At 71.6% G+C, this 57,671-nt stretch carries 26 protein-coding genes, 1 pseudogene and 1 riboswitch (1 of these 28 running past the window's edge); of the genes and pseudogenes, 15 read left to right on the top strand and 12 right to left on the bottom strand.

Annotation, left to right across the window (positions count from 1 at the left end; translation table 11 throughout):
- A protein-coding gene (locus IG99_RS49660; RefSeq protein WP_051865923.1) for a non-ribosomal peptide synthetase crosses the window boundary here: on the bottom strand, window positions 1-21,277 show its 5' portion. The gene continues 1,346 nt to the left of window position 1, outside the view; only the first 21,277 of its 22,623 coding nucleotides appear in the window; it begins with the start codon at window positions 21,275-21,277; the stop codon falls past the left edge of the window.
- 1,012 nt (window positions 21,278-22,289) lie between these two features.
- Here IG99_RS49660 and IG99_RS27235 point away from each other — a divergent pair.
- The 4 genes from IG99_RS27235 (at window position 22,290) to IG99_RS27225 (ending at window position 30,740) form a co-directional block, all read left to right on the top strand.
- Window positions 22,290-24,710 (top strand): helix-turn-helix transcriptional regulator, encoded by a 2,421-nt coding sequence (locus tag IG99_RS27235; protein ID WP_267882563.1) that lies wholly within the window; start codon window positions 22,290-22,292, stop codon window positions 24,708-24,710.
- 117 nt (window positions 24,711-24,827) lie between these two features.
- Entirely contained in the window at window positions 24,828-28,370 is a 3,543-nt protein-coding gene (gene car / locus IG99_RS27230; RefSeq protein ID WP_078947927.1) for a carboxylic acid reductase, read from the top strand.
- A gap of 831 nt (window positions 28,371-29,201) precedes the next feature.
- Window positions 29,202-29,354, top strand: a complete 153-nt coding sequence (locus tag IG99_RS48900; protein ID WP_158973245.1) for a hypothetical protein — start codon at window positions 29,202-29,204, stop codon at window positions 29,352-29,354.
- A 360-nt stretch (window positions 29,355-29,714) separates the two neighbouring features.
- On the top strand, window positions 29,715-30,740 hold the full coding sequence (locus tag IG99_RS27225) for a 6-phosphofructokinase (RefSeq protein ID WP_037678072.1): 1,026 nt from the start codon (window positions 29,715-29,717) through the stop codon (window positions 30,738-30,740).
- A 75-nt stretch (window positions 30,741-30,815) separates the two neighbouring features.
- Here the strand turns inward: IG99_RS27225 and IG99_RS27220 are convergent, their stop codons facing one another.
- Together IG99_RS27220 and IG99_RS48895 are read right to left on the bottom strand one after the other, a co-directional pair.
- A complete protein-coding gene (locus IG99_RS27220) occupies window positions 30,816-31,703 on the bottom strand; it encodes a universal stress protein (RefSeq protein WP_037678121.1) in 888 nt (295 codons plus the stop codon).
- 56 nt (window positions 31,704-31,759) lie between these two features.
- Window positions 31,760-32,191 (bottom strand): hypothetical protein, encoded by a 432-nt coding sequence (locus IG99_RS48895; RefSeq protein WP_158973244.1) that lies wholly within the window; start codon window positions 32,189-32,191, stop codon window positions 31,760-31,762.
- A gap of 307 nt (window positions 32,192-32,498) precedes the next feature.
- On the opposite strand from IG99_RS48895, the gene IG99_RS27215 reads away from it, so the two are divergent.
- Both IG99_RS27215 and IG99_RS27210 read left to right on the top strand, forming a co-directional pair.
- Complete coding sequence (locus IG99_RS27215) at window positions 32,499-33,365, top strand: universal stress protein (protein ID WP_037678071.1); 867 nt, start codon at window positions 32,499-32,501, stop codon at window positions 33,363-33,365.
- Entirely contained in the window at window positions 33,358-34,878 is a 1,521-nt protein-coding gene (locus IG99_RS27210; RefSeq protein ID WP_234311966.1) for a bifunctional aminoglycoside phosphotransferase/ATP-binding protein, read from the top strand. The genes IG99_RS27215 and IG99_RS27210 overlap by 8 nt, the downstream gene beginning before the upstream one ends.
- A gap of 323 nt (window positions 34,879-35,201) precedes the next feature.
- Here IG99_RS27210 and IG99_RS27205 read toward each other — a convergent pair whose 3' ends face one another.
- A complete protein-coding gene (locus IG99_RS27205) occupies window positions 35,202-35,714 on the bottom strand; it encodes a DUF2231 domain-containing protein (RefSeq protein ID WP_037678069.1) in 513 nt (170 codons plus the stop codon).
- 391 nt (window positions 35,715-36,105) lie between these two features.
- Between IG99_RS27205 and IG99_RS27200 the strand changes: the two are divergent.
- A pseudogene (locus IG99_RS27200) lies at window positions 36,106-36,408 on the top strand (CBS domain-containing protein); the annotation flags it as partial.
- Window positions 36,409-36,524: 116 nt separating this feature from the next.
- Here the strand turns inward: IG99_RS27200 and IG99_RS27195 are convergent.
- A complete protein-coding gene (locus IG99_RS27195) occupies window positions 36,525-39,251 on the bottom strand; it encodes a LuxR C-terminal-related transcriptional regulator (RefSeq protein ID WP_394298051.1) in 2,727 nt (908 codons plus the stop codon).
- Window positions 39,252-39,443: 192 nt separating this feature from the next.
- Here IG99_RS27195 and IG99_RS27190 point away from each other — a divergent pair, with 192 nt between their 5' ends.
- On the top strand, window positions 39,444-40,253 hold the full coding sequence (locus IG99_RS27190; protein WP_037678062.1) for a PhzF family phenazine biosynthesis protein: 810 nt from the start codon (window positions 39,444-39,446) through the stop codon (window positions 40,251-40,253).
- An 11-nt stretch (window positions 40,254-40,264) separates the two neighbouring features.
- Here the strand turns inward: IG99_RS27190 and IG99_RS27185 are convergent, their stop codons facing one another.
- Together IG99_RS27185 and IG99_RS27180 are read right to left on the bottom strand one after the other, a co-directional pair.
- The gene (locus IG99_RS27185) at window positions 40,265-41,062 is read right to left on the bottom strand and encodes a CPBP family intramembrane glutamic endopeptidase (protein WP_037678060.1); all 798 of its coding nucleotides are present in this window, start codon (window positions 41,060-41,062) and stop codon (window positions 40,265-40,267) included.
- Between the two features lie 157 nt (window positions 41,063-41,219).
- Complete coding sequence (locus IG99_RS27180) at window positions 41,220-42,737, bottom strand: glutamate--cysteine ligase (protein WP_037678058.1); 1,518 nt, start codon at window positions 42,735-42,737, stop codon at window positions 41,220-41,222.
- A 574-nt stretch (window positions 42,738-43,311) separates the two neighbouring features.
- Between IG99_RS27180 and IG99_RS27175 the strand changes: the two genes are divergently transcribed.
- The 3 genes from IG99_RS27175 (at window position 43,312) to IG99_RS27165 (ending at window position 45,693) form a co-directional block, all read left to right on the top strand.
- A complete protein-coding gene (locus IG99_RS27175) occupies window positions 43,312-43,899 on the top strand; it encodes a hypothetical protein (protein ID WP_037678056.1) in 588 nt (195 codons plus the stop codon).
- 326 nt (window positions 43,900-44,225) lie between these two features.
- Window positions 44,226-44,432: a DUF5999 family protein gene (locus IG99_RS27170; RefSeq protein WP_037678054.1), complete on the top strand. Its 207-nt coding sequence runs from the start codon at window positions 44,226-44,228 to the stop codon at window positions 44,430-44,432.
- Window positions 44,433-44,640: 208 nt separating this feature from the next.
- Window positions 44,641-45,693 (top strand): LacI family DNA-binding transcriptional regulator, encoded by a 1,053-nt coding sequence (locus IG99_RS27165; RefSeq protein WP_037678052.1) that lies wholly within the window; start codon window positions 44,641-44,643, stop codon window positions 45,691-45,693.
- Window positions 45,694-45,854: 161 nt separating this feature from the next.
- Here IG99_RS27165 and IG99_RS27160 read toward each other — a convergent pair whose 3' ends face one another.
- The 4 genes from IG99_RS27160 to IG99_RS27145 all read right to left on the bottom strand — a co-directional run bounded on the left by IG99_RS27160 (window position 45,855) and on the right by IG99_RS27145 (window position 50,108).
- A complete protein-coding gene (locus tag IG99_RS27160) occupies window positions 45,855-46,922 on the bottom strand; it encodes an endo-1,4-beta-xylanase (RefSeq protein WP_037678050.1) in 1,068 nt (355 codons plus the stop codon).
- A 55-nt stretch (window positions 46,923-46,977) separates the two neighbouring features.
- Window positions 46,978-47,742, bottom strand: coding sequence for a carbohydrate ABC transporter permease (locus IG99_RS27155; RefSeq protein WP_078947932.1), 765 nt, complete (start codon window positions 47,740-47,742; stop codon window positions 46,978-46,980).
- Between the two features lie 68 nt (window positions 47,743-47,810).
- Window positions 47,811-48,809, bottom strand: coding sequence for a carbohydrate ABC transporter permease (locus IG99_RS27150; protein WP_037678047.1), 999 nt, complete (start codon window positions 48,807-48,809; stop codon window positions 47,811-47,813).
- 6 nt (window positions 48,810-48,815) lie between these two features.
- A complete protein-coding gene (locus IG99_RS27145; protein WP_037678118.1) occupies window positions 48,816-50,108 on the bottom strand; it encodes an extracellular solute-binding protein in 1,293 nt (430 codons plus the stop codon).
- A gap of 663 nt (window positions 50,109-50,771) precedes the next feature.
- On the opposite strand from IG99_RS27145, the gene IG99_RS27140 reads away from it, so the two are divergent.
- From IG99_RS27140 to IG99_RS27130, 3 genes are all read left to right on the top strand, one after another.
- Entirely contained in the window at window positions 50,772-52,727 is a 1,956-nt protein-coding gene (locus tag IG99_RS27140; protein WP_037678045.1) for an APC family permease, read from the top strand.
- Window positions 52,728-52,985: 258 nt separating this feature from the next.
- On the top strand, window positions 52,986-53,381 hold the full coding sequence (locus IG99_RS27135) for a TOBE domain-containing protein (RefSeq protein WP_037678044.1): 396 nt from the start codon (window positions 52,986-52,988) through the stop codon (window positions 53,379-53,381).
- Between the two features lie 55 nt (window positions 53,382-53,436).
- Window positions 53,437-53,856: a TOBE domain-containing protein gene (locus tag IG99_RS27130; RefSeq protein ID WP_037678116.1), complete on the top strand. Its 420-nt coding sequence runs from the start codon at window positions 53,437-53,439 to the stop codon at window positions 53,854-53,856.
- A gap of 67 nt (window positions 53,857-53,923) precedes the next feature.
- Here IG99_RS27130 and gcvP read toward each other — a convergent pair whose 3' ends face one another.
- On the bottom strand, window positions 53,924-56,809 hold the full coding sequence (gene gcvP / locus IG99_RS27125; protein ID WP_037678043.1) for an aminomethyl-transferring glycine dehydrogenase: 2,886 nt from the start codon (window positions 56,807-56,809) through the stop codon (window positions 53,924-53,926).
- Between the two features lie 176 nt (window positions 56,810-56,985).
- A riboswitch (glycine riboswitch) is annotated at window positions 56,986-57,081 on the bottom strand.
- Between the two features lie 113 nt (window positions 57,082-57,194).
- On the opposite strand from gcvP, the gene IG99_RS27120 reads away from it, so the two are divergent.
- Window positions 57,195-57,566 carry a PRC-barrel domain-containing protein gene (locus IG99_RS27120; protein WP_037678042.1) on the top strand — a complete coding sequence of 124 codons (372 nt, stop codon included), beginning with the start codon at window positions 57,195-57,197 and terminating at the stop codon, window positions 57,564-57,566.
- The last annotated feature ends 105 nt before the right edge of the window (window positions 57,567-57,671 follow it).

Genomic DNA, 57,671 nt, shown 5'->3' with positions numbered 1-57,671 from the left:
GGCTGGGGACGGTGACGCCACTGCCGGTACCGACGTGGTTGACGGCCGTGGACCGGATGACGGCGTAGATGTGGTCGCCGTCCTGTTCGGCACGGTGCAGCGGCTTGAGCACCACGGCGCCGACCCCTTCCGCCGACACCCATCCGTCGCCGCCGGCGCCGAACGACCGGCTGAGCCCGGTGGCGGAGTGCATGTCGACGGCGCCGTAGGTCCGGTACTTCGCGGGGTGCAGCGACAGGTTCACACCGCCGGCGAGGGCCACCTCGCTCTCCCCCCGTGCCAGGCTCTCCACCGCGAGGTGCACCGTGGTCAGCGACGAGGAGCAGAGCGTGTCCACCGCCATGCTCGGGCCGTGGAAGTCGCAGAAGAACGAGACCCGGTTGGCGATCATTCCCTGGTTGAGGCTCACCGGCAGCACTCGGCCGTCCACCGGCTCCGCCTGCGCGCCGATCAGGGAGTAGTCCTTGTGCATGACCCCGGCGAAGACACCGACCGGGCGGCGCCGTTCGGGCCCTCGGGGCGTGACCAGCGTGGCCGGCGTGTAGCCGGCGTCCTCGATCGCCTCCCAGCAGGTTTCCAGGAAGAGCCTTTCCTGCGGGTCGGTGATCTCCGCTTCGGGCCGGGAGACGCGGAAGAACTCCGAGTCGAAGCGGTCGGCGTCGGCGACGAAACCGCCCCACCGGGACAGCGGCCGGTCGGTCCCACTGGACACGTTCTGCCACTGCCAGCGGTCGGCGGGGACCTCGGTGACCGCGTCACGGCCGTGGAGGAGGTTCCGCCAGTACGCGGCGAGGTCGTCGGCTCCCGGGTACCGGCCGGCCATGCCGATCACGGCGACCGGGACGGGCTCCGGGACGGTCGGCGCGGGTGCGGTCGGCACGGCGTCGCGGACGGTCGCCCTGGCCGCCGCCGGGGCCGGGGCTGCAGACAGCGTGCGGCGGGCCAGGACGGGGCGTTGAAGCGCCGGGCGTCCGGTGACGGGGCCGGGCCGGCCTTCCAGTACGGCATGGGCGTTGGTGCCTCCGTCCGCGAAGCAGCTCACCGCCGCGACGAGCGGCGCGTCGGGCCAGGGGGACAGGTCGCGGACGAAGGTGAAGGGGGTGGCCGACAGGTCGAAGTGATCCGGCGGCTCCTGCCCGGACAGGAAGGGCACCAGCTGCCGTTCGCGCAGCATCAGGACGACCTTGATGAATCCTGCGATGCCTTCCGCGCACTGCGGGTGGCCGATGTTCGGCTTCACGGACCCGAGGCTGCACGGCGCCTCGGATGCGGCCCGGTAGACGGTCTTGATCGCCTTGAGTTCGGTGAGGTCGTGCACCGCCGAGCCGGCCGCGTTGGCCTCGATGTGGGTCACCTCGTCGGCGCGTTTGCCGCTGCGCGCGAGGGCCTTGGCCATCACCGCCTGCTGCGCGGCCGGGTTGGGCGAGGCGGGACCGGCGGTGCGGCCGTCGTTGTTGACCGCGATGCCTTTGAGTACTGCCTGGACCCGGTCACCGTCGGCGAGGGCGCGGGCCAACGGTTTGAGTACGACCACCCCGGCGCCCTCGGCCAGCACGATGCCCCGGGCCCGCCGGTCGAAGACGTGGAACGCGGGCTCCGAGCTGAGCAGGCCGCGCCGGTCGAACAGCCGGTGGCCCGCGTCGTCGGCGAGCAGGGTCACTCCGCCGACCACGGCGGCCTCGGCGTCACCGTCGCGCAGCGCCTGGGCGGCGGCGTGCAGGGCGACCAGGGCCGAGGAGCACGCGGTGTCCACCACCACGCTGGCACCGCGCAGGTCGAAGAAGCGGGAGACATTGGCCGCGAGGTAGTTCTGCCCGACGGCCACGATCGGGTTCCGGGTCCGGCTCAGCGTCGCGTCGTCGGGGAGATGACGGCTGCGTGCGCCGATGTAGACGCCGACGTCGCGGCCCTTGAGGTCGGTCGGCCCGTAGCCGGCGTCGGCGAGGGCGAACAGTGTCTCCTCCAGCAGCACCAGCGCCTGCGGGTCCATGGCCGCGGCGTCCTCGTCGGACACCAGGAAGAAGCCCGGGTCGAAGCCGTCCCGATCGACCAGCCCGGCGACCAGACCGTCTCCGCCTCCGCCTCCGCCCCAACGGTGCGCGGGGACGGGGGCGATGGCGGAGCGCCCCTCACCGAGCAGCCGCCAGTACGCGGCCAGGTCGGGCGCGCCGGGGAAGCGGCCGGACATCCCGATCACAGCGATGTCGTCCGGTCCGGCGGCGACACGAGGGGCGGCGTGCGTCGGAACGTCGGCCGGCTGCGCTGCGTCGGTGGGCTCCGCGCCGGACGCGGACCCCCGGGCGGACACGGACTCCGCCCCGGGCGCGAATTGTGACGCGGGCACGGGGTCCGGCGCGGGCACGCGGTTCGACGCGGGCACGCGGTTCGACGCGGGCACGGATCCCGACCCGTTCACCGACCCGGACGGGGACACCGCCTCCGGCGCGGGCACGGGGTCCGGCGCGGGCACCGGGTTCGACGCGGGCACGGGGTTCGACCCGTTCACCGACCCGGACGGGGACACCGCCTCCGACGGGGACACCGGCTCCGACGCGGACACCGGCTCCGGTGCGGCCGTGGGCTCATCGGCGGAACCGGGCCCGAATGCCGCGGCGAACTCCGTCGGATGCGTGTCCGCCAACCAGCCCACGAAGGACTCCACCGTGGGGTGCTCGATGAACGCTGAGGGGTCCGGTTCGATCCCCAGCCGCGTTCCGACCTCGCGCAGCAGCTGGACCATCATGATCGAGTCGGCTCCGAAGTCGTCGATCGGCGCGTCGACGGCGAGCCTGGCCGGGTCGAAGTGCAGGTGCTCTGCGACCAGGCCGAGCAGCCACGAGGCGGCGGCCCCGGCGGGCTCCTCCACGGGCCGTTGCCCGGTCGGCTCGGACCGCTGGGCCGGCCCCGCTGCCGGAGTGGGGGCGGCGGCCCGTGCCGGGGCAGCGGCCGGCGCCGACGCGGCGTCCGGGGAGTCGAGACGAATACGCCGCCGCGTCAGCAGCTCGGGACGCCAGGCGGTGGCGTCGCGGATCACCGCGGGCAGGACCGCGGGCCCCGCACCGTGCGTCAGCAGGTGGTCGAGCAGGGCAAGCCCCTCGGACTCGGACAGGCTGCCCAGGCCGGTGCGCACATAGCCCGGGCCGGGTTCGGCGTCGCCCATGCCGACACCGCTCCAGGACGGCCACTGAACGCTCAACAGAGGCAGGCCGTGCGGTCGAGCCGCGGCGAGGTAGTCCGCGTAGGCGTTCGCCATGGCGTAGTCGCTCTGCCCCACGGCCGCGCTCGGCACCGCGGCGGCGACCGAGGAACAGAGCACGAAGAACCTCAGCGAGTGGCCCGCGAAGCAGTTCACCAGCGCATCGAGACCGCCGACCTTGGGGTCCACCACGGCCCGGACGGCGGCGGCCGGCTTGCCCACGAAGGCGAGGTTGTCGCGGTCGGCGAACCCGGCGCAGTGGATGACGCCGCGGACCGGCCCCAGGTCCCGCTCGGCTTCGCTCACCTCGCGGGCCAGGTCCTCGGAGGCCGAGCCGTCCAGCGGGAGCGACAGCACCCGCACCCGCGCGCCTGCCTGCTCCAGGCCGATCAGGGCGTTCAGGCGCCGGCCGAGCGGATCGTCGCCGCGGCGAGCCTCCCAGTCCGCCCGGTCGGGCAGCCGCGTCCGGCCGGTGAGCACGAGGCGGCGCACCCCCCACTGCCGCACCGCGTGCCGGGCGAACGCGAGCCCCAGGCCGCCCGTGCCACCGGTGATCCACAGTGTCCCGTCCTCGGGGAAGGGCAGCACACCGTCACGGCCGGTTCCCGCCGGGGTCTCCCGCAGCACCGCCCGATAGCGCTGTCCGGCGCGACGGCAGACCTCGGGATCCTCGCCGGTGTCCGCGAGTTCGGAGGTTATCTGCCGTACCACCGTCAGGTCGTCGTCCAGCGGGTCCAGGTCCACATGCCGCGAGCGCACCTTGGCGTACTCGCTCTGCAGCATCCGGTACAGACCCGCCCGGGCCGCCCCGGTGAGGTTGACCGAGTGGCCGTCGAGGTGCGGGGTTTCCAGTCCCCGGGTGACGCCGAGCAGCACCACCGGCTCGGCCGGCGAGGCCTGGGCCACGAACTGCTGCACCCAGGGCAGCCAGTCCGCGGGGTCGTCGTACATGGAGGGGGAGTCGGGGGCGGCGGGCGCGCACCCCGTCAGGTCGACGCACGCCCGGAATCGTCCGGGCGCCGGGCCGCCCGACAGGTCGGCGGGTTCCAGGACTTCCGCCGCCGGCAGCTCATGGGCGAGCCGGTCGGCCAGCGCCCGGGAATCCGCGGTGGCGAGGACGGCGACCGGGCGCGGCAGCGGGCCGCCGGTGCCCGGATCGGCCGGCTCCCAGACCTTGGTGAGCAGCCGGGTTCCGTGCGGAGGGGCGGCGAGCGCACCCGGTACCGGTTCGGGCAGGCCTCCTCCTGCGAGCGGCGCGCTGTCGGCATCGGGGGCCGTCGGGCCCTGTGCGGCGCGGCCGGCCCCTTCACCGGCGCGGGCCGACGGCACCGGATCGCCGGCCTCGGCTACGACCGTCCGGCTGAACGCGTCAGGTTCACGCGGCGCAGCCGGGGCGGCACCGGTGTCGTCGAGGGCGTGGAGGGCGCCGGGGTGGTGCTCGTCCAGGTACGCGGCCAGGTCACGGATGGTCGTGTACTCGAAGAGCAGCGTGGGTGACAGGCTCCGGCCGAGAACCCGCTCCAGCCTGGAGGCCAGTTCCAGGACACTGACCGAGTCGATGCCCAGCTCGTAGTAACCGATGTCGGGGTCCAGCTCCTGAGGGGTGCGGCCGAGCCCGTCCGACATCAGGTGCCGCAGCCGCTCCTGGGTGGGGGTCAGCGGCCCGCCGTTCGGCCCCGCAGCGGGCACGGCCGGGGCGGCTGTCCGTGCCGCCCGGCGGGACCGGCCGGTCAGGGGGCCGGAGCGGATCAGTTTGCTCGACAGGCCGCGCACCTCGGCCAGAACGCGCCCGTCGCCGTCCAGGAACTCGACCGTCAGCCTGGCCAGTTCGTCCCGCACGCCGAGCGACGACCGGCGGACGCGGGCCGTGCACGGGCCGGTCAGCGGCGCCGCCGCCCGGAAGGACTCCACGTACATCGGCAGGTAGAACGCCCCGTCGTCCCCATCGTCCCCGTCGTCGTCTCCGCCCGCCTGCTCTCCGCCCCCGTGGCTCCGTCCGCCGCCGGGCAGCAGCGCACCGGCCGCCACCGCGCCGCCGAGCAGCAGCCCCGGATGGAAAAGATGGCCGCTGCTCCCGGCGCCGGGCGGCGGGGTGAGTTCGGCGATCAGTTCCTCGGTGTCCTGCCATACCCGGCCGGTGGCCCGGGCCGCTCCGGTGTAGACCTGCCCCAGGCGGCCGTCCCGGTCGTACACCGCGTCCAGGTTTTCGGGTACGGCGGACGACGTGGGGGCGGCGGGACGCTGCGGGCCCGCGAACCGGGCCGGCCCGGCCAACGCCATCTCGGCCGTCGCGTAGGGCGACCCGTCCGGCTCGGCTCGGTCCACGATCCGCACCGTCCAACGGTCCCGGCCGACGGGCCGGCCGTCCAGCGCGATCCGGACGGGCGCCTCGGGCGTGACCGCCAGCGGGCGCAACACCGTCAGATCCCGCAGCTCCAGTTCGTCGTACGGCATCCCCCGCCTGCGGAACGCCTGGTGGACGAGGTCGATGTAGGCCACGGCGGGCAGCAGCGACCGACCCGCGACCTGATGACCGGCGATGACCGGGGTGTCGGCGAAGAGGGTGATCTCCTCGTACACGGGCGTTCCCCGGGTCACGTCGGTCTTCCCGGCCGGCGCGGGGCCCTCGGGTGCGGTGAGGGGGTCCGGGGCGCGTTCCTCGGACGCCTGGAACCAGCACCTGTCGCGCGCGAACGGGTAGCCCGGCAGCTCGATGCGCGTCGGCGGCGGCCCGTCGTACAGCCTCCGCCAGTCCACAGCCGCCCCGCTGACCCATGCGGCCGCCAGCGACTCCGGGGTGACCGCCCGGTCCGCCGCGGGGTCCGCCGTCCCGTCCGCCGCGGGCCGCGCACCGCGCCGTACGGTCCCGGTGCACACGCCGGGCGTGCCGTCGCGGCCGGCCAGGTATGCGTCGAGCCGGGCGAGCAGCTCGGCGAGGTCGTGGAAGACCAGGGCCAGCCGGTGGGCCATCGGCTCCCGCCCGGTTTGCAGGGTGTGGGCCAGCGCCGCCGGATCCGTGTCCGCGCCGTCGGTCCGCAGGAAGTCCGCCATGCGTTCGGCGTAGGCGTCGAGCTGTGAGCGGTCCCTGGCCGAGAGTGCGCACACGAACGGCGCGCGGGACTCGGGCGTCGGGTGGGATCGGGGTGGCACGTATTCCTCCAGCAGGACATGGGCGTTGGAGCCGCCCGCACCGAACGCGCTGACCGCGGCGGTGCGCGGCAGCGGCCGACCCGCCTCGTCGGTGCGCGGGGACCAGTCGGCGAGCTCGCGCTGTACGCGCAGGGGCGCCGCGTCGAAGTCGATGTCCGGGTTGAGCTGCTCCGCGTGCAGCGACGGGACCAGCTGTCCGTGCCGGAACTGCAGCAGCACCTTGGTGACGGCCGCCATGCCGGCCGCCGACTCGGCGTGCCCGATGTTCGACTTCACCGACCCGATCGGGATCTTCCGGCCGCCCAGGTCGTGACCGCGGAAGGCCCGCAGCAGGCCGGTGACCTCCACCGGGTCGCCGAGGGCGGTGCCGGTGCCGTGCGCCTCGACGTAGTCCAGGTCGCCCGGTGTCCAGCCCGCACGGGCCAGCGCGTCGGCGACCAGGGTGCCCTGGGCCCTGGCGTTCGGCACGCTGAAGCCCTTGCCGGCGCCGCCGTGGTTGACCGCGGATCCCTTGATGACGGCGAGAATGCGGTCGCCGTCCGCCTCCGCGGCCGTACGGCGCTTCAGCAGCACCGCGCCGGAGCCCTCGGCGGGCACATAACCGTCCCCGCCCTCTCCGAAGCTGCGGCAGCGCCCGTCGGTGGACAGGAACCCGCCCCTGCTGAGCTGCAGGTACTTCAGCGGATGGCTGGAGATGTTCACCCCGCCGGCCACGGCCGTGTCGCAGTCGCCGCCCCGGATGGCCTGGCAGGCCAGGTGGATGGCGACCAGAGAGGACGAACACATGGTGTCCAGGCCCACGCTCGGCCCGTCGAAGTCGAAGAAGTACGACACCCGGTTGGCGACGGAGGCGTACGAGGAGGAGGTCGCGGCACGCTCACCGCGCAGCGTCTCCTCGACGCCGTAGAGCTGGTAGTGGCCGTACATCATGCCGACGAACACACCGGTACGGCTGCCGGCCATGCCCTCACGGGTGACACCGGCGTTCTCCATCAGGTGCCAGACCGTCTCCAGGAAGATCCGCTCCTGCGGGTCGATGTGCTCGGCCTCCAGCTGTGACATGCGGAAGAACATCGGGTCGAAGCGGTCCACGTCCCGCAGGAAGCCGCCCCACTTGGAGTACGACCTGCCGGGGACGTTCCGGTCCGGGTCGAAGTAGCGCGAGTGGTCCCAGCGGTCCTCGGGGACCTCCTCGACGCAGTCCCTGCCCTCGCGCAGATTGCGCCAGAACTCCCGCAGGTCGTCGGCCTGTGGGTAGCGACCGCTCACACCGATGATCACGATGTCGTCGTCCGGGCCGCTCTGTGCCGGGGCCGGGGCCGGGGCGTGGGGCACGGCTACGGTGACGGCGGAACGGGAGGCGACGGCGTTCTCGACGGACGACGGCCCGCTCACGGGGTCACCCGGCGCGTCATCGACCGACGGGGCCTGCTCCGTGCCGCCAAGCGCCTCCGGCAGCCGCGCGGCGTGTTCGTCCATGAAGTAGCCGGCGAGTTCGGACACCGTGAAGTACTCGAAGAACAGCGTCTTCGAGAGTGTGCCGAAGTGCCCCTCCAGCCTCCGGGTCACGCTCAGCACCAGCAACGAGTCCATGCCGTAACGGTCGAACTGCTCGGCCGGGTCGATGTCCTCGACCGGCATCTTCAGCTCCTCGGCGAGGACTTCGCGCAGGAAACGCTCCGTTCCCGCGCGCAGGCCGGGCCCAGCGATCGAAGGCCGGACGGGCTCTCCCGTGTCACCGCGCGGCGTGGTGGGTTCGGCTGCCAGGGCCCGCTCGATCACGGTGCCGTCGCCCGTGGCGAGCAGCAGCCGGGACGCCCGGCCGGCCAGCGCCCGCTCCAGCCCGTCCAGGGCGATGTCCGAGGGCAGCGGGGTGAACCCGAGCTCGCGCCGCATGGCCTGCTGGGCTGCGGCGTCCATGGTCATCCCGCCGTCCCGCCACAGCGGCCAGTTCACGGCGAGGCTGCGACCGGACCGGGTACCGGACCGGCGGCGCCGCTCGCGTCGCAGCGCGAAGTGGTCCAGGAAGGCGTTGGCGTAGGCGTAGTCGGACTGCCCGACGCTGCCGAGGGCCGCCGCCGTCGAGGAGAAGGCCGCGAAGTACTCCAGCGGCTCGTCGCGGGTCTCCTCGTCCAGCCACAGCGCGCCCAGCACCTTGGGAGCGAGCACGGCCTCGGCCTCCGCGCGGGTCTTCCGCAGGACGAAGCCGTCCCGCAGCGCCCCGGCGGCGTGTACCACGCCCGCGATGCGTCCGAACCGTTCACGCGCGGTGCGTACCAGTGCCGCCACGTCCTCCCGCCGGGTCACGTCCGCGCGTACGTGCATGATGCGGGTGCCGCCCTCGGTCAGCCGCGCGATCCGGTCGCGTGCCTCGGCCGACGGCTCCGACCGGGAGGCGAGCACGATGGCGGCCCCGGGACCGCGTGCCGCGAGCCGCTCGGCGAGGTGCAGTCCGATGCCGCCGGTGCCACCGGTCACCAGGTGCGCCCCGGACGCTGCGAACGGCGAGGGTGTCGCGGCTTCCGGCAGGGCGGTCGGCCGCCACGCGCGGACCAGCCGACGCCGCCCGTCCGTCCGGACCTCCGCGGGAGCCTCGGCGGTGCTCAGTTCGGCCGACACGAGCGCGGGCAGGTCGGCTCGGGGCGCGTGGGCGACGGCGGTCATCCGCAGGCTCGGGTACTCGGCGCGTACCGAGCGGGCCAGGCCGCTGATCGCCGCGTGTGCGGGCTCGGCGGTTTCTCCCTCACGATCCTCGGAGCTCTCCGGGTGGAGGTAGAGGTAGCGGGCCCGGCCGCCGCGTCGGCTTATCCAGGCGCGGCAGAAGGCGAGCGCGGTGTGGAACCCTCTGTCGAGTGTCTGCCGGATGTTCCCGCCCTCGGTGGACAGGTGGACGATGCCGATGGGGCCGTCACCATGTTCCACCAGGTCGGTCACGAGCCGTTCCGGGTGGAACTCGGCGGCCAGGTCCACGGGGACGATCCGGGCGCCGGTCCGTTCGGCCAGCCCGTCGCCGAGTGCCCGGCCGGTGTCGTCGCCCGTGGCGTCGAGCAGTACGAGGGTGGTGGGTGGCGGTGTACTGTCCGCCGTCCCGGCCGTGCTGTCCCGCCAGTACGGTTCGAAGGAGTGCAGCGACTCGGCGCCACCGCCGGAAGGGGCGGTCGGCCCGGGCTGCGCGCGGAGGGTGAACCGCTCGATGCGGGCCAGCACCGTGCCGTCCTCGTCCGCCAGCACGATGTCGAAGACCCGCAGCCCTGCCGAGGAGCCGTCGTCCGTCCGCCGGGCGTAGGCGTGGCAGGCGTCAGGAAGGCGGTCGGCGGTCAACTCCACCGCGCCCACGGAGTACGGCAGGTGAGCGGGCCGGTCCGAGTCGCCCCCGCCGGAGGGGATACCGCCGGCGGTTTGCAGCGCGGCGTCCATCAGCGCGGGATGGAAGCGGTAGGCGCCGGCCCCTTCGCGAAGGTGCGGCGGTACCACCAGCCGGGCAAGTGCCTCCCCGGTGGCCGTCGCCAGCCGCTGCACGGCCCGGAAGGACGGCCCGTAGAGAAACCCGGTCTCCTCGACGCGACGGTAGTAGTCCTCGCCCGTCATGTGCCGCGTGCACCGTTCCCGGATGGCGGTCAGGTCCAACGTCCCTGCCGACGCGGTCCGGTCTGCCGTACGGGCGACCAGTACGCCGCTCGCGTGCGGCCGTACGCCACCGTCGCTGAGGATCTCGAAACCGGTGTGTTCGGGCCGCTCCGGATCCCGGCTGAGGCGGATCCGCACGCTGACCGGGGACTCGGCGCCGACCTGGACCGGGGCCGTCCAGGACACCTGCTCGACCCGGTTCACCGGCATGCCGTCGCTCCGCGACAGCTCGTCCGCCGCCCGCGCCATCTCCAGCAGGACCACCCCGGGCAGGATCGGCGTCCCGGCGGCCACATGGTCGCGGAGGTAGAACTCCTCCCCGGTGAGCCGCTTGCTGAACTCTTCGGTCCCGGTGGCGGGTACGTCGACGTCCAGCAGCGGGTGCCGTCCGGTCCGGGCCACCGGCTCGGCCGGGGCACCGGCGGTGACCCAGTGCCGGGTGCGCTCGAACGGGTAGGTGGGCACCCGCACCCGACGGGGTGGCCGGGCAGCGTCCTGGTGCAGCGTCCGCCAGTCGATCTCCTCCCCCGCGACCCACAGGTCCGCCAGTGTGTCGAGGTCGTGCTCGGCCGACAGCGCGGCCACGTACCGCTGCCAGGCCGTGCCGCGGGTCCGTGCGCCGCGTCGGGCGGCGCCGACCCTGCCGTGGAAGACACCGGGCGTCTGGTCCGCACCACCGGCGATGAACGCGTCGAGCAGGTCGAGCGCCTGCCGACGGTCCTCGGCGACGACCGCCAGCCGTTCCGGCATCGGGTCGCGGGCCACCTGGAGGGTGTACGCGACGTCCGCCAGGCCGACGGGGTGGGCGATGTCCGCCGGGGCCGCCCGGTTCCCTGCCCCCGCCTCGCTTCCCTGCCGCCGCAGCAGGGCCGCCAGACGCTCCGCGTAGGCGGTCAGGGACGTCCGGCTGCGCGCCGACAGCACCAGCAACACCGACCGCTCAGGCCGCTGTTCGCCCTCGTCGGGCACGCGCACGGCATGCGTGGCGGGCGCCTCCTCCAGTACCAGGTGCGCTCCGGCGCCGCCGAACCCGAATGAGCTGAGGCCGGCCCGCCGGGGCCGGGGCAGGCCCCGGTCGTCACGGCTGGGCTCCCACGCGACCGGCTCGGTGACGATGTGGAAGGGACCGCCGTCAAGGTCGAGGTAGCGGTTCCGCTCGACGACGTGGAGGCTGGCCGGGATGGTGCCGTGCCGCAGGGCGAGCACCACCTTGAACAGGCCCGCCATGCCGGCCGCGGCCTCCAGGTGCCCCACGTTGCTCTTCACCGAGCCGAGACCGCAGGCCGGGTCGGACGGCAGCGGCCTGCCGGCCTCCTCGTACAGCCGGGTGAAGGCGGTCCGCAGTCCGGTGACCTCGATCGGGTCGCCCAGCGCCGTGCCGGTGCCGTGCGCTTCCACGTAGCCGACGGTGACCGGGTCGGTGCCCGCGAGCCGGTGCGCCCGGACAATGACGTCCGCCTGCGCTTCGGGGCTGGGGGCGGTGAGCGAGTTGGTACGGCCGCCGTGGTTCACCGCGGCGCCCCGGATCACCGCGTGCACCGGGTCGCCGTCGCGCTCGGCCGCCGCGAGGTCCTTCAGGACCACCGCACCGACGCCCTCGCCGCGGACGTATCCGTTGGCGCGGCTGTCGAACGCCTTGCACCGGCCGTCCTCGCTGAGCATCTCGCTCTTGCTGAGGGCGACGTACAGCGACGGGTCGAGGATGAGGCTCACCCCGCCCGCGATCGCGAGGTCGCACGAGCCGTCGCGGAGCGCCGACACCGCCTGGTGGATCGCGGTCAGGGAACTGGAGCAGGCGGTGTCCACGGCGACGCTGGGCCCGCGCAGATCGAGGAGGTACGACACCCGGTTGGGGATGATGGACAGTGCGGCGCCGGTGATGGTGTGGGCGTCGGTGCCGCGCCCCGCGGCGCGCTGCACCTCCAGGTAGTCGGAGTTGGTGACGCCGAGGAAGACCCCGACCCTGCGGCCGGCGAGTTCCGACGGCGGCAGACCGGCGTCCTCCAGCGCCGTCCACACCACTTCCAGCGCCAGGCGTTGCTGGGGGTCCATCAGCTGGGCCTCGCGCGGGGAGATCCCGAAGAACGCGGCGTCGAACCGGTCGACGTCGGGCACGAAACCGCCCCAGCGGGAACGGGAGTGCTCGCCCTCGCGCGGATCACCGGCCGCGTCCCGCCAGTCCCAGCGGTCGGCCGGGATCTCCTCGATGAGATCGTGCCCGTCGGCCAGGTGCCGCCAGAAGGTGTCCAGGTCCGGCGACTGCGGGAGCCGGCCGGCCATGCCGAGGACGGCCACACCGTTGTCGGGGGCCGGATGCTCGGCCTCGGCCCGCGGGCTGCCGGCCGAAGTGGACGCAACAGGGGTGGACATCGTCGCCGCGGGCGGAACGGGCGCGGTCCGGGCGGAGTCGGCAGCGTAGCGGCCCCGCAGCGCCGGATGGGCGTGCAGCAGGTGCTCGGCCATGGCGGCCACGGTGGGGTACTGGTAGAAGGCGGTCGGGAAGACCTCGATGCCGAAGCGGCTGCCGATGCGCGTGCTCAGGGTGGTGAAGCCGACCGAGTTCAGGCCCAGTTCGCCGAGCGGCCGGTGCCGGGGCACCCGGTCCGCCGCCACCTCGGCGACCTCGCCCACCAGCCGGGCCAGCTCGTCCGCGAGCCCGTCCGCGGTGTCCGCCCCGGCCGCGGTGTCCACGGCGTCCGGGCGTTCGGCGCCCGCGGCGGACTGCGGACGGGACCCTGCCCGGTCCGCCGGCGCGTAGCCGAACGCGTTCCTGAGCTCGTCCAGCGGCGCCGAACCCAGCCGCTTGCGGTCGGTCTTCCCGTTCAGCGTCTGCGGGAACTCCCGTACCGGCACCAGGACATCGGGAACCATGTACTCCGGCAACCAGTCCCGCAGCGGCGCTGGATCGACCGGCCCTCCGTACGACCCCTCCCGCACGGTGTAGAAGCCGCGCAGCATCACGCCGGTGCCCCCGGCGGAGGCAGCGGGCACCACCACGGCCTCGGCCACCCCGGCCAGCCTGCGCATCGCGGCCTCGATCTCACCGGGTTCGACGCGGTAGCCACGCACCTTCACCTGGGCGTCGGCGCGGCCCAGGTACTCCAACGTGCCGTCGGGCAGCGCCCGTACGAGGTCCCCCGTGCGATACAGACGCGGCGACAGGGAGGGGGCGATCGGGTTGGGCACGAACCGCTCGGCGGTCAGCTCAGGACGCCCCACGTAGCCGGTCGCCAGCCCGTCGCCTCCGATGTGCAGCTCTCCCGGCACGCCGGGCGGCACCAGCTGACCGTGCTCGTCGAGCACCAGCAGCTGGGTGTTGGCGACGGCCCGGCCGAGGTTCACCCGCTCACCGGCGCGCAGCCGGCCGACGGCGGACCAGATGGTGGTCTCCGTCGGCCCGTAGAGGTTCCACGCCGCACGGGTGCGGGCCGCCAGGACGTCCGCGGTGTCCTGGTCGAGTGCCTCTCCCCCGCACAACGCGGTCAGCGCCGGATCGCCCTGCCAGCCGGCGGCGAGCAGCATCTTCCATGTACTCGGCGTGGCCTGCATGACGGTGGCACCGCACTCCTGGAGGTGACGGCGCAGCTTCAGACCGTCCTTGGCGACCTCGGCGGGTGCGATCTCCACCCGGCCGCCCGCCACCAGCGGCAGATACAGCTCCAGGGCCGCGATGTCGAAGCAGACGGTGGTCAGGGCCAGCAGCGTGTCCTCGGGACCGAAGCCCGGTTCCTCCCGCATCGAGGACAGGAAGTTGACCAGCGCACGGTGGGGAACCGCGACGCCCTTCGGACGGCCGGTGGAACCGGAGGTGTAGATGATGTACGCGGTGTCCTCGGGACCCGGTCGGCGGTCGGTCCCGGCGTCATGGGCGTCGAACCCATCGGCCTCGATTTCCTCGGCGGGCCGGTCCATCCGTAGCCTCGGGACGGCGATGCCGCCGAGTGCGGTCTCGGCCGTGCCGGTGGTCAGGACGAGGTGCAGCCCCGCGTCCTCGGCCATGTAGGTGAGCCGGTCCACGGGGAAGGTCGGATCCAGCGGCACGTAGCAGCCGCCCGCCTTGAGCACCGCGAGCAGGGCGACGGGCAGGTGCGACCGCTCCACGAGGACACCGACGGCGCGGCCGGGCTCCACGCCGCGTGCCCGCAGGTGTCCGGCGAGCCGGTCCACGCGCTCGATCAGCTCGCGATAGCTCAGCGACTCGGCGCCGCTGCTGACGGCGACCGCCCCGGGACGGTGGGCGGCCTGCTCCTCCACCAGTTCGGTCAGGGTCGTCTCGTGCGGGTGGTCACGGCGGGCACGTCGCCACAGCCCCTCGAGCCGCTGCCGTTCCTCGCCGGTGACCAGGGACAGCAGACCGACGGGCCGGGCCGGTTCGGCCAGCGCGGACCGCAGCAGCTCGAGGAGGTGGTCGCCGAGCCGGCGCACGGTGTCCTCGTCGAAGAGGTCGGGGTCGTACTTCAGGGTGAACGAGCAGTCGGCCGGCCCTTCGACGACGTCCAGGGTCAGGTCGAACTCGCCCTCCTGGTGCACCCCGTCGAACACGGCCCGCACCGGGTCCCGGTCCCCCGACTCCACCCAGTTCTGGAAGTAGAAGGCCACCCGGAAGAGGTCCGAGGTGTCGGTGCGGCCCGCCTGGCGCATCGCCTCGGCGAGGGAGATCAGCGGGAAGTGCGCGTGCTCCAGCGCCTCCAGCACGGTGCGGTGCACCTGCCCGGCCAGCGCGCCGAAGTCCCGGTCCGGGTCGACGTCGGCCTGCAGGACCACCATGTTCATGAAGTAGCCGAGCGTGTCGTCGAACCGGGCGGCGGGGCGGCCGGCGGCCGGTGTCCCGATCCTGATGCCGCGCTGCTGGGTGTAGCGGTGCAGCAGGGTGAAGAACCCGGACAGCAGCACCGCGAACAGCGAGGTGCGCCGCTCGGCAGCGAACTCCCGTGCCGCGCGGACCAGTTCGGCGTCGATGCGACCTTCGACGGCGGCCCCGCGGTGGCCGGGCAGCGCCGGGCGCGGCCGGTCGTACGGCAGTGCCGGCGGTTCGACACCGCTCTCCAGGCGCCGCAGCCAGTAGTCACGCAGCCGCTCGCCCTCGGGCCCGGCGAGCATGTCCCGCTGCCAGGTGGTGAAGTCGGCGAAGGTGGCCGTGGCCGGCGCCGCGGCGGGCCGGCGTCCGGCCCTGGCGTCCTGGTAACCGGAGGTCAGCTCGCGCAGGAAGGCGGCGATGGACACCCCGTCGAAGACGATGTGGTGGAAGGCGAGAAGCAGCACCTGGCCGCCGTCGCCCAGTGTGAACAGCGTGACCCTCAGCAGCGGGCCGCGCTCCAGGTCGAAGGGGCGCCGTGCCTCCTCCCTGACCCGGTCCCGGACCGCGGCCTCGTCCGAGACGGCCAGGTAACGCTGCTGGAAGTGCAGCTCCTGCCAGGCCGCCACGGTGCGCACCGGGCCGTCGTCGGTGGTGCGGATCGTGGAACGCAGGCTGTCCTGCCGGTCGACGATGCTCTGCAGAGCCAGCCGAAGCGCGCCGACGTCCACTCCCGGGTCGAGGCGCAGGGCGAGCGGCAGGTTGTAGGCGTACGTGCCCGGGGTCATGCGTTCGATGACCCAGAGGGCGCGCTGGCCCTCCGACAGCGGGTGGTCGGTCGGCGGCTCGTGGGAGGCGGGCACCGGCGTGTGCACGACAGGCGCCGGGATGTGTGAGGGGGCGGCGGGCTCGCCGGCCTCCGGGGGCCGGGAGCCGGAGGTGCCGAACGTGCCGCTGTCCGCGTAGTGCCGGGCGAGCTCGCGCAGCGTCGGGTGGTCGTAGAAGTCGCCGAGGGACACCGTCACGCCGAGCTCGTCGGCGATCCCCGTCACGATCTTCATGCCGGTGAGCGAGTCGAATCCGTAGGTCGCGAGCGGCCGGTCCGGGTCCACGTCCTCGTCGAGCTTCAGGCACCGCACGATGATGGTCCCGAGCCGGTGCCGCAAATCCTCGGAGGGCGCCGGTCCCGCCGGAGGCGTCGAAACCGCCGGAGCCGCCTGCTCCGCCTCGGCGGGAGCGGCGTCCAGGACACCGGCCCGCGGTTCGGCGGGCCGCAGCCCGTCGCTCTCTGCGACGATCACGTGCTGGCCGCGCGGGCGGCCGTCCGGGCCACTTCCTCCGGTCACCACCACGTCACCGAAGCCCTGCTCGCGCAGCAGCCGCCGCCAGGTCGCCGGGGCGGCCAGCGGGGAGTCCGGCAGACGCAGTTCCTCGTCGTCGAAGAGCCACCAGCCGTCCAGCAGCCCGCCCACGACCGTGGTGGAGTCCAGTACCTCGGTGAGCTCGTTGAGCACCAGCCAGCCGTTCGGCCGCAGCAGGTCCTTGGCCTTGCCGAGGGTGGCGCGCAGGTCGCGGGTGGCGTGCACGACGTTGGTGGCGAGGACCATGTCGTACGTGCCCGGGGCGAAGCCCTGCTCCTGCAGTCCGCGTTCCAGGTCCAGGACGCGGAATTCGAGGAAGCCCGGGGTGCCGTAGTCGGAGCGGAAGCGGGCTTCGGCGTGCTCGAGGAAGAGTGGCGAGATGTCGGTGAACCAGTAGGAGACCCGGTCGGCGTAGCGGGCCAGTTCCGGCAGCACCGTCTCCGTGGTGGCCCCGGTGCCGGCCCCGAACTCGACGACGCGCAGCCGCTCCCCGGGGGCCAGTCGCCGGATCCGCTGCTCCAGGTAGGCGCCCGCCGCGTCGCGGACCAGCTGGTTGAAGGAGTCCGTGAGCGGGTTGGCCTTGTAGAAGTCCTCCACCAGCGCCATCGAGGAGCCGGGGAACATGATCTCGGTGGCCCGTACCTCCCCGCGCAGGATCTGCGGGTAGGACTGGAGGAAGAGCCGGGTCAGGGTCACCGTGGACGCCAGGTCGGGGTGGTCCGCGGCGATCCGGTCGAACTCCGGCTCCAGTGCGTCGGCGTCGTACGACCGCGCCGTGTCGCCGGCGGACAGCAGACGCACCCGTTCGCCGTCGAACTCCACGTACCCGGCGTCCCGCAGGATGTTCAGCAACGCCTCGTACAGCCGCCGGTACTTGGGCAGGATGCCAAGCCGCTCCGGCAGCTCCCGCCGGTCGTGGCTGTCGCCCGGATCCACCAGAACGCCCATCCGCTGGAACACCCCGAGCACCGCGGGGCGGCAGACCTCGGTGAGCAGCCGATACCCGGAGATCACGCTGCCGACGCCCGGGTCGTCCCCGGTACGCGGCCGCACCAGCCGGGAGGAGGCGGTGGGCAGGGTCGGCGCGCCGTCGGCGGGGGCCAGCTCGGCGGGCGGCACGGTAGCCGCGCCCAGGGCTGCGAGGGCGACGCCGCTCGCGCTGATCGGCAGCACCTGCGGCAGCCGGTTGCCGAGGACCCGGCTGACGGCGGACAGCCCGTCGGCGACGGAGAGTTCGCCGACGCCGAGGTCCCGGAAGATCTCCCGCAGCCCCGGTCGGGCACCGGAGCCGATCGGCCCCCAGTACCCCCAGTCGATGACCCGGACCGGGTAGGGGCGCCGGTGACCGAGGTGCAGTGCGTAGGCGTCCTGGAGGGCGCCCGCACAGCTGTACGTTCCGTTGCCCGCGGTCCCGGTGAGGGCGCCCACGGAGGAGAAGAACACCAGGAAGTCGAGCGGTTCGGCGCCGAAGACCTCGTCGATCGCCACGCTGCCGTCGGCCTTCACGGCGAGCTCGGCGCGAAATGCCCGCTCGTCGAGCGCGGCCAGCGGCCCCGGCTCGAAGGTCATGGCCGCGTGGACGACTCCGTGGATCGGGCCGAAGCGTGCTTTCACCTCCGCTGCCGCCTGCCGCAGGTCCGCGGCGTCGCGGCAGTCGGCGCGCAGGTGGAGCACCTCGCCGCCGAGGCCGCGGGCCCGGTCGGCGCAGGCACGCTGCTCGTCACCGAGGGGGCTCCGGCTGATCCACACCACCTTCGCCCGGTACCGCTCGGCGAGATGCAGGGTCAGCTCCCGGCCGATGCCCCCGGTGCCGCCGACGATCACGTACACGCCGTGTTCCCGGTACGGGGGCCGCTGCGGCTCCGGGAGAGCGACCGGCTGGAGCGCCGGCGTGTAGCGCACCCCGTGCCGCAACAGCACGGTGCGGCCGGTGGAGTCGCAGGGCTCGTCCAGCACGGCCTCCAGCAGGCCTTCCCGCGCGGTTTCTCCCCCGGCCGTCTCCCGCTGGGAGAAGTCGACGCATACCGCCTTGATCTCCGGGCGCTCCTTCGGCAGTACCCGAGCCAGGCCGTGCAGCCCGGCGGCGAAGGGGTTGGCGACGGGATCACCGAAGGCCGCCGCGGCGTCGCTCGTCACGATCTTCAGGTGGACCCGGCGCCCGTCACCGGCGTCGGCCAGGTGCCTGGCCACCCGGAACAGGGCCAGCACTCCGCGCCTGCCGCTGTCCTCCAGTTCGCCGGGGTCACCGGCCGCGCCCGGCCCGTACGGACGGATGCCGCCGAGGTGGTAGACGCGGTCCAAGGGACCGGCCTCGGCCAGCGCCCGGCTCAGGTCGTCACGGTCGAGGTCGATCAGACGCGTGTCGTCGTCGCGGTGGTGCCGGGCGATGTCCTCCGCCAGCGGGGCGGCGTCGCGCGAGCTCAGGATCAGCACCCGCTCGGTCCCGGCGCCGCCGGCGTCGGTATCGGCCCCGGGCCGCTGCTCGGGCACCCAGACCGGGCGGTAACAGACCATGGCGGACGGTTCCGCGGCCCCGGGCACGACAGGATTCGCCCGGGCATCCGACAGACCGGTGGCAGACGGAACGGGCCCTGCCTGCCGAGCGGGGCCGGTCACGGCCTGCTCCGGGCCTGCGGCGGACGGGGGCGGCGCCGACTGCACAGCGGGGAGCGGCGCGGACTGACCGCCGGGGAGCGGTGCCGACTGCACAGCGGGGAGCGCCGTCGACTGACCGCCGGGGAGCGGCGCGGACTGACCGCCGGGGAGCGGCGCCGACTGCACAGCGGGGAGCGCCGTCGACTGACCGCCGCCGGACTCGGCCGGCCCACCGCCGGGAAGCGGGGCCGACCGCCCGACGGGGGACGCGGCCGGCCGGGGCAGCGGCGGCAGCCAGTACGACTTGCGGGCGAAGGGATACGTGGGCAGACCAACACGGCGTACGGCGCCTGCGGGGCGCAGCCGGGCCCAGTCCACCTCGGCGCCCCGGGTCCAGCACTCGGCCACCGTGCGGAGGTCGGCCTCACGCAGGGCCTGTGCCAGTCGGTCCTTGTCCTGCTCGGAGCGCCGGTGAACCGGGGCTGCACCGGTCGCCACCGCTGCGGCCGGGGAGCCGGAGGCGAACGCGCGCAGCAGATCGCGGGCCTCGTCCAGATCGGCGGCGGGAAAAGCCAGCCTCGCCTCCATTTCCTCCCGCCCGATCTGCAGGGTGTGGGAGAGGTCGGCGAGAGAGATCCGTTCCGGCCCCTCCACTGTCCGTTCCCCCACCCGCGCCTCATCCGTCCCGGTGTCCGCCAGGAGCGGGGCGACCTCTCGAACGGTGGTACTTGCGGTGAGGGAGACCCCGCCCTGTCGCTCGCCGAACTCCACGCCGAGTTTCCTGGCCAGGAGGGCCAGTTCCGCCGCGCCGCACCCGTATTCGCCCAGCGGCGTGGCGGGGTCGAGGTCGTCGGGACGGGCCTCGAGCACCTCGGCGGCAAGCCGCAGGCACGCGGCCTCGACTCGCCCGATCTGCTCGGCGTCGTCTCGTGGGGAGTGCGTACCCGTGGCGGGACGCTCCAGGAAGGCGGCGAGCCGTCCGGCGGATTCACGCAGCCGTTCCTCGTCGCGCGCCGACAACACCACCAGCTGCGGACCAGCCGCCCTCGGGGCAATCGGCCTCCCCTCCTGGGCGTCCGCGCGGAACTCCTCCACGATCAGGTGGGCGTTGGCCCCACCACCCCCGAAGGAGCTGATCGCTCCCCGGCGCGGCACTTCCACGCGCTGCCCGTCGGCGCGGACCACAACCGGCCGCGGCCAGGACACCGGCTCCTGGGGGACGAAGAAGGGAGTGCCCGTCAGGTCGATGTCCGGGTTCGGCTCGGCGGAGTGCAGCGAGGGCGCGATGGTCCCGTGCCGGAGCTGCATCAGCATCTTCGTGAGGCCCGCCATACCGGCGGCGGACTCCAGGTGACCGATGTTGGACTTCACCGAACCGACCGCGCAGCGCTCCACTCCCTGGGCCAGCTCGTCGTCGATCCGCTCGCGGAACGCCTCGCTCAGGCCGGAGATCTCGATCGGGTCGCCCAGCGGTGTGCCGGTGCCGTGGGCCTCGACGCAACCAATGGTGCGCGGGTCGATGCCGGCTCGGCGCAGGCTCGTCCTGATCACCTCGGCCTGCGCCTGAGGACTGGGGACCGTGTAACCGCCGGTCTTGCCGCCGGAGTTCATGGCGGACGCCCGGATGACGCCGTATATCCGGTCGCCGTCGGCGACCGCCTGCCGCAGCGGCTTCAACAGCACCGCGCCGACGCCCTCACCGTCCACGAACCCGTCGGCGCCCTTGCCGAAGGCGCGGCAGCGGTCGCCGGGTGACGTCATCCCGTTCTCGGACAGGGTGCGCAGGTGCGACGCGTGGAGGATCAGGTTCACGCCCCCGGCGACCGCCACCGAGCATTCCCCCGCCCGCAGGCTCTCGCAGGCCAGGTGTACGGCGGTCAGGGAGGCCGAGCACGCGGTATTGACGGTGAGGCTGGGGCCGCGGAAGTCCAGCACGTAGGAGACACGGTTGGCGATGGACCAGGGGTTCGCGCGGGCCTCGTTGGCCACTCCGAGGGCCGCGGCGTGACCGCCCATCCATTCGTAGTCGCTGTTCATCACCCCGGCGAACACACCCACCGGGTTGTTCTCCCGAGCGAGGCGGCGCGGCGGGTAGCCGGCGTCCTCGAGGGTCGCCCAGACGGTCTCCAGGAAGATCCGCTCCTGCGGGTCCATGTTCTCGGCCTCGACGGGGGCGATACCGAAGAACAGCGGGTCGAAGGCGTCGGCATCGTCGATCAGTCCGGCCCACCAGCGGCGGCCGTCCGGCAGGCCGCCGCCGCCGGGATCCTGAGCTCGCGGTCCCCGCGCGGGCGGGAATTCCTGGATGCAGTTCTCGCCGCCGCGGATCCGCGCCCACAGCTCCTCCGGCGTCCCGGCCCGTGGGTACCGGCCGGCCAGACCGATGACGGCGATGCCCTCCGCGGTCTCCGGCTTCGCCTGGGCACCCCGCAGAAGCCGCAGCAGTGCTTTGCGCTTGTCGTCCATCTCCGAACCCCTGCCTGCCGCGTGCCGCGCCGCCGCATCCGCCGTGCCGGGCTGTTCCGCCGCGGCCGCGCCTGTCGTCATCGTCATTTCGTCACCGTCCGGCCGTCCGCCGCCCCGTCACCGACCGTGTACGGCGCCTGGGCAAGTCGTCTCCACCGCTGCGTCGGAGAGAGCGTCGGCGCTCGGGCCCGGCGCGGCGTCGTCCAGCGCGTTGTCGAGCCGGAACACCACCGGCGAGCCGGAGGAGTGGAGGAGGAGGTTCAGCGGCTCGTCCCGCGTCGCCCGGGCTTCCCGGACGTGTTGGTCTTCGCAGTGAGGACCCTGTTCAAGGTCGGCCGGGCCGACGGACGGGAATCGACGCGGGCGTGCGGCCACGGGGGCACGGCCGCCGTGTGAAACGGGCGTGGACATCATCCTCTTTCCTGACCACTGGTACCCAGCGGCGGATACCGGTTTTGGCGGCGTCAGGAGAAGCCCTGAAACGAAGAACCTGAAACGCGATGGGGGACGGCCGGCCCAGGACCTGTGTCACCGCTCGTGAACGTCAGGTGTGACGCAGGACACCGCATACACGATCCGCGACACCGCCAAGAGATATTCAGTTGTGATTCGCGACACTGCTATTGAAAGTTCAATCGTGACCCGCGACACCGACAGGAATGCTTAGCCCGGCACCTGAAACGCAACGCCACGCCTCCTTGAGCGAGATTCAACCCCCTACGACCATCCCCGCCAAAGCCGACGATTGTCACCACCTGAGCAGGTAGGTTTAAGGAGAGATGAGCAGGTACGGGCTACTCAATCAGGTAGCCCCACTCGACGGGTGCCGCTGCCGCGCCGCGAGTCCAGCCGGCGCCGCGCGTCGATAGGGGCATTTGCCGTCGTCACATTTACCCGCACGCCCATTGCGTTCCGCCAGCAAAGAACGCGTCATCCGGGCGTGTTAACGTACCGACGCCCCCACAGCCCACACTTACTGACGGATCGTCACCTTCTCTGCCCCCTCCAAGCGGAGCCCCCGATCCGTCAATTCCCAGGTGTGGATCCAGCTGTCGTTCATCTCTCCGAACAATGGAGAACGAGAACCACGTGAGGACACGTGTCAAACAGCACCCTGCGCGGCAGGTACACGGAAATGAACCTCATCCTTCAAACATTAAACGACGCGAAATCCGGGCGCGGCGGCGTGATATTGGTCTCGGGAGACGAAGGCATCGGAAAAACGCGCCTTGCGCACGAAGCCTGCCGCATCGCCGAGCAACACGAGTTCACCGCGGTGCGCGCCGAGACCGGGGTCTTCCCGCTACCGACCGCGGACGGCCCGACGCTGGCTGTCTTCGACGACCTGCACCTGTATGCCGACCAAGCCCTGCTCTCCAGGATGACGGCACGGCTGGCGTCGTTACGGCACCAGCAGCAGGTGTGGTTGTTCACCGTGCGTGACCATGCGTACGGTGCGGACGTGCACCGGTTCGTCAGGGCCCTTGAGGAATGGGGATGTGCCCGCCTCGCCCTCGGCCGACTCTCCCATGAAGCGGTACGGGAGGTCCTCACCGACATCATGGGGGCCGCTCCCGACCCCGCTCTGACGGAATGGGCCGACGAGGCGGCGGGACACCCGCTGTTGACGGTGGCCCTGGCCAGGGGCCTCGTCGAGGACGGCCGGGTGCGCGTAGGTGGGCAGACGGCTGCCGTCACCTCCGCCGCGGTCCCCGAGCGGTTGCGGTCCACGGTGAACTGCCTGCTGAACGACCACAGCCAGCAGATCCAGGACATGCTGAGGACAGCCGCCGTGCTGGGCCCGGAGTTCAGTGTCGGGGATCTGGCCGCGATCCTCGTCGACGTTGCTCCCGTCCAACTGGCCGCGTGCGTCCAACGGGCCGTCGACGCGGGGCTCCTTGCCTGCCGAAGCGACGACCGGCTCGCCTTCCGGTACGAATTGGTCCGCAGGACGATCGTGGAAACCACGGCACTGGGCGTACGTCAGGTGCTGTTGCGTGCCGCGTCCGTGCCCACGCCCACCGACCGGCTCCGGCAGCCGAGCACGCCCGGCGGTCCGGCCCATCGGCCGTCGGCGACTCCCCGGCCTCCGGTCGTGTCGCCCGTGGTCCAGGAGGACAGCATCGCGGTCCTGTCCGCCCGTGCCGTCTCCTTCCTGCACGAGGGCCGGATGGATCAGGCCAAGGAGTCCGCGAACGCCCTCCTTCGCGGCTGCGCGGCATCCGGGGAGATCTCGGGGCAGGCGTTGGCGAGGCTGGTTCACTCGGTGTGCGCCCGGACGGGCGGCCAGGCGGTCGAAGCCCTCCGCCTGAGCAGAACGGCCGCCGCGAGCATCCCGCCCGGGAAGTCGGACCTCATCTGCGAGGTCATCACGAACTGTGTGGCGCTCGAGCTTTCCTTGCTCGGCGAGACGACCGAGGCGGAGCAGCTGCTGAGGAAGGTCGCCTGCTGGGAAGAGCCGTCCGGCGCGCCCCCCGCCAACCTGATCCTGGGAACGGCGGTGGCAAGAATCACGAGCGCGAAGGGTGACCACCGCAAGGCCGGCCAATGGGCCGAAGCCGGCATGGGGGTCGCCAGCAGGTCGGACCGGTGGCTGATTCCACTGGCCGGTGCCATCCGGGCCCTTGCCGCCCTGCGCGGCGGCCACCTGCGGGCCGCGCAGGAGCTGGTGGCGCGCTACCAGGCCGAGTCGGAACCCGACCGCCCGCTGCTCTACGCCCAGCCCGAGTGGGTCGACCTCCAGGTCGTGACCGAGCGGCACGGCCCGGGACGGGGCGTCAGTCTGCTGACAGGGCAGTACGCGCATCTGATCGCCAGGCCGGTCCTGTTCGTGGAGGAACCAGGAGCGGCCCCCTGGATGGTCCGTACCGCTCTGGCCGCGAACGCCCCCCGGCTGGCCGAGCAGGTGGTCCGCGCGGTGCGAGCGCTCGCCGACGACAACACCGGCTTCCAGCCGCTGACCGTCTCGGCGCTGCATGCAGGAGGTTTGCTCCGCCGTGACGAGGGCGCCCTGGCGCAGGCCGGCAGCGAGCACCGCGACGCCTGGGCCGCCGCCCAGGCCGCGGAGGACTTGGGGATCCTGCTGCTCGACCGGGACACGAGGGAAGGTGCGGCCAAGCAACAGTTCGTCGCGGCACGGGAGCTGTACGAGGAGGCCGGTGCGCTGACGGACGTCGCCAGAATCACCGGACGGCTCCCCCGACAGGCGCCGCCCGTGCCGCCCGCCGCCGCCCCGGCCGACCGGCCGTCCGATTTGGGACAGGCTCTCACCTGTTCCGAGAGGGCCGTGGCGGACCTGGTCGTGCTGGGCATGACGAATCGGCAGGTCGCCGGGAAACTGCACCTCTCCTCGTACACCGTCAACTACCACCTGCGGAACATCTTCCGAAAGCTCGGCATGAAGTCCCGTGTGGAACTCGCCCGGTGGTACCAGGACCGCGGAGCAGACACGGTGTGGTCGAGACCTTCCAGAAGTTCCCGCACCGCGCCGACCCTCGGTTCCGGCCTCCCCTCGGGCTAGGTCCTGTCGGCCCAGCGGCCGCGGCACCAGGGATCACTCAGACATGTGGGGGGGCTCGTGCTCCCCCGCGCCCCACCCTCTCCTCCCCCGAACCCGCAAAGAGAACTGGTGACGGCTATGCCTTCGACGTCCGACGCCGCCCCCTCCGGAAGCACCCGGCCGGCCCGCCTCATCGCGGAGTTGTCCGTGCACGATCCGCAGTACCGCAATGCCATGCCCCTGCAGAGTGTCGGCACGGCGGTGCGTGACGCAGGGCGGGACCAAGTACTGTCACGCACCGTCGCGACGATCATGGAAGGGTACGCCGAGCGGCCGGCCCTGGCACAGCGGGCGAGGGAGCGGGTGACCGACCCGGTCTCCGGGCGCACATCACTGCGGCTGCTCCCGGAGTTCACCACGATCAGCTACGGCGAACTGTGGGCGCGGGCCGGTGCCATCGCGGCGGAATGGGCGGCGGACACGGGTCGTCCCCTCGCCCCGGGCGACTTCGTCGCGATCTACGGATTCACCAGCTGCGACTACGTGACGCTTGATCTGGCGTGCCTGCGGCTGGGGGCGGTGTCGGTGCCGTTGCAGTCCGGGGCCCCCGTCTCCCAGTTGGCGCAGATCGTCGCGGAGACCGGGCCGCGCGTTCTGGCGACGAGTATCGAACTCCTGGACAGAGCCGTTGAGTTGGTGCTGCCCGCCGAGTCGGCACCGCGGCTGGTCGTGTTCGACTACCACCCGGAGGACGATGCCGAAAGGGAGGCCTTCGACGCCGCGCGCACCAGGCTGGCCGTATCCGGTCACGCCGCCCCCGACACGCTGACAGCGGTGATCGGGCGCGGGTACGACCTGCCGCCGGTGCCGCTGTTCATCCCCGGCCCCTACGACGACCCCACCCGCCTGCTGATCTACACCTCCGGCAGCACGGGGACGCCCAAGGGGGCCATCTACACCGAGCGGATGCTGCACAGGTCGTGGGCCGGCTCCGTGCCCATACCCGACAGCGTGGCCTCGATCGTCGTCAACTACCTGCCTCTGAGTCATGTCGCAGGCCGCTCGTCACTCGTGGAGACGCTCAGGCGGGGCGGCATCTCCTACTTCACCGCGCGGAGCGACCTGTCGAGCCTGTTCGAGGACATCGCGCTCGCCCGGCCGACGGCTCTGCTCATGGTGCCCCGCATCTGCGACATGCTGTTCCAGGAGTACCAGGCCGAAAGGGCGCGGCGGGCGGCGGAGTTCACCGACGGCGAGGCGCTCGACGCCGCCGTGAAGACGGATCTGCGGGAGCGCTTCGTCGGCGGGCGGCTGCTTCAGGCGCTCTGCGGCAGCGCTCCGCTCTCCGCCGAACTGCGGGAGTTCGTGGAGTCGTGCCTGGACCTGCCCCTGCTGGAAGGCTACGGCTCCACCGAGACCGGGTCGGTGCTGCTCAACACGGTTGTGCAGCGACCGCCGGTGCTCGACTGCAAACTGGTCGACGTACCGGAACTCGGCTATTACGGGACTGATTCGCCGTACCCGCGAGGTGAGCTGGTACTCAAGTCGGAGACGATCACGCCCGGGTACTACCGGCGGCCCGACGCGACGGCCCAGGCATTCGACGAGAACGGCTTCTACCGGACCGGCGACATCATGGCCCGGATCGGTCCCGACCGATACATGTACGTCGACCGCCGCAACAACGTCATGAAGCTCGCGCAGGGCGAGTTCGTCGCGCTCACCCGTCTCGAAGGGGTGTACGTCACCAGCCCTCTCATCCGGCAGATCTTCGTCTACGGCAACAGCGAACGCGCCTACCTGCTGGCGGTGATCGTGCCGACCGAGGAAGCGCTCGTCCGGGTGGCCCACCCGGACGACCTCAAGGCCTCGCTGAGTGAGGCCCTGCAGGAGACCGCCCGCCACGCCGAACTGAACTCGTACGAGATTCCGCGCGACTTCCTGATCGAGACCGAACCGTTCACCCTGGAGAACGGCCTTCTGTCGGACACTCGGAAGAACCTGCCTCCCCGCCTCAGGGGACGCTACGGAGAGCGGCTCGAAGCCTTGTACGCCACAGTCGAGCAGGAGCAGGACGACGCGGTGCGAGCGCTGCGCGACGGCGGACCGGACCAGCCCGTGTTCGAGACGGTCAGCCGCGCCGCGCAGGCGCTCCTCGGCTGCTCGACGGCGGAGTTGGACGCCGCCACCCACTTCACCGACCTCGGCGGCGACTCACTGTCCGCGATGTCCTTCGCCACGCTCCTGACGGAGATCTTCGGTGTCGAGGTGCCGGTCGGAGCGGTCCTCAGCTCGTCGAACGACCTCCGGGCCCTTGCGGACCACATCGAGAGCGGCCGCGTGTCAGGGGCGAAACCATCCACGTTCGCCACGGTGCACGGTGCGGGCAGCACCGAGGTACGCGCGTCCGACCTCACTCTCGACAGGTTCGTGGACGCGGAAACCCTCGCCGCCGCCCGGCAGTTGCCGCAGCCCGAGGAGACCACGCCACGGACCGTGCTGCTCACCGGCGCGAACGGCTATCTCGGCCGGTTCATGTGCCTGGACTGGCTGGAGCGGCTGGCCGACACCGGTGGGAGGCTGATCTGCGTCGTACGTGGCCGGGACGAGGCGGCAGCCCGAGCACGCCTCGATCGCGCCTTCGACAGCGGTGACGCGGAACTGCTGCGCCGCTACCGGGACCTGGCCGCGCGCCATCTCGACGTGCTCGCCGGTGACATCGGACAGGAGAACCTGGGGCTGAGCAAGGCGACCTGGCAGCGGCTGGCCGCGGAGGTCGACCTGATCGCGCACCCGGCCGCACTGGTCAACCACATGCTGTCGTATGAGCAGTTGTTCGGCCCGAACGTCGTGGGGACGGCCGAAGTGATCCGGCTGGCGATCACCACGAAGATCAAACCGTTCATCCATCTCTCGACCGTCGCCGTGGCCGCACCACTCGATCCGTCGGCTCTCGACGAGACGGGCGACATCCGTGAGCTGAACCCCGTGCGAGCACTCGACGACACCTATGCCGGCGGTTACGGCACGAGCAAATGGGCGGGCGAAGTGCTCCTGAGGGAAGCCCACGACCTGTGCGGCCTGCCTGTGACCACCTTCCGGTCGGACATGATCCTCGCCCACAGCCGCTACACCGGGCAACTGAACGTGCCGGACGTGTTCACCCGCCTCCTGTTCAGTCTGGTGCGGACCGGCATCGCGCCGACGTCCTTCTACCGGACCGAGGGCCTCACGGGTTCCGGACAGGCCCACTTCGACGGGCTGCCCGTCGATTTCACCGCCGAAGCCGTCAATGCGCTCGGCGCGCAAGCCGCCCGCGGGTATCGGACGTTCAACGTGGTCAACCCGCACGACGACGGCATTTCGCTGGACGACTTCGTGACGTGGCTCGTCGAAGCCGGTTACCCGATCCGGCACCTGGCGGACTACGACGACTGGATCGTCCGGTTCGAGACCGCGATCCGCGCACTGCCGGAACAGCAGCGTCAGCACTCGCTGCTGCCGCTGCTGCACGCGTTCCGAAGGCCCGAGGAACCACTGCCCGGATCCGCCATCCCCGCCGACCGGTTCCGAACCGCCGTACGGGAGGCCGGCATCGGCGCGGACAAGGACATCCCGCATCTGACACCCGAGTTGATCGTCAAGTACCCGGCCGACCTGCGTCAGCGGGGGCTCATGTAGATGCGGCACGCCCCCTACTCCCCGCCTCCGGCATGATCGAGACGGCGCGACCGCCTGCGATCTCGTCGTTTCCAGGTCCCATTGCCGGCTTTGGCAGGCACCCCGTACGGCGGACGCACGGGCGCGGCGGCTTGCTTCCATGTCCGTTGTCCACAGGTGTGTTGTTGCGAACATTGGGTGAGGGGCGAGAGCGATTCGTTGTTCGCTCCGTGTCATGTGACGGTGAACGCGATCTTGAGTTGCCCCAGGATGTGTGGACAGGAGTGGTTCAGCGAGACGTCGGCGGACCGGGCGACGGTTGGCCCTCTGCGCGTACGAGCAGGTCCGGGAGCCGAAGCAGATCATCGCCAAGCAGGGCGGCCGCACGGGACCACTTCGCCAGGGTGAGCGACAACGGTCGTGGGGTACCGAGGGGTGCCGTGCGCGGCGGGCTGAAGAACATGGAGGAGCGGGCCGTCGCGCTCGGCGGTGATCTCTGGCTCGGTGCGCGCCCGGAGGAGGCGGCACCCGGGCGGTGTGGCGGTACCGGTGCGGTCCACCCGCGGATGACAGTGGCTCGCCCGATGACCCGTATCAGTGTGCCGGGCGCTCGCTCGCTTCGGGCCGCTGCAGAGGGGAGGCGGCTCCGGTGCCCACCGCGGTCGCCGCGGCAACCGGTGACGACCTGGTGCGTGGAACAGGACGTTCCGGTGACCCTGCTGCCCGCGGCCGCCTGCGGCACGATCCCCTCGTACGCCGAACCGCAGGCCGTGGCTCGGGGGTCGGCCCGCGCAGCGCGCCGCCTGGCTCAGCCGACCCGGCGGCACCCGGCTCGCTCATGAGATCGCCGCGGTGTACCCCGGGCCGGACGGCGGCCGGCTCGCCCAGCGCGCCTGCGCGGAACTCCTGGCATACGACGTCTTCTCTCAGGCCTCCGTCACCGGTGCACTGAAGGGCGTGCTCGGCGGGGAACAGCGTGAGGTCGTCCCTGCTCCGGCGGCGTGACGTGTCCCCGGCACGCCTCCGCCCGGGGGCTTCACGCCCCCGGCTCGATGGTGATCGTCGGCGGTTGGTGCAGCGTGTTGTGGACCGTGCAATGGGACGCGACAGCCGGCAGGACCGCGTGGCGCTGCGCGGAGATGTCGGGCGAGGAGGTTCACCGGAGCAGTCGCGTGTGGCACGAGCGGCCCCCGAAGCGCCCGTCTTCGCGGCGGCACCGGGCGACCCGACCGCTGCCGGCGCGCCACTCGCTCCCCTCGTCCCTGGCCGGCTCCAAGTGGCGACCGTGGTTGCAACAGAGAGAGGCTTGAAGGACGCGGCATTCATGTCCCCAAGTGGGGGTGACCGGCGGATGGGAGGAAGCCCATGAAGGTGGGAGTACTGACCGGCGGAGGTGACTGTCCCGGCCTGAACGCCGTCATCCGCAGCGTCGTCCGCAAAGGGGTCCAGGAATACTCCTTCGACTTCGTCGGCGTGCGGGACGGCTGGCTCGGTCTGCTCCAGGGTGACGTCGTGCCGCTGGACATCTCCACCGTGCGGGGGATCCTTCCCCGCGGCGGGACCATCCTCGGCTCCTCCCGCACCAACCCGTTCAAGCACGAGGACGGGCTGCGACGCGTCCGGGACACCCTCGCCACGCACGGCGTCGACGCACTCGTCGTGATCGGCGGCGAGGACACGCTCGGCGTGGCCACCGAGCTGAGCCGGCAAGGGGTCCCACTGGTCGGGGTGCCGAAGACCATCGACAACGACGTGTCCGGCACCGACTACACCTTCGGCTTCGACACCGCCGTCGGAATCGCCACCGAGGCCATCGACCGCCTCCACACCACGGCCGAATCACACATGCGCACCCTCGTGGTGGAGGTGATGGGGCGGCATTCCGGATGGATCGCCCTGCACGCCGGCATCGCGGGCGGCGCCAATGTGGTCCTCATTCCGGAGCAGCCGTTCGACATCGACCAGGTCTGCGAGCAGGTGAAGAGCCGGTTCAAGATCAATTATGCGCCGATCGTCGTGGCCGCCGAGGGGGCCGTCCCCAAAGAAGGGCAGATGGTGCTCAAGGACCAGTCGCTGGACGAGTTCGGCCATGTACGGCTGTCCGGCATCGGCGAATGGCTGGCGCAGGAGATTTCCGAACGCACCGGCAAGGATGCCCGCACCACAGTCCTGGGCCACATCCAGCGCGGCGGCACCCCGAGCGCCTTCGACCGATGGCTGGCCACCCGTTTCGGGCTGCATGCCATCGACGCGATCAAGGACGGGGAGTTCGGCGTCATGGTCGCCCTGCAAGGCACCCGAATCGTCCGGTACCCCCTCGCCGATGCGACAGCGGAGAACAAGAGGGTCGATGCGTCGCTGTACGACGAGTTCGAGGTGTTCTTCGGCTGACCGGACCCGGCGCTCACCGGTCACCGAGCCGCGACAGGACCTGCTGTTCTGCCCCTCCCGGCCTCTGGTGGGCCGTCACCCGGCGTGCGGCACCACCGCCACCGGGCAGCGGGCATGGTGCAGTACGGCGTGGGTGACCGGGCCCAGCCGGCCCTCGTCCGCCCGCGGATCGGTGCGCCGGCCCACGACGAGCAGGTCCGCATCCCGGGTGGTGTTCAGGAGCGCTTCCGCGGGGTGGAGCAGCATGACATCGACACGAACCGTCACCCGTGGATACTTCGCCTGCCACGCACGCAGGGCGTCGGAGAGCCGCAGAACCTCCTGGTCCTCCCACGTGGCGCGGTCCTCCTCGGTCACCGCCAGGGTCCGGGGAGACACGGACTCGGCGGGAAAGGCCCATGCCTGGACCGCTCTCAGACCCGCCCCACGTGCCTCAGCGGCCGAGAACGCGAAGTCCGCGACCTCACCGATCGGCTGATGCGCGTCGAACCCCAGCACGATCCGGGCGTTGCTGCGTGCCGGCTGGGCCCCTTCTCCGAAGGCGCCGGGCCGATGGGGGACCAACACGACAGGGGACGGTGCTCCGGCCGCCATCCGCAGGGCCACCGAGCCGACCGCGAGACCCTCGAAACCGCCCGTCCCGCGTGTGCCGACGACGAGGAGTCCGACATCGCCCGCCGCCGCGAGGAGCGCCGCGGCGGGCGCGTCATCGGCCTGCTCGGCCAGCACGTCGAGGTCCGGGTAGCGATCGCGGAGATCGGCGACCACCTGTTGGAGCATCCGCGCACTCACCTGACGCAGCCTTTCCCGGGCCGGGTCCGGCACTGAGGTCCCGGGAAGCGGTGGAGAAGCGCCCAACAGCCGCAGCGGGGCCCCGCGCAGCACAGCCTCCCGTGCCGCCCAGTCGGCCGCCGCCGCACTGCTTGGGGACCCGTCGACACCCGCCAGCACAGGATGACTCATCATCGCCTCCTCCGCCCGGCCTGCACCTGCGGGTGCCACACGGCTCATGTCTCCTCTCACCCACTGTTCCACGGCAGCACCGCATCGGCGCCCGGGACCGGATTCGGCGGGCCGGGACGCCGAAAACGGCGCACGGAACAGGAGGCCGCCGAGTCACCCCGGGCCTTGTCGAGCCGGCAGGAATCGGGGTCGAACAACCCAGCAGTGACGAACAGCCCCTCGGCCGGGCAGTTCGCATGGTGCAGCGGGGCCGGGCCGACCGAGCCGAGCCGAGCAACAGCCCCGTGAAGCCGCCGCAGCCCCGGAATCCGTGTCGTGCTCCCCGACCGGTCCGTGACCAGCGATCGCACCGTGGGAAAGCTGCACGTTCGTGCTGCCGCAGCGTTGGTCCGCGTGAACCGGCGTGCCGGGCCCGCGTCGGCCACGGGATCCACCGGACAGGCCATGGGCTCGGGCGCCACGGTCACGGCCCGGTCGGCCGGCACCATGCGCAGCGGTGACTCCTCCGAGTCCGGCACGCGGATCCACGGCCTCCGGGCTCGCCTCGGATCCGCCGTCGCCGACGACCAGGGGAATGGTCACCGCTCCGGTCTCCTCTCGCACCGGATGCGCGTTCCTCGGGGCTCCCCGCCCTCCCTGGTCCACATGCGCGCCGGAGAGGATTGGGGTACTCCTCGAAGGGAGAGAACGCATCACGCTCGGCATGTCGGCGACATCCGGACCAGGCGCGCCACCGGACCCGGTCACCGTCATCCAACGTCATCTCCAGCTGCGTACGAGACGGAGGCCGCCGCCATGCAGCCAGACGTCACCGTGGGCCTGGACGGCTCGCCCGAGAGCCTCGCCGCCGCCCGCTGGGCCGCCGACGAAGCCGAGGGGCGGAGGCTCGCCCTGCGGCTCCTGCACGCGTGGCCGCTGTTGGCGCCGGCACCCGCCCGTGTGGCCCCCGAAGTCGACCAGAACTACTGGGCGAAACGTCTCGTGCACACCGCGCAGGCGGAGCTGCAGACACGCCATCCGGGCCTGACCGTCGTCGGGAACCTGGTCCCCGAGGATGCTCAGGAGGCCCTGCTCCGAGCGGCCTCGGATTCCGAGATGCTTGTGCTCGGCGCTCGGGGGCTGGAGACCGTCGAGAGCTACTTCATGGGCGACGTCAGCATGCCGGTCGTGGCGCGTGCCGAGCGGCCGGTCGTCCTGGTCCGCGCGGAGCCGACGGAGGGAGCGCCCCCCACACCGGAGAGCCGCGTGGTGGTGGCGTTGAAACTGCACGACACCGGTGAGGAGTTGCTCGACTTCGCCTTTCACACCGCCGCGGCCCGGGGCGTCGCGCTGCTGGCCGTCCATGCTCGCAGCGTGCCGCTCCATGCGCGCACGCCCTGGGGTGCGGACCACGAGGTGACCGAGGAGATGAGGAACGAGGCGAAGAAGGAGCTGGGCAAGGCGCTTCGCCCTTGGCACGAGAAGTACCCGCAGGTGGAGGTGGCGGCCGGCATCCGTCTGGCGAGCCCCGCCAAGGCCGTCGTCCAGGCCGGCGCGGGCGCGGCACTGCTGGTCATCGGCCGGCGCACGCACCGGCACGGTGTGGCACCTCACCTGGGCCCCATCGCCCACGCCGCCCTCCATCACGGACGCTGCCCCGTCGCCGTCGTCCCCCATGACTGAGCCCGGGCATGCCGGCCCTCGGCCGTCGCGGGCGGACGTGTGCGAGACCCACACCGCGATCCTGTTCTTCGCCGGCGACCGCGCCTACAAGGTCAAGAAACCCTTGAACCTGGGTTTCCTGGACTACACCGGGCGGGCAGCCCGCCGGGCGGCGTGCGAACGCGAGGTAGCCCTCAACCGCCGCTTCGCCCCCGACGTCTACCTGGGCCTGGGCGAGGTCTCCACCCCTGACGGCGAGGCGCCGGAACCGCTGGTGGTGATGCGCCGGATGCCGGAGGACCGACGCCTGTCGCGGCTCGTGCGAACGGGCGCCCCGGTCGACGACGTGCTGCGGACCGTGGCGCGGCGGCTCGCCGCCTGGCACGCGGACGCTCCCCGCGGCCGGGACGTGGACGAACAGGGCACGCGGGACGCGCTGTCCGCACGCTGGGAGGCCGGCTTCGCGCAGATCCGCGCCCTGACAGGGGAGGGCTCCGTGCCGGACGGGGTGCCCGAGGCCGAGCGGCTGGTGCGCCGCTATCTCGTCGGCCGCGAGCGATTGTTCGATTCACGGATCGCGCAGCGGCGAGTGGTGGACGGCCACGGCGACCTGCTCGCCGAAGACGTCTTCTGCCTCGACGACGGCCCCCGCGTCCTGGACTGTCTGGAGTTCGACGACCGCCTGCGGTACGTCGACGGTCTCGACGACGCCGCCTTCCTCGCGATGGACCTCGAACACCTCGGCGCTCCCGATGCCGCTGCCTACTTCCTCGCCCGCTACAGCGAGTACTCCGGGGACCCCGCGCCCCCGTCCTTGTGGCATCACTATGTCGCCTACCGTGCGTTCGTCCGCGCCAAGGTGTCACTCATCCAGGCGCAGCAGGGGGCGCCAGGCGCGGAGCCGGCGTCACGGCGGCTGGTCGCGACGGCCCTGGGCCACCTGCGCACCGCCGCCGTCGGACTGACGCTCGTCGGCGGGATGCCCGGCAGCGGCAAGTCCACTCTCTCCGGCGCCCTGGCCGACCGTCTGGAGGCCACCCTCCTCAGCAGCGACCGCCTCCGCAAAGAACTGGCGGGCATTCCCCCGGAGCGGCCGGCGGTGGCCGGCTACGGAGAGGGGCTGTACACGCCCGAGTGGACGGCCCGGACCTACGCCGCCCTGCTCGATCGCGCGGCGGCCCTGCTGGCGTCCGGTGAATCCGTCGTACTGGACGCCACCTGGTCCACCGCGGAGCAGCGTGAAGCCGCGCGGCACGTCGCCGAACTCACCAGCGCCGACCTGGTGGCCCTGCACTGCCAGGTGCCGGAGGAGGTGTCCGCGGCCCGACTGAGCACACGTGCTCCCGGCCCGTCCGACGCCGACCTCGACGTCGCCGCCGCCATGGCGGCGAGGGAGCCCGCGTGGTCCGAGGCCGTCGCCGTCGACACCAGTGGGCCGCTGGAATCCGCTGTCTCCCGGGCGCTTGCCGCCGTAAGGCCATGGGGTTCCGGTCAGGCGCCGATCTTCCGCCGCCCCTACATGGAACCGGACTAGGCAGAGAACCGGAGGTCACCATGGGCGATCATGGACCGCTCTCCCCGGGCGAGGCATGTCGAGCCGTGGCCGTGTGCTTCGCCTCCACCTTCCCGCTGGTCGCACACCACCGCCTCCACCTGCCCTGTCGGTCGACGGAACCCCACGCCTTCGAGGTGCTCCTCGCCCGGGAGACCGTCTGCCGGACGCGACCGTGAGCGTCGGCGGACCTCCTCAACGGCTGCACGCGCTGCTGGCCCGCCCCGGAGTCCACCTGCTGCTCCAACGCGAGGCGGACCACTCCCGTCACGTCTCCCCGGCGGTCGAAGCCGGCCTGTGGCGGGTCAGTCGTCCCCTCCGCCCGACGCCGTCTTGGAGAAGCCGTCATGCCAAGCGGCCTTCGCTCCTGAGTCACCGATGCGGTAGACGTCCACGACGGCTCCCGCGGCCACCGCGAGCGACAACACCGCCGCCACGACGCGCACTGGCAGGGCGGACCACCGTGCGCTGCCGGTGGCGCCCGATCCGGACGCGGCGGCGCGGCCGGTCGCCCACCAGACGGCGACCGCGAGGAGGAACAGGCCCCCGGCCCAGGGGAGCAGGCCGTCGCCGAGCTCGGCGTGCCGGCGCACCAGCGCGTTGTCGTCGACGTGTCCCTCCAGCCACTCGCCGGCCTGAGTGGTGAGCGGAACGCTCACGAGCGTGACAAGGGCGAGCAGAGGCAGGACGACGCCCATGCGCTGCGCCGCCTTGGGCCAGATCACACAGACCACGAGTGCCAGAGCGGTCAGAGGAACTAGGACCACAACGAAATGCACGAGCAGTATGTGTGCGGGCAGGCCGTTGACCAGGCTCATCGGTGAGATCCTCCAGCGAGTCGCGGTTCCCCGTGTCGATCAGGCGCGCCAGCCTGGCACAGCAACTTCTCAGCTTCTTCTGAGGATTTTCTTGTGCCATCCGTCCGGCCGAGAAGCAGGGCCGGGCGTCCCCTTCCGCATGGCCCGGGTGCCGCGGCGGGATGGAAGGAGACCGATCCGGCGGTCGCCGTGCCGGATCCACCGAGGTGCACCACCCCCCTTTCCGCCGAGTGCCGCACACCGCGGGTTCCCGGGAGCGAGGGCCCGGAGGCCGTGGTGAAGGCCGTCGCCGCGCTGCCGTGCCGATCGGGACCGGCCGGCCCATGCGGCTCACGCCTGCCGGGCGGAGAGTGGAAAGCAGCAACGGACGCGACACGAGGAGGCGGGAGCCATGTGGCACCGGACCGTGAGCGATCTCATGACCACGGCGGTCGTGAAGGTGCGCCGGGACACCGGCTTCAAGGAGATCGCCAAGCTGCTGGCCGAGCATGACATCACCGCCGTGCCGGTCGTGGACGGCGAGGAACACGCCGTGGGCGTGGTCTCCGAGGCGGACCTGCTGCGCAAGGAGGGCGCGCAGCTGGATCCAGCGGGCCTGCTGCCGGTCCTGTGTCCCGGGCCCGCCGACCGTGCGAAGGCCGAGGCCACCACCGCCGAGGGACTGATGAACAGCCCGGCAGTGACGGCCAGGCCCGCGTCCACAACGCCGACCGGTCCCAGCTCGCCGCCGCCTCCCTCACCCAAGGCATCCGACGTGGTCATCACCATGGGGTGCGGCGACACCTGCGGCGCCCACCGGTGGGTCGGCACTCACAGCAACCGCAGTTCGCGTGCGCGGCGCACCGCTTCGTTGCGGCGGTTCACCGCCAGCTTCCGGTAGACGCTCTTCAGGTGGGTCTTGACCGTGTTCACCGACACGTAGAGGTCGGCGGCGATCTCCTCCGTCGACATCATCCGCGCCAGCCGGAGCAGTACGTCGCGCTCACGCCCGCTGAGCTCCTCCACGACCGGCGGCGGACCGCTGTGCGAGGGCGGATCCGGGCTGAGCGAACCGGAGCGGAGGGGGCCACGGGCGGGTGGGCCGGGGCTGCGGGTGCCAGGGGTGAGCCAGCCCGCGGCCAGGGCGCGCAGGGGTGCGGTGTCGAGGAATGGCCGGATCCACGGCCCGGTCTCGACGAAGGGGCGGCGCAGCCGTTCGCGCCGTGCCTCGTGCAGGGCCCTGGCGACGAGCCGGCGGGCGGTGGCCGGGTCCCCGACCCCGTCGGCTGCCTGCGCCCTCACGAGCAGAGCCCGGACCGTCACCGCGGGACCGGAGCGACCCTCCGGATGGGCACGGTCGAGCAGGTCGATCGCCGCGCCGGGGCGGCCCGCGGCGAGCTGCGCCCGGGCGGCACCCACCACGCAGGCCGGCTGGTCGTCGGGCACCGCCTCCAGCAATCGGACGGCCCGCTCGGGCCGGCCCTCGGCCAGGTGCGCGGTGGCCGCTACCAGCGCCGTGTGGCCCCGTGCCCAGGGTGAGGCCACGTCGGCCGTGACGGCCGGTTCCGCCGCCCTGAGTGCTGCGCGTGTGTCGCCGCGGGCCAGCAGAAGGCGCGCGGTGGCTATGGCGCGGCCCGCCGCCAGTACCGGGTCGTGGTTCACGGGGTGCGCCGCGGTAGCGGTGTCGAGGAGGGCCTGCGCCCTGGAGAGTTCGTTGCGGTCCACGGCCACCGCGGCCAGGACCAGTGGCCCAATGCCGGAGCCGGACGGCTGCGGCAGGCTGAACCGTTCGGTCTCGGTCATCGAAGCCAGTGCCTTGCGCTCCGCCCTGCCGAGCCAGCCGTTCAGATAGTCGATCAGGGCCAGGCGGCCCAGGGCGTCCTCGCGTGGGAGCGCCGTGGAGGCGCCGTCGGCGCCGTCGGCCACCGCGGCCAGCACGGCGCGTGCCTCCCCGAGGTGCCCGGCCCACAGCCGCGCCGACCCGAGATGCGTCAGCAGCAGGGCCGTGAGCTCGGGGTGCTGGTCCAGCAGATGGGCGGGGACCGCTTCCCTGACTTCCGCGGCCGCCTCCGCCGCCCGCTCCGCCCGCCCCGGCGAACCGGTCAACCGGGCCGCCAGCGCCTCGAGCAGGGCACAGCTCAGCCGCGCCGCCGCGCGGTCCGGCGCGTCCCCCGCCGGGCCGCGCTCGCCGTCCAGTCTCTCCTCGGCGTGCCGCAGATGGGTCAGGCCACGGTCGAGATCGCACCGGGCCAGCTCACGGGCCGCCCGGACGAGATCGCTCGCGGGGCTCGTAGCCTCGGGCCCCATCCGCGAGAACAGCTCGACCAGGTCGTCGCAGCGCAGGCCGGTGAAGAGCTGCCCGATGGCGAGGTCGCCGACGAGGACGCCGGCGGTGAACTCCCAGTCGCCCGCGGCGGCACCGTGCCCGAGGGCCTCGGCCAGGGCCCCGGAACGCCGCAGCCACTCCGCGGACCTGCGGTGCAGTAAGGGCTCCAGGCCGGGATGGCGTACCCGCAGATGGGCGCGGAGGATCTCCCCGAACAGCGGGTGGAGACGGTAGCGGGCGTGCCCGAGGTGCTCGACGAAGGCGTTCTCGCGGTGCAGCCCGGCCAGGATGGGCTCGGCGTCGGTGCGCTCCGTGAGGGCGTTGGCCAGGTCGGGGCAGAAACGTTCGAGGACGCTGACCCGCAGCAGGAGGTCCTGCGTCTCGGGCGCCTGCCGCTTGAGCACCTCGGCGAGCAGGAAGTCGGCGACCGTCGTGCGGTCGGCCTCGAACTCCTTCAGATACGTCTCCGGATCCTGGCTCTCCTGCGCGGCCAGGGCGGCCAGCCGCAGCCCCGCGGCCCAACCCCGGGTCCGCTCCACCAGCGCGCTCGCGGCCGGCACCGCCAGGCTCAGCCCGTGCAGTCGCAGCAGCGCGGCGGCCTCCTCCGGGGTGAAGGCGAGCTCCGCGTTCCTGATCTCCGTCATGGCGCCTGCCGCCCGGTAACGGTGCAGCGGCAGCAGGGGCTCGGTGCGGGTGACGAGGACCAGGCGCATTCCGTGCCCGGCGTGGTGCAGGACGAACTCCAACTGTTCCGCGATCTCGGGGGCGGTCACCCGGTCGTACTCGTCGAGCACCACGACCACGGGCCGGTCCTGCCCGCGCAACACCGCGGCGAGCCGGGCCAGCAGCGTACGGTCCACCCGGCTCGCGTCCGCCGGGCAGCCGACCTCGGCGGGCAGGGCCACGCCGGCGGCGCGCAGCGCCTGGAGCAGGTACGCCCAGAACACCCCGGGAGCCTGGTCGGTCGCCTCGTTGGTCAGCCAGGCGACGCGTCGATCGCGCCCGGCAGCCCAGTCGGCGACCAGCAGTGTCTTTCCCGCACCCGCGGCTCCGTTGACCATCGTCAACGGCGTCAGGAGAGCTTGGTCCAGGTGCTCGACCAATCGTTCGCGCCGCAGGAACGTGGCGGGTCTGGCCGGCAGGGCGAACCGCGTGGTCAGGTACGGGTCGCCCAGCGGATCCGCGCGCGGCTCGGCCCGTACCCCCGAATCGTTCACCTCGGATGCGGCCACCGCGCTCACCACCACTGTTCGTCAGGCCATGGGCAGCGCTCCCCCCTCAGCATCCCAGCCTTCCGTCCCACCCGCGCGCCGTACCCGCCCGGCCCCACCGTCGCTCCTACGGTCCGCCCCGGACAGGAACCGGTCCAGCACTCATGAATTGGCCTTGGTATCCGGCTTCTCGCATCCTCTAGCGTCAGCGCCATGCGGATTCGAATCGTCGACGCCTTCACCGACCGCCCCTTCGCCGGCAACCCGGCCGGGGTCGTGCTCCTCGACACCTTCCCCGACGACGACTGGCTCCAGAAGGTCGCGCTGGAGGTCAACCACGCGGAGACCGCCTTCGCCCACCGTCTCCCCGAGGACGGCGAGGCCGACTGGGCGCTGCGCTGGTTCACCCCCGTCACCGAGGTCGCGATGTGCGGCCACGCCACGCTCGCCACGGCTCACGTCCTGCACACCACGGGCGCCCACGAGGGCCCGGTACGGTTCGCCACCCGCAGCGGCGTCCTCATCGCCACGCTCGAGGACGACGGCTCGATCACCCTCGACTTCCCCACGGCTCCGCTCAGCCGCGTCGAGGTGCCGGACGGGGTGGCCGGTGCTCTCGGTGCCGAACCGCTCGCCGCCTTCGACACCGGCCCGAACATCGGCGACCTGCTCCTCGAACTCGCCGAGGAGAAGACGGTCCGCGCGCTCACCCCGGACCACGGGGCACTCGCGCGCTACTCCACGCGCGGCATCATCGCCACCGCCCGCGCGGAGGACCCCGCCCGGGGATACGACTTCGTCTCCCGGTGCTTCTTCCCGAATGTCGGCATCGCCGAGGACCCCGTCACGGGCAGCGCCCACACCGCCCTCGCCCCGCACTGGTCCGAGCGCCTCGGCCGCTCCGTCCTCACCGGTCTCCAGGCCTCGCCCCGCTCCGGCCGCGTCCGCACGGAACTCCGCGGCGACCGCACCCTGCTGAACGGCCGCGCCATCACCACCATCGAGGGCGAACTGCTGGCCTGAACGGGCAGCGCTCAGGCCGTGGGCAGCCAGCCCACCTTGCCCGCCAGCAGGGCGTACCCCACGAACGCGCCGATGTCGAGCAGCGAATGCGCCACGACGAGGGGGCCGACCCGGCCCCAGCGCCGGTACAGATAGACGAAGACGACGCCCATCGCCATGTTGCCGATGAAGCCGCCGATGCCCTGGTAGAGGTGGTACGAGCCGCGCAGCACGGAGCTGGCCACCAGTGCGGCGCCCGGGGTCCAGCCCAACTGTCCGAGCCTGCGCAGCAGATAGCCGACGACGATCACTTCCTCGACGATGGCGTTCTGCAGCGCCGAAAGGATCAGCACCGGGTACTTCCACCACACGTCGGGCAGGGCCTCCGGCACCACGGTGAGGTTGAAGCCGAGGCCGCGGGCGGCGAGGTAGAAGGCGATCCCGGTGCTGCCGATCACCGCCGCGACCCCGGCGCCGCGGCCGAGGTCGGGCCAGGGCCGGGTGCGGTCGAAGCCGAGGGTGCGCAGGCTCGCGCCCTCGCGCAGCAGGAAGTGGGCGACGAGGGCGACGGGCACCAACGCCGTGGCGATGCCGAAGAGCTGCCAGGCCAGGTCGAGCCAGGGCCGGCCCGGTGCGGCGGAGGCGTTGAGGGTGGCCGCCTGGTCCTTGAGGCCGCCCGGTTTGGTGACCGACCCGACGAAGCTGATCAGCGCCGAGACTCCGCTGGCGCCGAGCGAGAGCCCCAGCACGAGAAGTGTCTCGTCCCGGAACACCCGGCGCGAGGGCCGCTCCGCGGAGTACTCGCCCGCCACCCCAGCATCCACGTGCACTCCAGCCTCCGCTGACCCACCACACCGACCCCCACAGCATGCCCGACCGCAACCCCGCGCCCGGCATCACCCCCACCCAACCTCACACCCCGGAAGGCGGGCCCTCCATCCCGCCGCGGCGGCGCTCAGCCGCATGGACAACGGCCACCCCCCGCGCTCATCCCAAAGGCACCGGCTCCGGCAGCCCCACCGGCCAGGTGTGCACCGGCTCCCCGATCTGCGTGAGCTCCCGGTACCGCCGAGTCGTGGCGGCCAGCGCGACCTCCCTGCTGAGCCCCATCTCAAGACCCCGGTGGAACGTCGCGGCCTGCCACTCCGCCCCGTTGAACCGCCGCCGGCACCGCTCCTCGATCACCCCGAGGTACAGGTCCCGGTCGACGGCCTCGACGCCCCAGGCCGCCAGGCCCGCCTCCGCGAGCGGCAGCAACTCGTCCCGTACGAGGCTGACCGCGTCGACCTCGGCCGTACCCCCGAGCCGCCCCCGCCGCGGCCACTGCAGCCGCGCGTCGATGCCGTACCGGCACGCCGCGTCGAAGTTCGCCGCGGCCGTCTCGAACGGCATCCGGGTCCACACCGGCCGGGACTCCTCGGCGAGGGCCCGCACCAGCCCGTAGTAGAACGCCGCGTTGGCGATGACGTCGGTGACGGTGGGTCCGGCGGGCAGCACGCGGTTCTCCACGCGCAGGTGCGGGACCCCGTCCGCGATGCCGTAGACCGGGCGGTTCCAGCGGTACACCGTGCCGTTGTGCAGGACGAGCTCGGCGAGCTTGGGTACGCCGCCGGCGTCCAGCACCTCGAGGGGGTCCTCCTCGTCGCAGATCGGCAGCAGGGCCGGGTAGTAGCGCAGGTTCTCCTCGAAGAGCTCGTACGCCGAGGAGACCCACCGCTCCCCGAACCAGGTGCGCGGCCGCACTCCCTGTGCCTGGAGCTCGGGCGGCCGGGTGTCGGTGGACTGCTGGAACAGCGGGGGCCGGGACTCGCGCCACAGCTCATGGCCGAACAGGAAGGGCGCGTTGGCGCCGACGGCGACCTGGACGGCGGCGACGGCCTGCGCGGCGTTCCACACGTCGGCGAAGCGCCCCGGGGTCACCTGGAGGTGCAGTTGCACGGAGGTGCAGGCCGCTTCGGGCGCGATGGACCCGGCGGTGCAGGTCAGCCGTTCCACACCGTCGATGTCGAGGGTGAAGTCCTCACCGCGGGCGGCCACGATCTGGTCGTTGAGCAGCGCGTAGCGGTCGACGTCGGAGAGGTTGGCGGAGACCAGGTCGTCGCGGTCGAGGGTCGGCAGAATGCCGATCATCACGATTCCCGCGTCGACCTCGCCCGCTTTTCGGTCGGCATATGCCAGTGACGTACGGAGTTCCTCGGCGAGCCGGTCGAATACACGACCACCCAATCGGTGTGGGGCTATGTTCACTTCCAGGTTGAACATGGCGAGTTCTGTTTGGAAATCTCGGCTCGCGATGCGCTCCAGCACTTGGGCATTCAGCATTCTGGGCATGCCGTCGGCGCCGGCGAGATTCAATTCGATCTCGAGCCCCATGAGGTTCTTGGGGCGGTCGAACCGCTTCTCCGCCAGGAGTCGCTCAAGCCCCGTCAGGCACCGCCGCAGCTTGTCGCGGTAGCGCTGACGATCGGACAGGTCGAACGCACCTGCCGCGACCTTCTCCCCCATCGAAGCGTCCCTTCCTCGGATGAGCAGGCCGATGGATCCGCCCGCCGGTGGCCCGGGTCAGGTGGCTTATGCCCAACCGAAGCGATCGATAACGTCCCGGCCGGGCGTGACGCCCGCTACTCTGATGGAGGGTGACCGGCGGCACATTCACCGGGCATGGTGCGGTGTGGAGATGCGTGTACCCCTGCGAGCCTCGGGAAAAACGCCGACGACAATGGGCCGACCGCGGCAGGCTCGTATTGCGAGGTCACGGCCGTGCGGCAGGTCCTGAATCGGGATGATTTCCGCGAATCGCCGACTGAATAGACTCTTGCGGAGCTCTTCGGGGACAGCTAGACGAAACCCAGCCGAAGCATCTCTCCTATAAACTCCGCCACAAGGCAGAGAAGGTTGGCGCCCGGTCGATGGAAGCTGCCGTCATGGCGACGTACGGCAGGCCTCATCCGTACCTCTCGTTTCTCTCATCCACAGACCCCGCCCCTGCCTCTCTGACCCTCGAGAGCTGACAGTGTCGTCCGCCCCCGCCTTACCCCGCCCTCGCGCCACTGTGCCTGTCAATGAGAGGCGACCCATCATGCCGCTGCGCGTTCCCCCGGCTCCCGCGCCCGCCCTTCGCTCCGTCCTCACGGCGCTCGGTTCACCCACCGCGGTCCGCGAGGCCCGAACTCCCTCGCTGCGTGCCGCGCAGGGACCGGCCACGCCCGAGCTCCCGCTGCCCGTGCACGTGCTGGACCACATCACCCCCGAGGGCGTCTCCGCCACGCGGCTGGCCGGGTGGCGCTTCCTGATCCGTTGCGGCGACCGTGCGGTGGCCGCGGCCGAGACCATGCTCACCCCCGACGGGTGGGCCTTCTCGCACTTCTTCGAGGGTCCTTACATCGCCTCGACCGAGCGTGCGCTCGCCCAGGCCGAGGCATTGCCGCAGGCGTACCAGCCGCGTCTGCTGTCCCTGCCGAGCCTGTACATGCTCACGCTCTGGCTGCACGGAGACTGCGCCGCGGACGGCGCCGAGGGCCATCCGGCGGCCACGGACCTGCTGGTCCCGCTGGCGCCGGCACCGCCCGGCATCGCCGCCCACCGTCCGCACCGGGTGGCCGAGCTGCTCCCCGTACTGACCCATCGGCTGACCCCGCCGACCCCGCTGCTCGGGTCACCCGCCTGACGCGCCTCCACCTGAGGCTCCGCCCCTCGAACTCCGCCACCCGAGACGAAAGGGGTGGCGGGGTTCGCTCTTACGAGCAATTCACCGCTCTTGCGAGCCAAAAAGTGCGCCTGCACCGCACGGACTAGCCCTATCCGGCCATCGCGAACCATCCGAAGTGGGGGCCCAGTTGGGATGAACCATCCACATAAACGTCGCGTCATCAATCTGTGAAGAAGCCGTGCTGTGAAATCCCTGCGGATCGACGCCCAGGGGGCAACACTGGTTTCCGACCACTTACCGCAACGGGGGCGGACATGACCACGACAGAGCGAAAGATCCCACCCATGTGCCAGCACCAGTCACCGTGTCCCTCAGCCGACTCCGCCGACCGGGAATCCGCCCGTCTCGTGGCGCACCACCCGGAGCAGGGCTGGAGCCTGCTGTGCAACGGCGTTCTCCAGTTCGAGGACACCGGTGAACTCCTGCCGGACGGCCAGATCATCGCCCCGCACCGCCCGCTGGGTGCCGACCACGTGATGACGGCAGCCTGAGCACACCGGGCGGGGCAGCACGCCTCACCCGAGACATGAGGGGCCGGCCGCAGACCTGTACCGCGAACCGGCCCCGACGCATGTCCGGCGCCGGTCACGCACCGTGGTTCCACGACTCCGTACCCGCTACGACTTCCCACGGCCCCCCGTTTTCCGGAAGACTCCTGGAAGTTTCGAGAACGCGTCCGGAACGACGGAGGTGGGGGTATTGGCAGCGCGCGAGGCCGGCGCCGAGACGGCGTCCAAGGCGCGGGGCAAGGTCACGATCACGGAGATCGCCCGGCAGGCCGGGGTTTCCGTGCCCACCGTGTCCCGGGTGGTCAACGGCCGGTCGGACGTCTCGCCGCAGACCCGGGCCCGGGTCGAAGACCTGCTGCGCCGGCACGGCTACCGCAAGCGCCCCCAGGCCGCCGCCTCCCACGCAGCCCTGCTCGACCTGGTCTTCAACGACCTCGACAGCCCCTGGGCGGTGGAGATCATCCGCGGGGTCGAGGAGGTCGCCCACGCGGCAGGTGTGGGCACGGTGGTGTCGGCGATCCACGGCCGCTCCGGCGACGCCCGTGAGTGGATGCGCAACCTGCGCGCCCGCGCATCCGACGGCGTCATCCTGGTCACGTCCGACCTGGGCCCCGTGCTGCACGAGCAGTTGCGCATCCTGGGAGTACCGCTGGTGGTCGTCGACCCCACGGGCTCACCCGACCTGGACACCCCGACCATCGGCGCCGCGAACTGGTCGGGCGGACTGGCCGCCACCGAGCACCTGCTGTCCCTCGGCCACCGCAGGATCGGGCTGATCGCCGGACCGTCCCGGCTGCTGTGCTCCCGGGCCCGCTTCGACGGCTACCGCGCCGCCCTGGAGGCCGCCGGCATCGCGCTCGACGAATCGCTCGTCGTACCCGGTGACTTCCATCCGGAGTCCGGCTTCACCGGCTGCAACACCCTCCTCGACCTGCCCGAGCCGCCGACCGCGGTGTTCGCGGCCAGCGACCAGATGGCGCTCGGCGCGATCGAGGCGCTGCGCCGACGGGGGCTCCGGGTGCCCGAGGACATGAGCGTGCTGGGCTTCGACGACCTCCCGGAGGTCCGCTGGTCCGCCCCGCCCCTGACCACCGTCCGCCAGCCCCTCGCCGACATGGGCAAACTCGCCGTCCGCACCGTGCTGCGCCTGGCCCGGGACGAGCAACCGGACTCGCCCCGGGTCGAGTTGGGCACAGAACTGGTGATCCGCTCCAGCACCGCCGCACCACGTTCTCAGAGTTAGGGGCCCTTTCACTATGCCCGCCCGGGTCGCGCGGCCTGGCACCGCACCTCGCCGCGTTGCCGAAGAGCCCTGGTAGCTCCGCTACAAGGGCCCTCCGGCGTCTTGCGATGCACGGCGCCGGACCACGCGACCTCATCGGGCGCTCATAGTGAAAGGACCCCTTAGCCCAGCGCCTCCCGTATCGCGTGGTACGCCGGCTTCGGCCGGAGCTGCTCGTCCCACGGCAGGGCCGCGCCCTGCCCCTCGAAGAAGTCCGGGATCCACGAGTACTTGTCGGTGTAGTCCCAGACGGTGATTCCGACGCACCGGCGCACCGCCAGGCACGCCTTGGTCATGTCCCGGTACCAGTCGGCCTGCTGCGCCAGCTTCTCCTCGGTCGCGGGCAGCAGCATCCGTACGTCCACCTCGGTCAGCGCGGTGTCGAGGCGGAGGCGGGCGAAGCGGCGCAGGTTGTCCTCCAGGGTGGTCGGATAGCCGTACTGGAGGGCGAGGTGGGCCTGGAGGCCGATGCCGTGCAGCGGGACGCCCTGTGCCTTCAGCTCCTTGGCCAGGGCGTAGTAGGCGTCGCTCTTCGGGCCGACCGCCTCGATGTTGTAGTCGTTGAGGTAGAGCTTGGCGTGCGGATCGGCCTGGTGGGCCCAGCGCAGGGCGTCGGCGATGTACCCGGGGCCGAGGGTCTTGTAGAAGACCGTCTCGCGGTAGGTGCCGTCCTCGTTGAACGCCTCGTTGACGACGTCCCAGGCGTAGACCTTGCCGCGGTAGTGCCGTACCTCGGTCTGGATGTGCTTCTTCAGCACGGGCCGCAGCTCGTCGGCCGTCCAGGTGCGCGAGGTGAGCCAGTCGGGCAGCTGGCTGTGCCAGACCAGGGTGTGGGCACGGACCCGCTGGTGGTTCTTGCGGGCGAGCTTGACGATCTCGTCGCCCTTGGAGAAGTCGAAGACTCCCTGCTGCGGCTCGGTGGCGTACCACTTCATGCCGTTACCGGGGGTGATCATGTCGAACTCGTCGCCGAGGATCTTGGTGTAGGGCGTGTCGGTGAGCTCGGGGTTGTCGGTGGCGCTGCCGAAGTAGCGCCCGTGCCGCTGGGCGAGTTCGGCGAGGGTGCGCTGCTTGCCGTGCTGCTCGCCGGCCTGGGCGGCGGGGCCGGTGACGACGCCCGCGGCGACCAGGACGGTGGCGAGGGCTCCGGCGAGTCTGAGCCGGGTACGGGCGGGGGCGGTCGTGCGCATGGGGCGACTCCTCACGGTTCGGTGTGGGGGTGAGCCTTACGTCCGCGGGCGCGGGTCATCCCTTGGTGGCGCCGGCGGTGAGGCCGCCGACGAGCTGACGCTCGGCGACCGAGTAGAAGGCGAGGGCGGGGACCATGGCGAGGACCAGGTAGGCGAAGACCCGTGCGGTGTCCGAGGAGTACTGGCCCTGGAACTGCTGGACGCCGACCGGAATGGTCCACCAGTCGGGCTGACTGAACACGAGCAGCGGCAGCAAGAAATTGTTCCAGCTGCCGACCACCGCGAGCACCGACACCGTGCCGAGCGCGGGGCGGGCCATGGGCAGCAGGATCCGCCAGAAGAAACCGAACGGGCCGCAGCCGTCCAGCGTGGCCGCCTCCTCCAGTTCGGCCGGGATCTCCCGGAAGAAGCCGCGAAGGATCACGATCGTCATGGGCAGCCCGAACGCGGCCTGCGGCAGGATCACCCCGAGCGGGTTGTCGAGCAGGTCCATCGAGCGCAGCAGCAGGAACAGCGGCAGGACCGCCACCGCGAAGGGGAACATCAGCCCCATCGTGAACAGGGTGAACAGCGCCTCCCGTCCGCGGAAGGCGAACCGGGCGAAGGAGAACGCCGCGAGCGCCGACACGGCGACGACCAGCACGGTCGTACCCACCGCGATCAGCGTGCTGTTGCCGAGCATCCGCCAGAAGTCGCCCGAACCGAGGATGCCGGTGTAGTTCGAGCTCACCCAAGGGTCGGGCAGCCCGATCGGGTTGCGGGAGAGCTGGTCGGTGGACTTGAACCCGGAGAACACCGCGTACAGCAGCGGTACGCCCATCACCGCGCCGACGGCGACGAGGACGACATGCAGTGGCAGACTCCTGCCCCGGCGCTTCTGACCGATCGTCACTGTCCGCCTCCCCGCATGGTCGTGGTGGCCCCTTCGAGGTCGCGGCGGAGCACGAACCGCTGGTAGGCGAGGGCGAACACGAGGCTGATGCCGAAGATGACCACGCTGATCGCGCTGGCGTAGCCGACCTGGTAGCGCTTGAAGCCGTACTGGAACATCGTGATGGCCATGGTCTCGGAGTGGTGATCGGGGCCGCCCGCGGTGATCACCCACACCAGGTCGAAGAGCTGGATCGAGCCGATCACGGACAGGAAGACGCTGATGCGGAGCGTGGGCGCGAGCAGTGGCAGGGTGACGTTGCGGAAGCGCTGCCAGGGTCCGGCGCCGTCGACGATCGCGGCCTCGGTCAACTCGGCCGGGATGGACTGCAGTCCGGCCAGGTAGAGCATCATGTGGAAGCCGAAGTACTTCCACATCATGACCAGGAAGACCGTGGCCATGACGGTGGAGGGGTCGGAGAACCACTCCCCGCCGATCCCGTCCAGGCCTACGCCGCCCAGGACGTGGTCGGCGAGTCCGTCGTCCGGCGCGAAGATCATCGAGAAGAGGATGCCGGTGATCACCTCGGACAGGATGTACGGCGCGAAGAACAGCATCCGGTAGAAGGCCCGGCCGCGCAGCCGCTGGTTGAGCAGCACGGCCATGGCGAGCGCGAACGGCAGTTGCAGCGCGAGTGAGAACACCACCAGGACGAGGCAGCGCCACAGGTCACCGAGGAAGACCGGGTCGTCGAAGAGCCGGGTGAAGTTGTCCGCGCCGATGGAGTCGGAGGGCATGCCGAAGCCGCCCCACCGGAAGAAGGAGGCGTAGAGCGCGAAGAGCATCGGCAGCAGGACCAGCAGTCCGAACAGCGCGAGCGCGGGCACCTGGAAGGACACCGCGGTGAGCCAGTGCAGCACGCGCCGCCGTGCGCGCCCCGGCGCCGGCCCGCCGGCCGGGGCCGGGGGCGCGGTGTCGGGGCCGGAGCGCTTGTCCGGCAGGAAGGTGGAAGTCATCGCGGCCTACTGCTCTTCCTTCGCGACCTTGGTGATCGACTGCGCGACCTGCTCGGGCGACTTGGAGCCGGCGACGAGCCCGGCGACGCTGTCGTTGACCTCCTGGCCGACGGCGGGCGCGTAGGCCTGGTCGAGGTAGAGCTGGAAGCCGGTGGTGGCCTTCAACTGCGCCTGGACGGCCTTCAGGTTGGGGTCGGTGAGCGCGTCCTCGGCCGCCGTGACCACGGGCAGTGTGCCGGTCTTCTTCACCAGTTCGCGGTTCGTGCCGGCCGAGGCGAAGAACTTCAGGAAGTCGACGGCCGCCTGCGGGGCGCCCTGGCGCAGCGCGAGCCCTCCGCCTCCGCCGAACACCTCGGTGAGCGCTCCTTTTCCGCCCTCGACCGTGGGGAACGGGAAGAAGCCGAGGTTGGCGCCGAGGCCCTTGCCCTCGGTCCGCTCCACCGTGGGCGCCCACTGACCCATCAGCTCCATGGCGGCCTTGCCGTTGCCGACGGCGGCGCTCTGCCCGGTGGGCCCGGAGTAGGCGGCGCCGAGGAACCCCTTCTGGAACGGCTGGAGCGCGACGAGCTCCTTGAGGTGCTCACCGGCCTCCACGAACCCGGCTCCGGTGAAGTCCTTGGAGTCGGCGGCCTTCTGGAGGGCGTCGATCCCCGCGGTGCGCATCGCCAGGTACGCCCAGTAGTACATGCCGGGCCACTTCTCCTTGCCGGCGAGGGCGATGGGCGCGACCCCGGCGGACTTCAGGGCCCGTACGGCGTCGAGGAAGCCGGACCAGGTGGTCGGGGGCGCGGCGATCCCGGCCTTCTTGAAGAGCGCCTTGTTGTACCAGAAGCCGACCATGCCGATGTCGTCCGGGATGCCGTAGACCTTCTCGTCGAGCAGGTACGGCTCCTTGGCGACCGGCAGCAGGGTGCCCGCCCAGTCCTTGGTCCGGTCGGTGAGGTCCTCGACGAGGCCCGCGTCGGCCTGTTGCTTGAGGACACCGCCGCCCCAGGTGTGGAAGATGTCCGGCAGCTTCCCGGAGGCGGTCAGCGCGGTCATCTTCGACTTGTACGCCTCGTTCTCCAGGGCGACGATCTTTATCTTCACCTTGGGGTTCTGTGACTCGAACTGGCGGGCCAGAGAGGCCCAGACGCCTTTGGCGGGTTCGGTGGTCATGATGTGCCACCACTCCAGGGTGGTCGTCCCCGACGACCCCCCGTCCGAGCCGCCGCCGCAGCCGCTCAGTGCCGTGATGCTCAGACCGGCCGCGGCGGATGCCGCCAGGAAACCGCGGCGGGACAGTGCCGGCTCGCCCATCATGCGCTCCTCAGGGTGTGCGAAAGTTTCGGAGTTGATCCTGAAAGCTTCGTTGCTGCCGCACCCTAAGGACAGCCTCCGACGGGTGGCAACCCCTCGGACACGGTGAATCCGCCGACAGCACTCCGCGAACTGTCGGGACGCGGATCACAGTTGGGGCCGAAGGGGTGCGCTGCGAACCAGCAAACGGAGTCCATCGGAACGCATCTGCCGATGTCCTTCGCAGCTCGCCTCCGGTTCGCCCGGGGGGGCGGGCCACCCGCAGCGTCGGGTGCCGCTCGACGTCGGTCACGCCCGAGCTGGCCGTCCGCCCACCCGGTCGGCGTCAAGAAGTCCTCCCGCCCGAGTCCGAAACATTCGCATTCGCCGACGAACATTACGGAGCGGCCGCCAGGACGACCCGCCGTCACCGCACGTGACAGGGCGCAGGCGCAACAGCCCCAGCGGCCGTCTCACCCCGCATACGGCCCCCACACCCTCGGCCCGCCCCGTGATCACCCGCATTGGTGCGCGGGCCTCGCCCATGCGGCCAGTCTTAACGGAAGCTTGACGCGTAGGCCTCTCATGATCCGTAGGCCCAGGCGTCACTCTCTGCTTACGCTGGTGCCGCCGTCCGCGTGATGGCCGAAACCGCACGCAGAGCCGCACTTCAGGAGCACGCCGATGGCCACGACCGAACACCCCGCGCCCAGTCGCCTGCGCGCCTGGATGCTGGAGGGCCTGTCCGACATGGGCAAGGCCGGTGGCCACACCGGACCGCACGCCGAACCGGAGCCCCCGCACAAGGGCCAGCGCTGGTACCGGGTGATGTGCCTGACCGGCGTCGACTACTTCTCCACCCTCGGCTACCAGCCCGGCATCGCAGCCCTCGCGGCGGGCCTGCTGTCACCCATCGCGACCATCGTCCTGGTGATCGTCACCCTGGCCGGCGCCCTGCCGGTCTACCGACGGGTGGCCGAGGAGAGCCCGCACGGAGAGGGCTCGATCGCGATGCTGGAACGGCTCCTGTCCTTCTGGAAGGGCAAGCTGTTCGTCCTGACCCTGCTCGGCTTCGCGGCCACCGACTTCCTGATCACCATCACGCTCTCGGCGGCGGACGCCTCCACCCACCTCGTCGAGAACCCCCATCTGAACAGCACCCTGCACGACAAGCAGTTGCTGATCACGCTCCTCCTGGTGGCCCTGCTCGGCGCGGTCTTCCTCAAGGGCTTCCTGGAGGCGATAGGCGTGGCCGTCGCCCTGGTCGGCATCTACCTCGCGCTGAACGTGGTCGTGGTGATCGTCGGCATGTGGCACGTCGTCACCGCGGGCCATGTGATCACCGACTGGTCCAGCGCCCTGACCGCCGAGCACGGCAACATCTTCGTCATGGTCGGCATGGCTCTGATCGTCTTCCCCAAGCTCGCCCTGGGCCTGTCCGGCTTCGAGACCGGCGTCGCGGTCATGCCGCACGTCAAGGGCGACCCGGGCGACACGGAGGAGCAACCCAAGGGCCGCATACGGGACACCAAGAAGCTGCTCACCACCGCCGCCCTCATCATGAGCGCCTTCCTGATCGCCACCAGCTTCATCACCACCCTGCTCATCCCGGAGAAGGAATTCGAGCCGGGCGGCCAGGCCAACGGCCGCGCCCTCGCCTACCTCGCCCACAACTACCTGGGCAACGCCTTCGGCACGGTCTACGACATCTCGACCATCGCGATCCTGTGGTTCGCCGGCGCCTCCGCGATGGCCGGACTGCTCAACCTGATGCCCCGCTACCTCCCCCGCTACGGCATGGCCCCGCACTGGGCCCGCGCGGTGCGTCCCATGGTGATCGTCTTCATCCTGGTCGCCTTCCTTGTCACCTGGATCTTCGACGCCGACGTCGACGCCCAGGGCGGCGCCTACGCCACCGGCGTCCTGGTCCTCATCAGCTCCGCGGCGATCGCGGTGACCATCGCCGCCCACAAGGCCGGCCAGCGCAAGTGGACCATCGCCTTCGCCGTGATCTCGGCGGTGTTCCTCTACACGACCGTGGTGAACGTCATCGAGCGCCCCGACGGTGTGAAGATCGGCGCCTGCTTCATCGCCGGCATCATCCTCGTCTCCCTCCTCTCCCGGCTGGCCCGCGCCTTCGAACTCCGCGTGACCAGCGTGACGCTCGACCCCATGGCGGAGCGCTTCATCCGGGACATGGCCAGCCGCAAGATCCGTTTCATCGCCAACGAACCCGACCGCCGGGACAAGGCCGAGTACCGCGACAAGATCGAGCAGATCCGCACCGACAACGACGTCCCCGGCCAGGAGGACTTCGTCTTCGCGGAGGTGACCGTCACCGATCCCTCCGAATTCGAGGCGAGCCTCACCGTACGCGGCGAGGTCCTGCACAACCGCTACCGCGTCCTGACCCTGGAGTCCTCCTCCATCCCCAACGCCCTGGCCGCCCTCCTCCTGCACGTCCGCGACACGACCGGCTGCACCCCGCACATCTACTTCGAGTGGACCGAGGGCAACCCCTTCGCCAACTTCCTCCGCTTCTTCCTCTTCGGCCAGGGCGAGGTGGCCCCGGTCACCCGCGAGGTCCTCCGCGAGGCAGAGCCGGACCGCACCCGCAGACCACGCGTCCACACGGGCTGAGCGCGGGGGCAGTGCCGGGCATCTCTTCCAGGCTCAGCCGACTGTCCGCCGCGGCAGCGCTCAGCACGTCCACGGTGTTGTCCCGGTCCGCGTGCGAGACCCGCAACCCGGCCGCCTCGACCGCAGGCGCAATCTCCGCCGACCTCCCCATCACCCCGATCACACGCCGCCGGCCGTTCCCCACTAAAGCCATATCGCGTTACACCCAACGGCCAACCCCCGTCCGGCGTTCCCGGCCACCGGCCCTATCGTGACCGTATGCAGTCCTACACGATCGGCCAGGCGGCACGGCTGCTCGGCGTGAGCCCCGACACCGCGCGACGCTGGGCGGACGCCGGCCGGGTGGCGACCCACCGCGACGAGACCGGGCGACGGCTCATCGAAGGCAAGGACCTCGCCGCCTTCTCCGTCGAACTGGCCAAGGCCGGCAGCACCGAGGAGGGCACCTCGTACACCTCGGTCCGCAACGCCTTTCCGGGCATCGTCACCGCGATCAAGCTGGGCGATGTCGCCGCCCAGGTGGAGATCCAGGCCGGCCCCCACCGTCTGGTCTCCCTGCTGACCCGCGAGGCCGTCGAGGAACTGGGCCTGGAGGTCGGCATGGAGGCGACGGCCCGCGTCAAGTCGACGAACGTACACATCGACCGCACCTGAACGGCCACGGCCCTCATACCGGGCGCAACGCGTCGAAAGCCCTACTTTGATGCTCATGACGATGAGCATCCGCAACCAGCTCCCCGGCACCATCACCGCCATCATCCCCGGCGAGGTGATGGCCACCGTCATTGTCCGCCTCAGCGGCGGTCAGCCGCTCACGGCGGCGATCACCCGGGAAGCCGTCTCCGAACTCGGCCTCGCCACCGGCTGTACCGTCCGGGCCCTGGTGAAGTCCACGGACGTCTCCCTCGTCACCGGCACGGTCGAGGGCCTGTCCATCCGCAACCAGCTCCAGGGCACGGTCGGCGACATCACCGTCGGTGCCGCGATGGCCTCGGTCAAGGTGTCCGTCGACAACGGTGCGCTGACCGCCGTCATCACCGCGGACGCCGCTTCGGACCTCGCCCTCACCCCGGGCGCCTCCGTGGTCGCCCTGATCAAGTCGACCGACGTCGCCCTCGCCACCCCCTGACACACCGAGGGCTCCCCGGCCCGGCCCCGGAAAACCGGAACCGGAGCGGGGAGCCCAGAGCCGTCACTCAGTCCTCGTACGCGTCCAACGGCGGGCACGAGCAGACCAGGTTCCGGTCACCGAACGCCTGGTCGATGCGTCGGACCGGCGGCCAGTACTTGTCGGCCGCCGAGACGCCGGCCGGGAACACCGCGTCCTCGCGACCGTACGCGTGCGCCCACTCCCCGCCGAGCGCGGCCGCGGTGTGCGGGGCGTTGCGCAGCGGGTTGTCGTCCGCCGGCCACTCGCCCGAACCTACCTTCTCGATCTCCGCGCGGATCGCGATCATCGCCGCGCAGAACCGGTCCAGCTCGTTCAGGTCCTCGGACTCGGTCGGCTCGATCATCAGTGTGCCGGCCACCGGGAACGACATCGTCGGCGCATGGAACCCGTAGTCGATGAGCCGCTTGGCGACGTCGTCGACGCTCACACCGGTCGCCTTGGTCAGCGGCCGCAGGTCGATGATGCACTCGTGCGCGACAAGCCCGCCGGGGCCGGTGTACAGCACGGGGTAGTGCGGTTCGAGCCGCTTGGCGATGTAGTTGGCGGAGAGCACCGCCACCTGCGTCGCCCGCTTCAGCCCCTCACCGCCCATGAGCCGCACGTACGCCCACGAGATGGGCAGGATCCCGGCTGATCCCCAGGGCGCCGCGGAGATCGGCCCGACGCCCGTCTCAGGCCCGGCGGCCGGCTGCAGCGGATGGTTCGGCAGATACGGCGCCAGGTGGGACCGCACGGCCACCGGTCCGACGCCCGGGCCGCCACCGCCGTGCGGGATGCAGAACGTCTTGTGCAGGTTGAGGTGCGAGACGTCTCCGCCGAAGTGCCCGGGGGCGGCCAGCCCGACCAGGGCGTTCAGGTTCGCCCCGTCGACGTAGACCTGCCCGCCGGCCTCATGCACCTGCGCGCAGATGTCGGCGACATGCTCCTCGAACACACCGTGCGTCGAGGGATACGTGATCATCAGCACCGCCAGCTCGTCACGGTACTGCTCGATCTTCGCCCGCAGGTCGTCGACGTCGATCTCGCCGTCCTCGGCGGTCTTCACCACGACGACCTTCATCCCCGCCATCACGGCACTCGCGGCGTTGGTGCCGTGCGCGGAGGACGGAATGAGACACACCGTCCGCTGCTCGTCACCGTTGGCCCGGTGGTATCCGCGAACGGCCAGCAGCCCGGCGAGTTCACCCTGCGACCCGGCGTTGGGCTGCAGGGACACCTTGTCGTACCCGGTGACCTCGGCGAGACGCTCCTCCAGCTCACGGATGAGCGTGAGGTAGCCCTGCGCCTGCTCGGCGGGCGCGAAGGGGTGCAGTTGGCCGAACTCGGGCCAGGTGACGGGCTCCATCTCCGTCGTGGCGTTGAGCTTCATGGTGCAGGAGCCCAGCGGGATCATGCCCCGGTCGAGCGCGTAGTCCCGGTCGGCCAGCCTGCGCAGGTAGCGCAGCATCGCGGTCTCGGAACGGTACTGGTGGAAGACCGGGTGGGTGAGGAACTCGTCGGTGCGCAGCAGCGCCTCCGGCAGCGGGTCCCCGGCGTCCGCGTCCAGCGCCTCGATGTCGCCCTCGACCCCGAAGGCGGCCCAGACGGCGCCGATCTGGGCCCGCGCGGTGGTCTCGTCGCAGGCGATCGACACCTGGTCGGCGTCTACGAGGTGCAGGTTCACTCCGTGCTCCCGCGCCGCGGCGACGATCTCGGCGGCCCTCGCAGGCACCCGCACGGTCAGCGTGTCGAAGTACGCGCCGTGCACGACCTCCACCCCGCCGGCCGTGAGCCCGGCGGCGAGGACGGTGGCGTAGCGATGCGTGCGCCGGGCGATCGTCCGGAGCCCCTCGGGACCGTGGTAGACGGCGTACATCCCGGCCATGACCGCGAGCAGCACCTGCGCGGTGCAGATGTTGCTGGTCGCCTTCTCGCGTCGGATGTGCTGTTCACGCGTCTGCAGCGCGAGTCGGTAGGCCTTGTTCCCGTCGGCGTCCACGGAGACGCCCACGAGCCGCCCGGGCAGGCTGCGCGCGAACTTCTCGCGCACGGCCATGTAGCCGGCGTGCGGCCCGCCGAAGCCCATCGGCACGCCGAACCGCTGCGTCGTCCCCACCGCGATGTCGGCCCCGAGCTCTCCGGGCGACTTCAGCAGCGTCAGCGCGAGCAGATCGGCGGCGACGGTGACGAGCGCCCCCAGCTCGTGGGCCTGGTCGATGACCCGCTTGATGTCGCGTACGGCGCCGGAGGCGCCCGGGTACTGGATCAGAACCCCGTTGATGTCACGCCCGGCGACCTCGGCCGGAATCCCCTCACTGAGGTCGGCGACCACGACCTCCACGCCGGCCGGCTCGGCGCGCGTCTCGATCACTGCGATGGTCTGCGGCAGGGCGTCCGCGTCGATCAGGAACAGGCCCTTCTTGTTCCTGCCCATGCGCCGCGACAGCGCCATGGCCTCGGCGGCGGCCGTGCCCTCGTCCAGCAGCGAGGCGCCGGAGGTCGGCAGCCCGGTCAGCTCGGCGACCATGGTCTGGAAGTTCAGCAGGGCCTCGAGGCGTCCCTGCGAGATCTCCGGCTGGTACGGCGTGTACGCGGTGTACCAGGCCGGGTTCTCCATCACGTTCCGCAGGATGACGGGCGGAGTGAAGGTGCCGTAGTAGCCGAGCCCGATCATGGAGGCAAGCACCTGGTTGCGATCCGCGAGGGACCGCAGCTCGGCCAGCACCTCGGCCTCGGTGCGCGCTCCCGGCAGATCCAGCGCGTCGGTGTTCTTGATGACGTCCGGGACCGCGGCGGCGGTCAGCTCGTCGAGCGAGCCGTACCCCACGTGCGCGAGCATCTTGGCCCGAGCCTCGTGGTCGGGGCCGATGTGACGCTGCTCGAAGGGGATTCCCTGCTCGAGCTCGGTGAGCGGAATGCGGTGGGCGGTCATTGCGGAGGCCTCCTGGTCTGACGCGACCTTCGAGGGGCACCACTGCACGGGTACCCGGACGGCCTCCCCCTCTGTCATCTCAACCTGAGAGCTTCACCGGATCGCCCGAAGGCCTCCGGCTTTCACCGTCGGTGAGGGCGGAAGCCGTCGACACCCGCCCTGCTTTCCAGAGTGACCTCGTCCGTGCGGTACGTGGGCCTGAGAGATTCCGGGGAGGATTTGCTCCTTCGGCGCCTCCGATGGTGTCTGGAGGACTCTCCCGCACGGGATCAGCAGCCGTTGCCAGCCTACCAGCGCGATCTGCGCACGGGTCTTCGAGTGGCCGCCTTCCTCAATGTGCTCTTTTGTAGTGCTTACGGATGAGTTGCGACCAAGTGGAGGGCCCGTGCAGACCGACATCGATCCGCGCAACCTGATCGGCCGCAAGGCGTTCGACCGCAACGGCGCCAAGATCGGCACGATCGACGAGGTCTACCTCGACGACGCGACCGGCGTGCCCGAGTGGGCGGCCATACGCACCGGCCTCTTCTCCCGGGACGCCTTCGTCCCCCTGGAACCCAGCGAACTCATCGAGGGCAGCCTCCACGTCCCCTTCGACCGCGCCCTCATCAAGGACGCACCCGACTTCGGCGTGGGCCGCCACCTCTCCCCCGAACAAGAACTCCAGCTCTACCACCACTACGGGCTGGATCTGGCCCCACCACCTCCACTCCCCGACCACGACTTCGGCAAGGTCGCGGGCACGGACGATCCCTGACCAACACCGCCCACCCCACCGACCCACGGTCAGGCACCCGCCGCAGCCCCGTCACCCCGCGGACAGTCGGCGCCCCACCCCCGTTGCCCCCACGGACAGTCGCCC

It is taken from the genome of Streptomyces griseus subsp. griseus (genome assembly GCF_000720255.1).
Classification (GTDB): Bacteria; Actinomycetota; Actinomycetes; order Streptomycetales; family Streptomycetaceae; genus Streptomyces; species Streptomyces griseus_I.
This window is presented reverse-complemented; position numbering and strand designations above follow the sequence as displayed.

Excerpts from the sequence above, each read along its gene's own strand:
- car (WP_078947927.1), top strand. The coding sequence starts at position 24,828 with ATGCCTTCGACGTCCGACGCCGCCCCCTCCGGAAGCACCCGGCCGGCC.
- IG99_RS27225 (WP_037678072.1), top strand. The coding sequence starts at position 29,715 with ATGAAGGTGGGAGTACTGACCGGCGGAGGTGACTGTCCCGGCCTGAAC.
- IG99_RS27220 (WP_037678121.1), bottom strand. The coding sequence starts at position 31,703 with ATGAGTCATCCTGTGCTGGCGGGTGTCGACGGGTCCCCAAGCAGTGCG.
- IG99_RS48895 (WP_158973244.1), bottom strand. The coding sequence starts at position 32,191 with ATGGTGCCGGCCGACCGGGCCGTGACCGTGGCGCCCGAGCCCATGGCC.
- IG99_RS27215 (WP_037678071.1), top strand. The coding sequence starts at position 32,499 with ATGCAGCCAGACGTCACCGTGGGCCTGGACGGCTCGCCCGAGAGCCTC.
- IG99_RS27210 (WP_234311966.1), top strand. The coding sequence starts at position 33,358 with ATGACTGAGCCCGGGCATGCCGGCCCTCGGCCGTCGCGGGCGGACGTG.
- IG99_RS27205 (WP_037678069.1), bottom strand. The coding sequence starts at position 35,714 with ATGAGCCTGGTCAACGGCCTGCCCGCACACATACTGCTCGTGCATTTC.
- IG99_RS27190 (WP_037678062.1), top strand. The coding sequence starts at position 39,444 with ATGCGGATTCGAATCGTCGACGCCTTCACCGACCGCCCCTTCGCCGGC.
- IG99_RS27180 (WP_037678058.1), bottom strand. The coding sequence starts at position 42,737 with ATGGGGGAGAAGGTCGCGGCAGGTGCGTTCGACCTGTCCGATCGTCAG.
- IG99_RS27175 (WP_037678056.1), top strand. The coding sequence starts at position 43,312 with ATGCCGCTGCGCGTTCCCCCGGCTCCCGCGCCCGCCCTTCGCTCCGTC.
- IG99_RS27170 (WP_037678054.1), top strand. The coding sequence starts at position 44,226 with ATGTGCCAGCACCAGTCACCGTGTCCCTCAGCCGACTCCGCCGACCGG.
- IG99_RS27160 (WP_037678050.1), bottom strand. The coding sequence starts at position 46,922 with ATGCGCACGACCGCCCCCGCCCGTACCCGGCTCAGACTCGCCGGAGCC.
- IG99_RS27155 (WP_078947932.1), bottom strand. The coding sequence starts at position 47,742 with ATGGGCGTACCGCTGCTGTACGCGGTGTTCTCCGGGTTCAAGTCCACC.
- IG99_RS27150 (WP_037678047.1), bottom strand. The coding sequence starts at position 48,809 with ATGACTTCCACCTTCCTGCCGGACAAGCGCTCCGGCCCCGACACCGCG.
- IG99_RS27145 (WP_037678118.1), bottom strand. The coding sequence starts at position 50,108 with ATGGGCGAGCCGGCACTGTCCCGCCGCGGTTTCCTGGCGGCATCCGCC.
- IG99_RS27140 (WP_037678045.1), top strand. The coding sequence starts at position 50,772 with ATGGCCACGACCGAACACCCCGCGCCCAGTCGCCTGCGCGCCTGGATG.
- IG99_RS27135 (WP_037678044.1), top strand. The coding sequence starts at position 52,986 with ATGCAGTCCTACACGATCGGCCAGGCGGCACGGCTGCTCGGCGTGAGC.
- IG99_RS27130 (WP_037678116.1), top strand. The coding sequence starts at position 53,437 with ATGACGATGAGCATCCGCAACCAGCTCCCCGGCACCATCACCGCCATC.
- gcvP (WP_037678043.1), bottom strand. The coding sequence starts at position 56,809 with ATGACCGCCCACCGCATTCCGCTCACCGAGCTCGAGCAGGGAATCCCC.